The organism is Rhodopirellula europaea 6C (assembly GCF_000338295.1).
Taxonomy (GTDB): Bacteria; Planctomycetota; Planctomycetia; order Pirellulales; family Pirellulaceae; genus Rhodopirellula; species Rhodopirellula europaea.
On the sequence record NZ_ANMO01000211.1, the window covers coordinates 57,672 to 115,342 of the forward strand.

The following is a 57,671-nucleotide window of genomic DNA, read 5'->3' on the forward strand; positions in this document are numbered from 1 at the left end:
CAAATCCCAATTGCGGTCGATGACGGCAACGCCAAGATGTTTTCTCGGTATGGAGTCGATTCAAACGGCAGTGTCCTGCTGTACGGAGCAGATGGACAGTTCATCGAACGGATCAATCGAGGAAGAGACCTACTTTGGATCATGAGAAATTACGTTTTGTACCGGGATTGATCAAATCAGAAAATCTCATCGTTCTCGCTCGAAAACAGGCGTGCGTGTACGATGCGATCATGACTGACAGCGCTCTTCCTCCCAACCAGCAGCTTGTTCGTGGTGATCGTTGGCCCATTGTTGGGGAACGACATCCGGGCGATGTCGATTCTCCTTGGTTGCTGGAGATTTGTGGCTGTGTCGCGAGTTCGCCAACGTTTTCGCTCGACGAGATTCGAGCGATGCCGCAGGTGACTCGGCAAATCGATGTTCACTGCGTGACGCGTTGGTCGAAGCCGGCAATGTCGTTCACTGGCGTTCGTCTTCGAGATCTGCTGCACGAATCAGAGGCACCGATCTGGACCGACGAAGCGAAGTTCGTTTCGTTTGTCGCACGGAGTGAACGAAATCATTCGACCTCGCTACCGCTCAGCGAAGTGCGGGAACTCGATCCGATCATCGCTTTGCAAGCCGAAGGCAAGCCGCTGGCGACGGAGAATGGCGGTCCGATGCGGATGGTGGTTCCTGGCAAGTACTTTTACAAAAGCGTGAAGTGGATCCGCCGGATCGAGTTCTTGAAAGAAGAGCGTCTGGGGTACTGGGAATCCGAGGCCGGCTACCACAACGGTGCGGACCCCTGGCGTGAGCAACGCTACATGGCACCGACGTTGACCAAGCAAGCGGCGTTGCGAGTGATCGAATCACGCGATTTTCGCGACCAAGACCTTCGGGGAATCAATGCGTCGCATCGGGACTTGGCGGATTTGCAAGCGTCCGACGCCCTGCTTCGAGACGCCGATTTCCGTTCCTGCAATTTGCAGCGAGCCAACTTTCGCGGCGCCAATCTATCCAACTCCAAATTGCAACGAGCTGACCTGCAGGCTGCCAACTTCACCGGCGCCGATCTCGAAGGAGCAGACTTGTCCGGGGCTGACCTGCGAGGCTGCGATATTCGTGGCGCATCACTCTTCGGAGCCACCTTCTTTCAGTCCGACGCGAACGGATTAGGCAGCTTGAGTGCCGTGATCGATCGATCCACTCAAGTCGATCTCGCATCCTTGGACGCTTTGGTAGACGAACAGAAATCATTTGTTCGCAAGGCGATCGAGGCGTAGCCGGTAGGAATCAAGCTTTGCTGCCGCTCCGTTCATTCATCAAAGTTCCGAGCGCAAACGTGAGGCTCCGACTTCCAGAATGGGATAGGTCCGAGGAGCGATCGCATCATCAGGTTGTTAAGAATATTCGGTGAACGACCTTCGGTTCGGGAAAGAGTCACTTGATATCGACAACGCTCTATCGAATCGATGTGTTAGTCCTTCGCTTGGCCATCCTACTTCCGCTGACACCGTATTCACGCTGTGCTAAAACCGCGAAAGTTCGATACGGCGAAGAAAAGGGCGTTTGCTATCAATCAGTAGAGATTCGCGATTGAATTGCACAACCAGCTCCAAAGTTGTTGAATTCGAAAGGATGAAAGGTTCTGTGGTTTGAGTCTAAAACAAATCGTCGAGACATCCGACACGAAAGCTGGGCTTGCGTTTGACTTGACCATGCAGGCTTTGATCCTGGTTTCCCTCGTTGACTTTTCGGTTGAGACGCTGCCTGGATTGTCGAGTGATGCTCGCAAACTGTTGTGGTTGATCGAGACTGCAACCGTGGTCGCGTTTACGGTCGAGTATCTGTTGCGATTGTTCGTCGCCGACCGAAAGATTGGTTTTGCCACCAGCTTTTTCGGCGTGATCGACCTGCTTGCAATCCTGCCATTTTATCTTTCGCTTGGCTTTGATCTGCGATCGATGCGAGCATTCAGGTTGCTTCGACTGTTTCGAATTCTCAAGCTCGCAAGATACAACGCTGCGGTGCGGCGATTCCACCGAGCCTTGCTCATCGCATGGGAAGAGCTTGTTCTATTTGGAATCGTTGCAGTGATCGTTCTCTATCTTGCGGCAGTGGGAATCTATCACTTTGAAAATGAATCCCAGCCAGATGCCTTCGCGTCGGTTTTTCACTCGCTTTGGTGGGCAGTCGCGACGCTCACGACGGTTGGCTACGGAGACATATACCCTGTGACCGTTGGCGGCCGTGTTTTCACGTTCGTGGTATTGATCGTAGGACTTGGCGTTGTGTCGATTCCCGCCGGGCTTATCGCGTCAGCGCTGTCGAAGGCAAGGGAAGCTGACGAACTAGTCGGTCGATGAGTTTTGGTGCCCAGCGATCTGCGATCGCAATCAAGGGGTGTACGCCTTTTTCCAATGGTCACAGGGCGAAGAAGTGTCAGCAAATTCGTTTCGGCATGCCTACGAAAAAAGCCGCGTCAGCGGGTGGCTGGACGCGGCTTTTCGGAAGTACACCCCACTGGATTCGAACCAGTAACCTTCGGTTTCGTAGACCGATGCTCTATCCAATTGAGCTAGGGGTGCTTCTTCTAATTCGTCACACGCGAGTCGCTTTCGCGTCGCTTGCGAGGGCGTGAAAATATCGGCTGGTCTGGTTTCTCGCAAGGGGGAATGACCAACTTTCAGTTCCTGGGGACCTCGATTCCGCGAATCATGGCCCGCAATTCCTCATCAACGCTGCGACCCTCAATTTCGGCCTCCGCCGTCAACGACACTCGGTGCCGCAAAACAGGCAAAATGATCTCCATCACGTCGTCGGGAACCGCGAAATCGCGGCCGGAAAACGCGGCGATCGTGCGGGCGGATTGCATCAATGCAATCCCGGCTCGCGGCGACGCACCAATGTGGAAGGCTGGCCATGTTCGGGTGGATCGAATCAATGCGTTGATGTACTCCACCAAGCGATCTTCGACGCGAACTTGGCTGCACGTTGAAATCACTTTTTGAACAATCTCCGGATTGGTGATCGGCTGAATCTCGTCTTCGAGTCGCTGGCCGAAGTCGACCTGCATCGAATGCATCTTCAAAATTTCGGCTTCTTCGGTGGCCGACGGGTAGTCGACCATCAGCTTGAACATGAACCGGTCCAGCTGAGCCTCGGGCAAGTTGTAGGTGCCTTCGCTTTCCAGCGGGTTTTGTGTTGCGAGAACCAAAAACGGTTTCGGAACCGGGTGGCTGGTTCCGTCAATCGTGACGCGATATTCCTGCATGATCTCGAGCAACGCCGCGTGTGTCTTCGCCGGTGATCGGTTGATCTCATCGGCCAGCAACAACTGCGTGAACACGGGACCGGCGCGGAATCGAAATTCGCTGGTCTGCATGTCGAAGACGGGGGCACCGGTGATGTCCGATGGCATCAAGTCAGCGGTGAACTGGATGCGTCCGAATTCGCAACCCAGGATTCGCCCGAGTGTTCGTACGAAGAGCGTTTTGCCCAGTCCGGGGACCGACTCGATCAAGACGTGGCCACCGGAGAACAATGCGGTCAACGTGCCGAGCACCAGCTCGTCTTGTCCGACGTACAGCTTGGCCACTTCGGCTTGGATCAATTCGAAGAGCTCTTTGATCTTCGCGAATTCTGGCGACACCGGTGGCGCGGATGGTTCTTCGACTTCCGGAACGGTGATTTGCGAAGCCGGCGTCGCGGGCGCGGACATCTCAGGCGGCGACGGCGGAGAACCCTGCGGATAGTTTACAGCGTCGTCGGCGCCAGGGTTCCCGGGACCGGAGTTGTCTTCGGGCAAAATCGGTGGCAAGGAAGAATCGTTCAAGGCGACTTCTCAGCGGGTTCGTTAGGAACTGGCGGGTCAAGTGACGTTGTAGCAACTGGTGCCTCCGAAGCAGTAGGAGGCACTTCGGAGGTGTCGGGCGAATTGGACTCGCCCTCCGTCTTTGCGGTCGGTGGAGCGGTCGTGTTCTGAGGTGGCTCGGGTGGTGCCTTTGGGACGACAAAAAGATCTGGTTCGCCGCGAACGACTCGCATGTAATGGTTGATCTTCTCTTTGGCGAAGTTCATTCCGCCGGCGCGACGCATCAAAATTGCCATCGCGCTGAGGTGGTTTCCAAAGTGAGTCGATCGATGATAGACGACTTGGCGTGCGCGGCCAAAAGTTGGCAGCAGCATCAGGCACATCACCACGCCCAAAAACAAAGCGTGCAGCGTGACGAGGCTGATCGGCCACGTTGTCAGCATCTCCATGCCCGTTTGTGCCGGGGCACCCGGTTCGGCATCGGAGATTTGAACGTAATCGTGGTCGCTGGTCATGAAGCCGAAGCTCACCCGTTCGTCGGCACCAACTTCCGCGTTGGACAATACTTCCTGACGGATCTGTTTTGCCAACTCGATCGCTGGTTCGTCCGTCATCGCGAAGTTGGTCAGCATTCCGCCGCTGGCGACGACCAACACGCGAGAATCTTTCCACTTCGGATGAGTGATTCGGGCGAAGGTTGTGATTCCGTTGTGCTCGTCCAACGTTTCAAAAAATTGCGACGGGCGACTGTTCTGTTTTGAATCGTCTTGTTCCTCGTTTGTTTCTTCGGCCGAATCAGATGATTCCGTCGGCTCGTCGACAGCGGTTTCGTCCAATTCGCTTTCTTCCCCTTCGACGATCGTTGCGTCGTCGGGCTTCGCGGCCGTCACAACCAATCCGCCGGGGGTCACAACGCTGGCGGTTTTGTCGCGTTTCGGATCGAATTCGTGCAGGTCGTAGGAGACGACTCGGCGATCATCAATGTTCTGACGTGCGGGCAATCCCCGAGCGGTGAACAGTTTGCCAACGATGATGTCGTCGCGGCGGACGTCCTCGAGCAAACGCAAGTTGATCTGCTGAGCCAGACGGCGACGGTATTCCAACCGTTGCTCGGGAGGTGCCAACTTCGATGCCTCGCGCCAATAGGCTTCCGTGCTGCCCTCGTCGGGAACGATGAAGACAACCGTGCGGTTACCGCTTCGCAACCACTTTGTCATCCAATCCGAGACGTCGCCCGGATTGATGGGCGGCCATGCGGTTGGCACCCAAACGATGGCATCGTGCTGGTAAGCCCGTGACGACAATCGCGTCAGGTTGCGGGAGCGAAGCTCAGCGTCCTCCCAATCTTCGCCCAGTTCGGCACGTTCCGATTCGTCAAGTTCTTCGGTGAGCGTATCGCGGAATGCGCCGAAGCCATTGAGACTTTCGTTGCCGATCGTGCCGTCGGTTTTGCCGTACTTGGTGTACAGATCGCTGCATCCGGAGGTCAGCAGAACGCAAAGCAACAGCAACCAACAGGCAGCCTTGCAAGCGACTGGCCCTGACGATGCGGAGCGGTCGCGTGCAGCATCGGAGGAGGAAATGTGGGAGTCGAAGAAAGATTCAATTCGGGTGGCGGTGATCATGCTGCCCCCGTTTTGCGAACGGAGTCGGCGGCTTGGATGCTTTGTTCCAAGACCGCGTTGGTTTCCCAAAGACGCTGAAATTCGGCTTGCGAGATTTCGTGCCGGCCAAAGTAGGCTCGTTCAAACGCCGACACCGTTTGCTGCAAACGGTTCCCCGCATCGGGTTGTGACCGCTTTGTCTCACGGACATAGCGACTGTTCGTCTTCCCGCGAGCCAACCGCAACCAGTGGACTCGGTCGAGCAACAGCAATTGATGACCGTACAGGTAGATCACCGCTTCGTTGTACTGGCCAGCCTGCATCAACCGTTCGGCTTGGGCACGCGGGTTGACGCTGGTGTCACGCAATGCCTCGGGCAGGTGTTCCATGCGTTGTCGGGTTTGACGGTCCAATTGTTCGCCGGTCAGCAATGATTGTTCGACGTTGCCGGGAGTGAAGTCAAAATCGCTGTTGCTAAACACCCACGCCAGCAGCGACACCAATCCGATTAGCAGTGCGGCGAGCATGAGCCAGCCGAACAATCGAGCGATTGTCAATCCGGTGGTTGGTGTGGTTGCGGGAGCAGCGGGAGTCGCTTTGGCTTTGTTGGTGGAGACCCCTGTCCAGCGGCTGTCTCGATTGTCAGTGTCGGTTTGTTGGTCGGAGACTTCTACCGGAATGAGTTCCCCGGCATCCTCGTCAAACCAAATTGAACCTGACACCGGCGAATCGACGGACCCGGCCGCCGCGGGCTGGTCCGCGAATGTTTGGTGGGTCAAAGCTTGCAGTGAGATGCTACTGAACACGACGCATGCGACGATGCACATCCAATTCGTTCGAGCTGGCGTCGAAAGGAGACGGATCGAATGCAAGATAGGCGATGCGTTTGGCAACGATTGGTGACGCGAGATTCGACGATCGATCATGGGCGAACCTGGACTTCGATCGCGGTTTCATTTGCTTCGGGTTCGTTGTCGGAAACCAATAGGGCTTCTTCAGTATCAGCAGCTGGCGTCGGTGATGCCGCGGGTTTGTCGGGGGTGGATGGTTGGCTCGATCCACTCCGGCGTGAAGATGCGGCCTGAGCGTTCATGGCGTCTTCGCCGAATTGCCGAATGGCTTCGGCGCGGATGGCCAATTCCACTTCCCATCCTTCCAAGCGAATTCGAGCGTCCAGGTATCCCAGCAGGCGAACGACCACACTGAAAGCGGCCACCGTCCACAAAGCCAGCGGAATGAATACCATCATGGCGAGCAAATCCGTGGACCAATTCGATGTCGCGATTCCGCGAACCCAAATCAGCGAGTAGTAGACCGAACACACCAAAACGAAAGAGGTTCCCGCGACGGTCAAAAAGCGCCCGCCCAGCTCGCTAGCCATCGGTGTGTGCAATCCCTTGGAGCGTCGAGAGAGCGTAATGACGTGCTGGGATTTTGAACGAAGCGGGCAGCGTTCCAGCACGATCATTTCAGGAACAAACGGGCGATTGCTTCGAACGACCGCCGCAAGAATCACGATCAACCACGGCAACATAAAATCGATGAAGACATCGGCGTCGGTTCCAATTCGAAAAATCAGCAGCAGCGTGGTTGGAATCGCGAGTCGTTTGACGCCCAGCACCCACAGCAGCGGCCATCGAAGCTTCCAGACTTCCGCGAAAGTGTGCCGCAGGGTTGGCTTTTGTTCAAAAACGGCTTGGCCCAAATAGTATGTCGAGAAAGCACCGGCCAAGGGCGTTTGCAACACGACCAACACCATCATCCAGCTGACGTAACGGATCAAATCTGACGCGGAGTCATCGGTGAAGAATTCGTCGGCGGCGATTCGCAGCGGCAGGAATGACAGCAAGACCGCGTTGATGACAATCCACGGGAGTGCTCCGGCGAAGAACGCTCGTGTCACCGCGACCGGGTAGCGGCGGATCATCAGCAGAGCCAGGTCACCGATTTCCGAAAGCGAGCGGACTCGGATGGCGATGTGAGTGCGATCAAGCTGCACGGACGCTCGAGCTCCCGCCACCACTTGGGTCGGCTTGCAGGTTGGGATCGGAATCGTCGGGCGGACCAAGATCATTCATGATCGTGTCGAGCGTTTGACGCACAGTTCGATGGTCGCGGTTGCCCGGGAAGCCGAGTACCACGAAGTAGAAACTGATCATGCTGGATGACATCACCGACCAAGCGGCTTTGAACGTGTACGCCAGTGGGCTTGGTGAGATGAATCCTTCCGTGAAGGCCGCAAGCACAAACAGTGTCGCCGCGGCCGAAATCACCGGCACCGCTTTGACCGCTGATCGTCGGACCGAATCAATGCGGCTGAGTCCACCGGTTGCAAAAAGCCCCATGCCCAAACGCAATCCGGCGGCGGCGGACAACGCGATCGCGGTCAGCTCGAATGGGCCGTGAGCGGTGACGAATTCAAAGAAGTTGTCGCGACTGGAGACATCTTCTCGGGCCATGTAGCCAAACACCGTTCCCAGCGTCACGGCGTTGCTGGACAAAATGTACAGGCACGGAACGATCAAGATTCCATAGGCGAAACACTTCAGCCCGATCCCAGTGTTATGCATGATGTAGAAGCTGGACATGGTGATGTAGTGGTCCAGACTTCCCTGCAGCTCCATTTCGTACATCTCTTCCATCGATTGCAAACCGGCTTCGCCGACAACAACGTTGGCGAAATTAGGGAAGAGTGTTTGTTGATATCCCAGGTACATTGACAACGCGAACAGACCAAAGAACACCAGCGTGGCGACTCGCACGCAGTTGTCGCCGTAGATTTCTTTCGGTGCGACACGAAAGATCATGTCAAACCAACCGGTCGGTTCAAATTTGCCCGCTCGATAAAGCTGGTTGTGCGAACGCGCGACCAGTCGGTGAAGGTAGGTCACCGTGGCGGGAGGCAATTGGTACGCGTCGGCCAATGCCAAGTCCGCACATGCGCCGCGATACAGCGTTGCAAAACGAACGATCCCGGCGGCACCTTTGTATTGTGGCCCCGCTTTGTCCGTTCGTCCTCGAACTTCCATCGCCTCGCAAAGACGTTCCAATTCGCCCCAGTTCGATCGTCGTTTGTCGAGCAGTTTGGCGATGTTCATGCGAGCGATTATAGCGAACGAAACCGATTCGGGGGTGTGGCCAAGGTCTCAGCCACCGATGGCATGCATCGCGCGTTCGGGAGGGCGGAAATCATCCGAATCAATGCCGTGAGCGGCGTGTTTCTCGCCCACGCACTGTTGAATCTTTTGAATCAATTTGTCGTCGTCGCACCCGCTTCGCATCGCATCGCGGAGCGGCGTCTCGGATTGCGAGAACAAACAATTTCGCAGCCCACCATCGGCGGTCAATCTCAAACGGTTGCAATCCCCACAAAACGGCCGGGTCACGGAGCGAATGATTCCGATCGTGCCTTCTCGACCATCACACGATAGCGTGAAGGTTTCCGCGGGAGCCGATGGATTTTCGCGACCGGTCGGCGTGATGTCTCCAAACGCTTCGGAAAGCAGCTTTAGGCAAGCGTCTCCGGAGAGCACGTCTTTGGATTTCCAAGCGCGGTCGCTGTCCAGCGGCATGAACTCAATGAATCGAAGCGTGACGCCTTTTCCGACCGCGAAACGGACCAAGCCAACCAGTTCGGATTCGCTGAGGCCACGAATCGCGAGCGCATTGAGTTTGATCGATTCGAATCCCGCCTCAATCGCGGCGTCGATTCCGTCGATGACTCGGTCGACACCGGGACGGCGAGTGATTTTGGCAAACGTGGCTTCATCAAGCGTGTCGAGAGAAATGTTGAGCCGTTTCAAACCCGCCGCTCGCAGACCAGCAGCGTGCTGTCGGAGCAACATCCCGTTGGTGGTCATCGATAGGTCTTCTAATCCATCGATCTGGGCCAGCATTCGAATCAGGTCGACGCAGTCACGGCGTACCAAAGGTTCGCCGCCGGTGATTCGGATGTCTCGCACTCCGCAACGCTTAACCAGCAAACCCGCCGAACGTTCGATTTCTTCATACGTCAATACACCACTGCGAGGCAGAAACTCCGCGTCGTGTTCAGGCATGCAGTAGAAACAACGGATGTTGCAACGATCCGTGATACTGATGCGAAGACTGTCGTGGCGTCGACCAAAGCGATCGACCAATGCAATGGGATCGGTCATGTTGGTAGGGTAACCGGCCCGGATCGATGACGCGATGCGGACGAAAAACGAAGCGGTGAGCGTTTCCACTCGAACTCATTCGCGCAAATCAGGCCAGAGCGAATCCGACCAGCGAGATACGAAATTCGATGAGCAACGATTGGGACGACGATTCGTGGCAGTCGAGCTACGACGATGAGATGGATGAGGACGCGGTCGAAGGCGAAGAGTACTCGGTCGACTGGGACGATGAGGAGTACGACGATTTTCTCGCTCGCGAATTTCCGGATTCGACCAATCGCAAAGATTGGGCGGGTGGTCGCCCGCTTTGGCACTTGACCGTGTGGGTGGTGCTGGCGGTTTTCGTCGGTGGTTTTCTGCTGATGCTGTTCTAAATAGCGATGGATGAACGAGTGTTCGCTCCGCACGCGTGCAAATTCACTCGGGATCAGGAAGCAATCGCAAGCGGATGGTTCGCGTGACCCACATCATCCCAGCCAGCACCGGCGGCATGACGATCGCCATCCAAAGCAACACGTCGCCCATCAGCAACAGCGTTGTTCGGAAGCGAGCGTTGTAGACGTCGTCCCAGAACCAAACGACCAGCAACGTGCCCACGCACAAATACGGACCGTATGGCGTTCGCGGGTCACGATTGATGACGAAGACCACCATCACAATCAGCAATCCGGCAATCGGAGAAAGGAAGAATGTCAGGATGCTGCCTTGCCATCCGATCACCGCTCCGATCATGGCCATCAACGTGACGTCCCCAAATCCCATCGCTTCCATCTGGACCGCCCATCCGCAGACCAATCGCACGATCCAGATGATTCCGCCACCAACGGCAAGCCCAGTGAGCGACGTCATCATGCCCATCCAACCGATCGGGCTGCTCAGATAGACCGATACAATCGCGATGGAACCGATCAACCACATCGCGATTAGGATTTTCGAGGCGGGGTTTCGTTTCAATCCAAACCAAAAGTATGCCCAAGCTTTTGACCATCCACGCCTCAGGTAGAAACGTCGGTCAGCCAAGGCAAAGCACCAGACCGCCCAGATTAGTAGTCCGGTGAACAGACCGTTCGTGCTGCTCCAAAACGGAGACAAACCGTACGGGTGATTGGCCAGGGTCGGTGCGATTCCTTCCACGGAGTTCGATACCACGGTGCCGGGCAGGAATGCGAATGGCGTGATCGTTCCAACAAGGATGGCGAAGATTGTTCCCGGGATGGTCAACGAATCAGGAATGGTGCGTTCATCGAAGTCGATGAAGGTGGCGGCGACCAACCAAACCAGAAAGGCTGCGTGCAGAAAGAACAACAACGCCATCCAGTCGGTGCAGGCGGCAATCGTGGCCGGCAAGACTCCCGCGGGTAGCAACTGACCGGCCAGATACGCTTGGTGCATCAACGGCAAGACTGCTGCCAGTGACAGTTCAATCAAGATCGGGCGAACCCAGAACCAACGACCGAACATCTCCGACTCCCGCCGTAAACGCAGCCATCCGATCACCGGAATTCGGTCCATCCAAGTCCGAGCCGGAAGTGCCTCTGAAATCGCTTGGAACTTGGGTAGCAGCGGCCAGCGTTCACGATTGACCCAAGGAGAAACCGGACGTGGGTACCAACACCAAGTCGGAATGATGTGATTGGCGATCGCGCCGCCGAGGATTCCCAGCAGTGCCAGCACCACAGTTTGTGTGGTCGTCGAAAGTGCCAACCAGGCCGCCATTCCGCCCGCCAACCAATCAGGTGTGATTTTCCCCAGCAAACCAAACGCCTGCGCAATCTGAAAGTCGGACTGCGACGCGATCAGTCGCGTTGCCATCAAATCAACGACAGGTGCGGGAGAGGTCAGATCAATCATGCGGACTTTGTCGTCGGTTGTGGGAAGGAGCACACAAAACGTGGACCGGCGCAGAGGTTAGAAGGTTTTCAAAGATTTTTCACGCCCACGTCCAATTTCAGAGCTAGGTTTCCGTTAGAGGTCCTCCTTGAGAACCCATTTACACGCATTTCAGTGACCCGATCGTTCCCGGGATCACAACTTCACTGGCCGTCAACGCCTTTGGTCTTCGCAACATGAATCCAGTCAACCACACCTTCAAACGCACTCGTTCCGGCTTTTCCAAAGCTGGCGGTGCGCGATCGGGAGGTCGCCTGAATCAACCTCGTCGCGGAACTGCGACGGCGGAGATCGCGTTTTGCCTGCCCGTGTTGCTGACATTCACCTTTGCGACGGTCGATCTTTGCTCGATCTTTTTCTTGAAAGAAACCGTCGCCATCGCGGCCTATGAAGGTGCCCGTCGCGGCATCAACCGTGGTGGCACTGACGATGATGTGCGAGCTCGCGTGGCGGAGATTTTGGACGAACGAGGTGTTCAGTACGAGGGCAACTCGGTGACGTTTGAGAACAGCACATTTAGCGCGGCGGACACGTTGGAACACGTCACCATCGTGGTCACGGTCCCCGCCGCAGGCAACTTGTACGCTCCCGCGGGTTTGTACAACGACTTGCAGATCTCGCATCGAATCACGATGCGAAAAGAATTCAAGAATCAAGAGTAGGCATCGCCCCAATGATCCGATCAACCAGAGCCTCCGCCGCCCACACGCCATCGCGACCATGTCGAGTCCCGGCACGTCGTGCTGCGAAACGTGATGGAGCGACGTTGGTGGAATTCGCCATCGTTTGCAACGTGCTGCTGCTGACCATTTTCATGTGCATGGAATTGGCTCGGATGAACATGGCTCGCAACTTGGCACAGGACGCCGCCTACTATGCCGCCCGAACCGCGATCGTTCCTGGTGCAACTGCCGACGAAGCGATTGCGGAAGCCGAGAACATCATGGAATCCTTGTTTGCCAATGGCTACGAAGTGGAATGCACACCGATCAATGATGAAACCGAGGAAGTCACCGTCACGGTGAGTTTGAGCCTCGACGATGTGGCTCTGTTCGCACCAATGTTCCTGGGCAACGTCGAACTGACGTCATCGGCCACGATGCAAACCGAACGATACAACGGCTTCTTCCGAGCCACCAACTGACCAATGAATCCGGTCCGGGGGGACCTTATTCGCTTTCCTTTCCAATGTTTTGTTTTGGAGTTCCATCGATGTTTGTTTCCCCCGCTCCCGTGCGATTTGCATTGACCCAACGCGACGAATCTCGTCGTGGTGGTATCACCGTGCTAATGGCATTTGTGTTGCCGATGCTGGCGTTGCTGGCCGCATTTTGTATCAACTTGGCACAGATGCAGTTGGTGAAAACCGAGCTTGCGATCGCAACCGACGCAGCCGCTCGGGCTGGCGGTCGTGCATTCAGCGAGGAGCAAACCGTCGAAGCAGCGAAAACGGCTGCTCGTCTGACAGCTGCGATGAACGAGGTGGCCGGTGAACCCTATCAACTGGACACTGATGATGCCGCCAATGAATTTGAATTCGGTGTCTCGGCTCAGGCCGATGGCAACACCGGGCGTTTCTACTTCACCAAGGTGCCAACATCCGACGTTGCCGCGAACTTGGTCGCCGTCAGTTCCGTTCGCATCAATGGCAAACGCACCGAAGACTCGTTGCTCGGGCCCGTCCCGTTCATCTTCCCAAACACATTTTCGATCGGTGACTTCAGCCCAGTGGCTTCGGCGACGGCGATGCAAGTCGATCGTGACATCAGCCTGGTTCTCGACCGCAGTGGTTCGATGGACTGGAAGACCTATGATTGGCCCGACGACGCGGACCCTTGGGCTGAGGACAGTTTGATCTCAGCAGAAGACGCTGGTATCGTTGATCTCGAATGGAAGTACAAACGCGGTGTGCCTCAATACATTCGTCGAGTTCGCTACAACAATGGCTACGACGAATACGACTTGTACGATCACGCGTGGGAAGAAGTCTTCGAACTTGGGCCGGCTCCCAACACGCCTTGGGAAGATTTGGTGTTGGCCGTTGACGCGTTCCTGCGGGTTCTCGATCAAACACCTCAAAACGAACAAGTCTCGATTGCCAGCTACAACAGCCACGGCACACTGGATTGTTGGTTGCTGGATGATTTTGACTCGGTTCGAGCTGCCGTCGCGCAACTGGGGCCGAACGGGTCAACGGGTATCGGCAATGGAATGAACTCGGGCAAGACTGCTTTTACTCATGAAAACGCTCGTCCGTACGCTTCCAAAACGATGGTTGTGATGACCGACGGAAATCACAACTACGGAACGGAGCCCAATACCGTTGCTCAACAGATGATGAGTTCATCCAATTTGAACATCCAAACCGTCACCTTCGGCGGCGGTGCTGATCAGGAAACCATGCAGGAAGTCGCTGTGACCGGACTGGGACGGCACTACCATGCTGACTCGGGTGATGAGTTGGTTAGTGCGTTTGAAGAGATCGCCAACAACCTGCCAACGATCTTGACCAACTGAGCTTCGCTGGGTCATTCGTTCCGACTCGGAAAAAATTGCCACGGTCACTATGTGTGACCTAGAGTAAGACATGAAATCCACGTTTCCTGAAAATCGTTTGCTTTCCGAAGGCCTTGTTCCGAAAGCGTCTCGTGAACCCGCCAAACCCAATTGGGTCGGCAGGTTGGTGATCTTTGCTGCATTGTCGATCGGCTCAATCGCTGGTTGCATCGTATTGCTTCGCAACACCGTGCACATGGTCAGCGCTCCGGCGTCGAAGGTGCAGCCGGTCCAAGCCACGAAGTTATCGCGTGGCGTTGAAAGCGACGAAGACTTTCATGCTCGCAAACGCCGCAACGAACTCTTCTTGGCTGAAGCGATGCAGGAAGACGCCGCGTTCATTCGTGATCGTCAACGTCGTATTTGGATTGAACAAACACGCCAGGTTCCCGATCACCGCGACGCGTACGCTCAATGGAAAACTCAGGTGGAGCGTTGGGAGGCCAAGGTCGCCGAAAGCGCTAAGCAGCGTGTTTACTACGACGAAGAAGGCAAAGTGATTCCAGAGTCCATTCTTTGGCATCAACAACAACGCCTGGAAAAGCTTCGCGAAGATTCACCGAACAGCTACTGAGAAGTCACCTCGACTTCGTCACTAAAACGCAAACGCGGCTGATCATCAATCAGTCGCGTTTTTCGTTGGCAAAGTAGTGCGGTTTAACTCACCGCCCGATGGATTCCAATCGCACGCCCCATACCGGATCAGCTTGGATGGCAGTCATCCCGTGCTGCCGCGCGTCGACTCCTTCGCGTTTCCACAGCAAGTATTGAGCGACGTCGCTGATTCGCGGCACGACGATCGAATGGGGCCAGTCAGCTTCGCCGACGCCAAAGTGAGCTTGGCCTGGCAAGACAGTGATCACTCGTTGATCGTTCAAGCATTCAGTCAATCGTTCGGTCAGTCCGTCGTGGTTCATGCGATCAGCGGCTAGCAGTGACAACGCAAGCTCTCGCACGCGAACGCCGGGGGTATCCCAGATGCGTTCGCACAATTCAGTGACCAATTCAGATCGTCGATGAGTCAGTGCGATGCCCAAGCAGGTCTCGCGAGACCATCCGTATGGATTGCGGCGAATGGTTGAATCGATCAGGCGTCCGACAACTCGTTCAAATGAGGTGCAACCGCCGATCGAGCTTGGGCAAGTCGCTAGTAGCTTCTTTTGCAGCTTCTTTGCCGCCGGAACGTAGCGAATTCCGCAATCGGGAACCTTGATGCCCAGCAAGCACGACCAATCTTCGTGACCAGTTTGCGCGTCTTGTGTCGCGACAGCGGCGTTCCAGTGCAAATCGGGTCCCGCGGTCAACGCAACCAATTGAAATTGGCCAATCGCTTCTTTGTCATCGCCAGCACGCTGCGAAAATTGTTGCCACCATTGGTCAAGTTCTCGGTCGAGAATGTCGCCGGAATCACCCCACGGAGAAGGCGACAATGCCGCAACGGATTGCCGATGGCAAGCCAAACGAATTCGTTCGACCAATTGATTCGCGAGTTGGCGAGTTTCCAACGAAAACGAGACTCGCAATCCTCGCAAGCGACAAAGGATCGCTTCGCAGGTCGCAGCGTCGCCGCTGGAGGCTTTGGAGTACAACCGATCGGCAGTCAGCCTTCGAATCACCGCGGAATCGGATTCGAGCAGCGACACGTTTCGATCGATTTGAGCCAGTTCAGATTCCGGTAGACGTTGGTCGGTTCCGAAATAGCTGGCCTCTTCAAAACTCGTTTGGTTCTTCGTCTGCTTTGGTTGGTCTGCGGAGACGAGTGCGCCGTTCGTTGAGAACGCCATGCACGCCGATGCCGCAATCAGTCGTCGCAGTTTGCGGCGTCGAGCGAACTTTGGCGAACTAGGCAAACGTTTGACTCCGCTGGCGAAGGATGCCGACGTCAGATTTGGCGACTGGCATCAAAGTTGGGTGCAACTCAACTCTAGTTTCGTCCATCATCTCGGACCAATGATTTTGCATCGACTTGTCCCCGCGACCTCGATCACGATGCCCGGTAAACTGCCCAACCGTTGCAACCGGTCTGTCGTTTGGCTGTGTCTTCGTCCCTCCCTCGTCTGGTCCCGCTCATGCAAATCCTGTGCTTCGAAGATTCTCGCGTGGAACAGCTCTGTCCGATCGTCCATGCTCGTCCCGCTTATGCGATCACGTGCGCCAGTTTCCGATTGCTGGATTGGTTGAAGACACTTGCGAGCGAATCCGCCACCGGAGCGAAGGTTTGTCAGATTCAGGGACTGATTCGTGAGTACTTGCTGCCCATCCAAGAAGCCGACCACGGCCTGCAAGCACCCGCGAAGGAATTGCCTGAGGGCGAAGACGTGTTGTTGGTCAACGCTCGGTTGGTGCCCTCGGTGCAAACCTACGAGACATTGAAGAAAGTGTTGAAGGCCGGTGAAACCGCATCGGTGCTGGGCAAAGACAACGGCGTCGACACCGAATTGTTGGTGGCGTTCATTTCGGCGGCGGACATCGCAAAACTGAATGGTTCGGCCGCATCCGATGCGACTCAAACGCCTCTCGCACGATTGGAACAACTGGCCCGAGACAATGTCAGTTCGCGATTCACGTTGAAAGCGTTTCAATGGCCGCACGAAGTCGTGTCGTCTCACATGGACGCGATGAACGGTTCGGTCAACTACCGCATCGAACATGGTGACTACACGCAGCGAGAAGACGGCGTCTTTGTTCGGCCGGGAGTGTCGATCGGAGAGTATGGATCGATCCACACATCCGGCGGTGCGATTGTATTGGAAGAGGACGTTCGAGTCGGACCGTTCTGTTTCCTGGAAGGCCCACTGCACGCGGGACACAGCACCCGAGTGATTGAACATTCCGCGATCAAGGACGGCGTGTCGCTGGGGCACACGGTCAAAATCGGCGGCGAGGTCGAAGCGTCGGTGATTGAGGCCTACACGAACAAGCAACACCACGGTTTTTTGGGGCACAGCTACTTGGGCAGTTGGATCAACCTTGGCGCCGGAACCTGCAATAGTGACTTGAAGAACACGTATGGCAAGATCAACATCGAATACGGCGATCGCAAGATGGCGACCGGAATGCAGTTTTTGGGCTGCGTGATGGGTGACTATTCTAAGTCCGCTATCAACACGGGCATCTTCACCGGCAAAGTGATCGGCGTATGCAGCATGTTGTACGGATTCGTTACCAGCAACGTGCCCAGCTACGTCAATTACGCTCGCTTGTTCGGTCAGACTTCTTTGTTGCCACCCGACGTGATGATTAACACTCAAGCCCGAATGTTCGCACGTCGGAAAGTCGAACAACGACAATGTGACATGGACTTGATTCAGGCGATGTACGATCGGACCGAATCCGAACGCGAAACGTCGGACCAACTCGCGTTGTAGAAAAGCCCGGACACCAGCCCGCAACCATAACGCCGCCTGCCGGATACCGAAGCTCCGGTGGCGGCAGGTGATGATTGGTGGGTTTGATTTCGCCGTTTGAAACGATCGGCACTATAGGTTGCGCAGGTATTCCAAGCTCTGCTGCAATTCCATGATGGCGGTTTCGGGACGCATCTCTGGGCGACCGACAACGAAGGGACCGCGGTAAGGGATGTCTTCGAGTCGTCCCAGCATCGACGGGAAGTCCGCCGTGCCCTCGCCAACCGGGACTGACACACCGCGACCGGCAGCCAGATCCACCACGCCGTCGACCGCGTGCACGATCGAAATTCGCGAAGCAAGTGCGTTGATCGCTTCGTCGACTCGGAACCGATTGATGATCAATTGCCCCGGGTTCAGTGCGACCGGAACAAACGTATCCGGGATCGCATCCAGCAGCGCAGCCAAGTCTTTTCCAGATTCGGTTCCCGTTTCAGCAGCCAGGAAACAACCGACCTTTGCACCGTACCGGCCGAGGTCTTCCATCACTTCTCGAAGCGTTTCCCAGCGAGAGGCCTCACTGCCTTTGGCACCCTGCCCCGCGATGGCTTTGCCGATCCGAGAGGACGCGATCGAATTCGCGAGTTCAGCGGCCAGGTCGGCTGGTAAATCATTGCTCCAATCCGCGTCGTCTGTCTCGGAGGACGAACCCAGCAAAAGCGAGCTGCCCGCCTTCTTGACCGCCTGATCAATGTTCTGTGGTGGCGGTGGAACTGTGCCAATTTGGTTGACGATCAGTGGAGCCCCGAGACGGTAAGCGGTCTTCATCGCGCTCTTGGTCGCGTCGACCCGCTCGTCCAAATGGTCTGTCACGTCGTACCCAAACCGGGTTTGAAACCGGATGGATGCAATCCGCAAATTCAAATCATCCAGGATTTTCCGCAAGGTCCGAACCCCGGTGTCCGACAATTCAGATACGGGTACGTGGGTTCGACCACATAATTCGACACTTCGAACGCCCATCGACGCTGCGATGGTCAATGATTTACGTAGAGCGGTGGCCGAGGCACCGGTCCCCGGGATGGCGTCCATTCGGACGGCAAGTTTCAATTCAGCCAATCTGTTCGTTCTCCGATGCAGGCAGCCAGGTCATGGTGGGACGCTTGATCCAACTCGACCCTTCACGATACGCCTTTCGGTCGAGAACATCGAGCGGGGGCAATGTGTTTCACGCTCCGCAGGTTCTCGCTGTCGCGGGATCGGCTACCGGCACCGGAACAGTCGGCGACCAATCTCGGTTCGTCTCGCGAGCCATTTGCTGCTGCATCGTTGCATTTTGGATTGTTCTGGGCAGCTTTGCGGCGTTCGCGATCGCTGAAGAACCGACTCGTTACGAGAAACTGCGACGAGAGCGAATTCCTCGGGAATCATTGATTGATCGCAGTAGCGTGGAGTCGACTCGCGGACCCGCGGGTTTGCGTCGGTTTCGTTGGGATTTCTCCCGAGCATCAGACAAGGATTTCGGCGGCTGGCCCGACAACTGGTTGCGATACGACGGTCCGGGATACCCGAACTATGTGGGGATCCAGATTGAAGCCCGTGACCCGAAGCTCGAAGAGGCGGTATTGCCGCTGGACATCGCGGCTCTGAAACCTTGGCGGAAGCTGCGTCAGTTCTATCCCACTATGTCACCGTTGCCACCTTCGTTGGCGGACATCTTGGTCGACCGCTGTCTGAGCATCCATCTGGATGGAGGGCTGGCTCGCGTTGAGTCACCTTCGTTGCCCGCCAATCCCACGTTTCAGTATCAATTCAGCGTGGACGTTCGTACGCGAGGATTGGTGCACGATCACGTATACGCACAAATCGTGTTTGAAGATGCATCGGGAAACGAGTTGGGCCTTCGAGAAACTGAGCATGTGACGAAAAGCACTGATTGGACCACACTCACGTTGACCGATTTGCTTCCGCCACGTCGCGCCGATCGCATGTACGTGCGATTGATGGTCGTCGGGGGCGAGGATGGACTGGAAGACATCACCGGGCATGTCAGTTTTGACAACGTGATGTTTCGGCAGTATCCCCAACTGAAAGTTGCGACGGATAAATCACTCGGCGTCTACCTACCCAATGAAACGGTTGTCGTTGAAAGCGAGATGTTGGGGCTGTCCAACGAGCACACTCGGCTACGTTTGCGTTTGTACGATCAACACAACCAAACTCTGGGGACATTCACTCGGGCGATCGATCCGGTCGAAGAGGCGGCTCGATTGCAGGCGGCAAAAGAAAGCTTGGAAGGTGAGGGCGATCGTGGCAATCCGAGCGAGCCAGAGCAGAAAGCCAAACCGTTGAATCGAACAGGTGTTTCACCAAAGCAGCATATCGCCGGGCTCGACGATTCAAGTTCGCTGCTCTACCGATGGGACCTGAACGATCTGCGTCCCGGTTTCTATCGTGTCGCCGCGTCGATGGAGAACGATCGCGGAGCCTCGCTCGCCAATGAGACTTCCTTCATTGTTCTTGGAAAGATCACGAATGATCCGTCTGAGTTTGGTGATCCGAATGAAACGAAGGAGTCCATTTTGGGACTGCCATCACTGGCAACGTTTCAATCGGAATCGGACGTCATTGATCCGACTCCATTTGGATGGACCCTTCCAAAATCGCTTATGGAACGGCACCGAACCGGCAAACTTTCAGAGCGGGAACTAGCAAAATGGATGCAATTGATTGGAGTTGGTTGGGCGAAGTTGCCGGTGTGGTTTGGTCCCGATCAACCCGATCATGCTGATGCGGCCGCGCTTCTGGGGTTTCGATTGCGAGATCGTGGCATCCAACCAATTGGCTTGCTCGACCAACCTCCAGAAGATCGCCTGTATGCGTATCAGCTGAGAGACAAGAACGACACGCGGGTGGCGAATCTTCTGCGTGATCAGTCAGCGTGGCGACCAGAGTTGGAACCGTTGATGAACCGAATGACGATGCGGATTCGATTGTGGCAACTCGGGGCCGACGATGACCACAGCTTCATGGGGCAATCCAATATTGAATCCACACTGGAAGGTATTTCAACGGGGCTGCAAGGTTTCGGACAACCTATTCAAACCATGATCGCTTGGTCATGGGTTGATACGCCACCGGCAACCGCCGGAGACAGCTGGCGGGGATTGCATCGTCATTCCAAGTCGCCGCTGACGGCTGCGGAAATGGACGCGATGTTGGACCGGGAAGTTCGTGAACGAGAGAAGGCGGTTGTCGCTGGTTTGGTTGGCTCATCGAGACCTCCGGAGACTTGGTTGACGATCAATCCGATATCTCGGAAGAAGTATGATTTGAATTCGCGAATCACGGATTTGGTTCTTCGTATGGCAGCAACACGTGGTCACGACGTGGCGGCTGCGTTCTTAAGTGATCCGATGAACGAAGAGGCGGCGGTGCTGACCGGCGATGGAAGGCCGGACGAATTGTTGTTGCCATTTCGAACCGCCAGTCTTCTGCTGGGGCACCGCAACAACGTCGGTTCGTTGCGAATGAAGAACGGCAGCGACAACATCATTTTTCGCGGTGACAATGACTCCGTGTTGATGGTGTGGGCGAACACGCCCACCGTCGAGCACATGTACTTGGGTGAGGATGTATACGAAGTCGATGTGTGGGGAAGACGCAAACCGCTGGATTTGGTTGAGCACGAAGGACGTCGCATCCAGCAAATTGCAGTCGGACGGGTGCCCAAGTTTCTAGTCGGAATCGATCAATCGCTTGCCGACTTTCGAATGTCCGTTCGATTGGATCGGACTCGCATTGACGCGTTGTTGGGGCTGCAGCAACCGATTGGCGTTCAGTTTCGCAATCCGATCAGCCAATCATTGGCTGGCGAAATGGCTGTCCTTCCACCAGATTCATGGCGTTTGGACCAGGCTTCGAAGCCTTGGAATCTGTTGCCGAATGAATCGACAAAAGTCGACTTCGGTGTGACTCTGGAGAACAACGCGACGATCGGTGCGTATCAACTGCCGCTGGATTTCGCCTTCGAAACGATTCCACCCACGGTCATCCGAGTTCACCGAACAATCAGCATTGGACCCGAAGGTTTTGATATTCGAGTCACAACGCGTTTGATCGACGATGGCCAAGGTGGTCGCTTGCGAGTGAAAATTGAAATGGTCAATCACACCAATCGGTTGACCAATTTCGATTGCTTGTTGTTCGCCGGTCGAGAGCGTCAGTACGAACGTCGCGTGTTGGTGTTGCCACCACGCGACACTGTCTCGCGGAACATTGATTGGCCCAACGGCAACGAATTGCTCGGCACCCGGATGTGGTTGCGCGCGATCGAGCAAGACGGCAACCGAGTGATCAATCACTCTTTCGAAGCCAAGCCCTGATCTATAGAAGCCGCTGCTCTATTGAGCCGGAATCGCCGAAACGGCCCCTATAGATTCGACGAAATCGAGAGGGCACGGTTAGAATAGAGGGTCCCGCAGAACTTCCCACCTTTCTCATTCGAGTTGAATTTCATGCAATCATCCTGGCAAACGTTGCAACGTCGCAACTTCTTTTGTGGTCTTGGTGCATCGCTGGGCTCGCTGGCATTGACGTCACAATTGGCTGCTGACAGCGTCAGTGCGAGTGGTTCTGACTCCGCCGCGTCGCCGTTGGCACCCAAGAAGCCGATGATGCCGCCGAAGGCCAAAGCGGTCATCATGTTGTTCATGGAAGGCGGCCCCGGGCAAATGGACACGTTTGATCCAAAGCCCGAGCTCGATCGACTGCATGTGACCGAATCGAAACGCACCGAAGGATTGGCGACGGGAAAACGTTTTTATGTCGGCAGTCCATTCAAAACGCGAAAGGTTGGTCAGTCCGGGTTGGATATGTGCGACCAATTCGTTCACTTGGCTCAGCCCGAAGTTGCCGATGAGTTGTGCGTTTATCGTGGCTGCCAAGCCGAGTCGTTGAACCACCCCGAAGCGTTGCTGCATATGAACACGGGCAGCCGGTTGGGTGGCGATCCCGCGGTTGGTGCTTGGACAACCTATGGCTTGGGCAGCGAAAATCAAAACTTGCCGGGCTTCGTCGTGATGACGGAACTTGCCATGCCACAGGCGGGAAGTGCGAACTGGTCCAACGGCTTTCTACCAGCTTACTATCAAGGCACAACGCTTCGTGCTCAAGGCTCGCCAATTCTGGATTTGAAGCCGGGCGATTACCGAACGCGTCAGCATCAACGTCGCATGCTCGACGAGTTGGCGGCATTGAACAAAGATCATCTGAACTCCAGCTCGTTGGAACAACATCCAAACGCGGGTGAGTTGGCGGCACGAATGGAAAGCTATGAGCTCGCCTTCCGAATGCAAACTTCCGTTCCCAACCTGATCGATCTGAAAACGGAACCACAACACGTTCTGGATTCCTACGGTGTTGACGATCCGGAAACGGCGGCCTTCGGCAAGCAATGCTTGATGGCTCGTCGAATGGTCGAAGAGGGTGTGCGTTTCGTTCAAATCTTCTCCGGCGGATGGGACAGTCACGACTACCTGGAACGTGGTCATTCAGCTCGAATCAAAAGTGTCGACAAACCGATTGCCGCTTTGATCAAGGATCTGAAACAACGTGGCATGCTGGATGACACGTTGGTCGTTTGGACCGGCGAGTTTGGGCGGACACCTGATAACAACTATCGCGGTGGTGTGACCGCTTTGGGCCGTGACCACAATATCGATGCGATGACGATGTGGTTCGCTGGCGGCGGAACGCGTCGTGGTTCAATCGTTGGTGCGACGGACGAGATCGGTGCGAAAGCCGTTGAGTGCGTTCACCCAATTCGGGACGTGCACGTGACAATGCTTCACTTGCTCGGGTTGGACGACAACAAGCTGACATACTTCCACGGCGGGCGGTACAAACAATTGTCTCAATTCGGCGGGGAAGTGATTCCCGAACTGATTGCCTGAACGGTCGATCCGGATCTCGCCATCGCGACACCTTGGTTGACATTGGTCGGAATGCGGGCGAGTCCATTCAAAGCAAGCTACAATGGCTGGGAAACGATCTGCGTTTCCCAGCCATTTTTTGTGTGATGAGTTCTTGTGAACGACCCTGATTCGCCATCATCGTTGGATTCCGTTTTGGCGGAAATCTTGGTGCGTGAAGAGAATGGCGAGCGACCGGATCCGCATGAGTACCTGGAGAAGCACCCCGACCACGCGGAGGAGCTACGAGACTTCTTCCGCAATCACCGGTGGCTTGGCAGTGAAGATGAAGAGCCGACGACGTTGGTTGGTCAAACCATCGGCGAATTTCGAATCATTCGTGAAGTCGCTCGTGGCGGCATGGGAGTCGTTTACGAAGCTGAGCAGGATTCGCTTCGGCGTGTCGTTGCAATCAAGCTGATCGGCGACGGTGTTCTCGCAAATGACGAGTTGCGTTTGCGTTTCCGTGTTGAGGCAGAAGCGGCGGCTTCGTTGTCGCATCCTAATATCTTGCCAATCCACAGTATCGGATGTTGGCGTGGGATCGACTACTTCGTGATGCCGATGGTCACGGGAGATTCGCTGCAGTCGTTGGTCGATCAGCAGCGAGCAGGTTGCCGCGACGGCGGAATGACGACTTCGGAAGTCAAAGAGTGCGTTATGAAGACGGTCGTGTTCATGCGCGATATTTCTCGCGGAGTCGCTTACGCACACTCACGCGGCATCATTCACCGTGATTTGAAACCCGAGAATGTGCTGATCGATGAAGGTGTGCCAAAGATTGTGGACTTTGGTTTGGCAAAATTTCACCGTGATGCACCGGAGTTGACTCGCAACGGCCAGGTCCTTGGGACGCCTCATTACATGAGCCCGGAACAGGCACGCGGGTGTGGGGATTTGACGGATGCCGTTGATGTCTACGCACTCGGCGGAATGTTGTTTTCCATGCTGACCGGATCGCCACCTCACAATGGCGACTCCACCGCGGAAGTGCTTTCGCGAGTGCTATCGGACGAACCGCCTTCGTTGCGGTTGGCTTATCCCGGGGGCATGCCACGTTTGCCTGAAATGTCTGACTTGGATCACGTCATCCAGCGAGCGATGGCGTGCGAGCCGACCGAGCGATATCGATCTGCGGACGAATTGGCGGACGATTTGGATCGAATCTTGGTTGGTGAAACGCCGCTCGCTGCACCCGACGGTCTGGTCCACCGGATGTCGCGAGAGTTGTCACGCGATCAACACTTGCACGCGTTTCAGAATTGGGGGCGTGCTCTGCGAGGAATCGGGTATGTCGTCCTGGCTGCTCACATCGCGATGTTTGTGATCATGCAGTGGGTGTATGTCGACACACCGAGTGATTTGGCCGCATGGAGCCAGCCCGCATTTTGGGGTTACTTCGTTCCGCGATTGTTGATGCTTGGCGGAATCGCCTGGGTGATCGGAAGAGCTCGCGATGGATTGTGGCTTCCGCGAATTTCAGCGGAGCGTCCCGTTTGGTCCATTTGGCTGGGTTACTTGGTCGCGTTGTCCAGCATCAATCTGCTTTGGATCAGTGGCAACCTGGATCATTCCGGAGTGATGGTGATGGCCTGTGTGATGAGCGGGTTTGCCTTTATCGCAATCGCGGGTCACATGTGGGGCGGCAGCGCGCTTCTCGGGATGGGATTCATCGGAATGGCGTTCGCTTCGGTTGCGATTCCGGTAGCCGCGCCGTTGTTTTTGGGCGGTTGGTGGATGGTCACCATGCTGGTCTTTTCCAAACGCTATCGCCGGATGGAATAACGCGACCATCAACGGCATTGGAGAGTTCCAATCCCACTCGAACTCAACGTGGGATCGCTGAACTCAGGGACCGTCGCCGACCTGAATCGCGGAAGGCGCAGTGGCGTGTGAGACCGTCAACACGCGAACTTCATCGTCAAAGATCTGATGAACGACGCGGTACGAATTGACTTGGATCTCGGACACATCTTCCCGGCCAAACTCAGGAACGATGGAACCTGCGTCAGGAAACTCAAGCAAACGTTCGGTTTGTTCAATGATGCGTTCGAAGATCAAGTCCGCGAACTTTTCGCTATCACGTCCGATGTAGTCTCGGATTGCCAACAGGTCCGACACGGCGTAGTCAGTCCAACTAACTTGCATTGCGAGTTTGATTCCATTGTTCTCGAACGGTGTCGGTTCCGACCAACCGAGATGACTCCGCAGTAGCCAGACCGGATTCAATCTTTTGACGGATGTACAAGCGATAAAGGACCTCATCCCAGCTTGCGCCATCGGGCAGACTGTCAATGGTGTCGCGAGCGGCAAACTTGGGCGATGTGTTCAGTGTTTCGTTCATTGGAGTCTCCTTTGTCCCCCCATGCTAGCGGTTTCGCTCAGTTTGTGTATGCCCCAACTCAGGATTTCCCGCAAAAGAATTTCAGTTGTCGCAAGTATTAATCTGTCAAAAATCCCGTTTTTGCGCAGTACTTGCGTGTTTCGCATGGGTTTTTCCGGTCAGGAAAGCCCAATGGGCAATCAAAACTCTCGTTCATTCTGTGATTGAGGAGTGCGGGCTCGTTGATTAGCCAAAAAAATTAGAGGCCGCGGAAGGTGAATTCCACCGGACAAAAATGCCCGATGAAAAAGGCCGTCAGGTTGCGAGTGAGGGAAACGCGTTGGTCGGCAAAGAGAGCGTCATCTTGAGTCGAGGTCGCTTCCGAAGCAAACGTTGAACGAGCATGCCGATGCCCGGTTTGTGCAGAATCTGATGTTGCTCATAGGAGAGCGGAAACTCTTTGAGCAATCGAACCAAATCCGCTCGTAATTCGTCCGCGAATTTTGTCGATTCATCGTTCGCTGAATCGGAGAGAGTTGCGGAATCCATCAATTCCCTTTCGCAGCCTGTTCTCGCATCCAACGGATGTTGGATTCCACGGTCTGCAAGTGTTCCGGTGTGGCGCGGCGGCGAAGCGTGTCCAGATACACCTTCATGTCGCTCTCGTACTGGGCTTCTGGCTCAGGTGTTCGGCCTTGATCATTGGTCTCTTCCATCCACTGGTTCAACTTGCCACGCATTTGAACCAGCATCGATTGATGATCGGGATCGTTGGCCAGGTTGTGCAGTTCGTGTGGATCACTGACTAAGTCGTACAGTTCTTCCTTTGGCCGTTTGTCTTGAAAAAGAAGTGACTGATGTTCGTCCAGTGTGCCAGCTTCATGGCATTCGCGAAGAGCGATCAGGATCGCCTTGGCGTCCTTGTACGCGCATGGTTGCAAGTACGGTCGGTTGGGCAAGAAGTTGCGGATGTATTTGAATCGATCCGTTCGAACCGAACGAATGTGGTCGACGGTTTCGTCACATCGATCGCGAGCGGCGAACACCGCGTTGCGCGGTTGATTGTCCGCTGCAAGGATGTTGCGGGCTTGCATCGGTTCGGGAATCGCAATGCCTGCTGCGGCCAATGACAAGGCGGTGATGTCAATGTGTTCGACCAAATCGTCTCGCACCGTCCCAGGCTTGATGCCTGGACCATTGATTACTAACGGGACGTGCAAGCCTTCGTCGTACAGAAATTGCTTTCCTCGTCCATGACTGATGCCATGATCAGTCATGAACAAAATCAGCGTGTTGTCCCGGACGCCTTGCTCTTCCAGCGTTGCGACGACTTCGCCAACCATCGCATCGGTCATGCGGACCGAATCCAGGTAAGCGGCCCAGTCGCGAAGGATGTCGGGGTGATTGGGGTAGTACGGTGGCAACACAACCGAATCGATCGGCGTGGAGTGCCCGAAACGGGAACGTGCGGACTGGGCAACCTTGTTCCAACCCTTTGTGTCTTTGCCACGCAGTTTTCCACCTTGCGTTTGGATTTGTGCGAAAAATGGCTGGCCGGGTTTTCGATCGCTCCAATCGGCCGAATGGTAAATCGACTTGTCCCATTCGAAGTTGTAGTCTGTTTTGCCGAGTCGTCCGTTAATCGGCCAACCTGTGATCGATGTGTGATATCCAGCGTCTTGGAACAGCTTTGGCACCATCGTCACGTTGGCAGGCAGATGAATTTTCTCGGTTCCGCGTCCGCTGCGATGGTGATGTGCCCCGATGGTCGTTTGGTACATGCCGGTGATGAAGGCGGAACGACACGTCGAGCAAACGGGCGCGGTCACGTAGGCATGATTGAACTGAACTCCGCCTTTGGCCAATGCGTCGACATTGGGAGTCTCGATCGTGGTTTCGCCGTAGCACGAAAAGTTGGCGGACATGTCGTCTGGGATGATCCAGACAATATTGGGCCGATCGTCGGCTGAGACGTGATGGAGCCAACAGGTTGCAAGTGCTGTAAGGAGCGCCAGTGGTAGCGAATGAGCGATTTTCATTTGGTGGGGCTTGGGTGGGATGCGGAACGTCGGGGAGTCAATGACATCTGTCCGATGCGATTCAAAAGATAACCAGTTTCAATTTGTGGCGTTGGCGTGCATCTTCACACCGGATTGCACAGCCACCGAATCGCTCAGCTATACTCCGGCGATGTATTTTCGCGAGTGCGATTGTCTTGGCAACCAGTTCTGCTGATCACGCCTAGCTACCATTCGCGAAGGCATGCCCACCTCCATCCCCGCCCCGTATCCACGAGCATTCAATGTTCTTTTCCTCTGGCTTTGCGCCAAAACGTTTGTGTCCGTCCCTGGATCGTCTCCGTGAATTTTCGCGGAAGACTTTTGGCTTGCTCTCTCTCGTGGCCATTGTCAGCGGCGGTCCCGCCGTGGCCGAGGAGTCCAAGACTGGCAAACTGATCTTTGAAGACCGTTTTGAACGCAACGAATCACAGGAAGAACGGGACGAAGTCGGCAACGGTTGGAACACCAACAGTAAGTCTCGGGCGAACGGGCACAAGCAGGTTGATTTGAAGGACGGTGCCATGCGCATCTTCATTCACGAAACCGCGGACCATGGCGTCTCAGTGACCCATCCGATGGAATTTCGCGATGGCCGCGTCGAGTTGAAGTTCATGTTGGAACATCCGAAGGACTCTTTGGGTCTGAATTTCGCCGACCTAAAATACAAGAAGGTTTGGGCAGGGCATCTGTTCCGAGTCAATGTGGGCGTGAAGGCGGTCGAGATTGCGGATTTGAAAACTGGCGTGATGGACCTGAAAACACGCGAAGCACGCAAGGCTGGGACGGTTTCCGATGAAGTGAAAGAAAAGCTGAAGACCAAGACAAAGCGAGTGCCGCATAAGCTGGAAACGGGAAAGTGGTATCACGCTGCCGCGGAAGTGGTGGGCGACACGATGACGGTTTCGATCGATGGTGAAGAGGTCGCGTCGTTCTCCTCGGAAGGGATGGCTCACCCGACCAAGCGTTTGTTGCGGTTGGCAATCAAACGAAATGTCGTGGTGGATGACCTGCAAATCTATTCGTTGGATTGACATTCAATCGCATCGCTACGTGATCAAGGCGCTTTCAACTTTCCAAAACATTCTTCAAGAGGCGAACATGCATATTCGAAAAAACTGCGGACGATTGGCGACGGGGATCGTTGTCGTGACACTTGTGTCCATGACGACTTCCGCAATGGCTCAAACAACCAAGAAGTTTGTAGCGAATTACGACGAAGCGAAGATCCCTGCCTACGAACTGCCCGCCGCGTTGCAAACGCAGGACGGTGACCCGGTCGAAACGGCGGAACAGTGGAATGACCGACGGGCGGAGACATTGAGACTGTTTGAGGAGCATGTGTTCGGCATCATGCCTGAGCAACGCAACATCAAGGTGAAGGTGGTTCGTAGTGACCGCGATTATCGACCGGGCGTGACGCGTCACGAATTGGACGTTTCCATTTTGCCTTTGGACGCATCGAGCGATCGATCGCCGTTGGTGGTCCAGGTGTTGGCTGACGTGCCACAATCGGACTCTCCGGCACCAGCAATCTTGGGGCTGAACTTTCAAGGCAACCACACCATCGACAAAGACCCGAAGACGCGAATTCCGTCCAGTTGGGTTCGCGATCGGCGGAATGGATCGACCGATGGCAACAAGGCGATTGAAGCCGGCCGTGGTGTCGCGTCGACTCGATGGCCATCGAAAATGATCACTGACCGAGGGTATGCGATGATCACGGTCTACTACGGTGACATTGACCCGGACTTTGATGATGGATTCGAAAATGGCGTCCATGGCGTGATGCCAGAATTCATCGAGGCATTGCCAGAAGACCATCGCCCCGGAAGCATTGCCGGTTGGGCGTATGGATTGTCATGTATTTTGGATGCGATCGAGCAAACCGATGCACTGAACGTTGATGCGACGAAAGTTGGCGTGCTTGGCCACTCGCGATTGGGCAAGACTTCGTTGTGGGCTGGAGCGACGGATCCTCGATTCGCGATGGTGATCAGCAATGATTCAGGGTGCGGTGGCGCGGCACTTTGCCGGCGTGCGATTGGCGAAACCGTTGCACGAATCAACACTTCGTTTCCGCATTGGTTCAACGACGCCTACTTGCAATACAACGAGAACGAATCCGCACTTCCGATCGACCAGCATCAATTGATTGCGTTGTCGGCTCCGCGAGCGATCGCGGTTGGAAGTGCAACGCAAGATGAATGGGCCGACCCCAAGGGCGAGTTTTTGGCATGGCAAGCCGCGGCACCTGTCTTTGAACTGCTGGGGATGTCTTCGGGCGATGTCAACGTTGTCGAAGAAGCGTCGATGCCGAAGAAGCAATCGGTCATCAATGCGGGCCCGATGCAATACCATCTTCGGGAAGGCAAACACGATCTGGCTGACTACGATTGGGAGTGTTACTTGGACCTCGCAGATCGGACGCTGCAAACCGAGTCTCGATGAATCGACTTCCAATCGAAGATGTTCTTTCGCCGCTGCAAACGGCGATCGGAAACGGAACCGCGGTGGTGCTGAAGGCTCCACCAGGTGCGGGCAAGACGACTGGGGTGCCGCCTGCGGTTTTGCAAACATTGCTGGACAACGACGTCGCGGGTCAGGTCTGGGTGATCCAGCCTAGGCGTTTGGCGGCACGTTCGGTGGCGGGCTGGATCGCGAAGTCGCGTGGCGAGTCGGTAGGTGAAACGATCGGCTACCACGTTCGAATGGATCGCCGCGAATCCAAGTCGACTCGTGTGTTGTTCATGACGACCGGGATGTTCTTGCGGCGGATGCAATCGGATCCGTTGCTCGAGAATGTGGCCTGCGTTGTTCTGGATGAATTCCACGAACGAACTTTGGAACTCGATTTGGCTCTCGCGATGACGCATCGCTTGCGTTCTGAATTGAGAGACGACTTGGGATTGGTCGTCATGTCGGCGACGATGGAAACGGAGCCGATCCTCGCATACCTGAATGAAGGCAACCCGCAGAACGCGGTGCCGCTTCGCTGTGAAGGGCGTGCTTATCCGGTTACGGTCCACCACGGCGAGGATCAACCGGGCGAGCGAATCGAAAGGCGTATCGTCAAACCAATCCGTGAGGCTCTGATGAACAGCAACGGACACGTGCTGGTGTTCTTGCCCGGTGTGGGCGAAATTCACCGAGTCCAGTCGGAATTGGAGCGAGCGGGTTTGCCCGGTGATGTGCGATTGGTGATGCTGCACGGATCGCTGTCGCCAAAACAGCAGGATGATGCGATCAGACCGTCGAGTGAACGCAAAGTGGTTTTGTCGACCAACATTGCTGAGACTTCGGTGACGGTTGATGGCGTGACCGCCGTGGTTGATTCTGGGATGGCGAAAGTCCCGCGTTTCGATTCGCGTCGCGGGTTGACCAAGTTGGAGACGACGTCGATTTCGTTGGCGTCGGCTGACCAACGATCCGGCCGAGCGGGGCGGACGGCGCCGGGAGAAGCGTATCGTTTGTGGAGCCAAGCGGCACAGCGTTCCCGCGACGAATACGACGTCCCGGAGATCCTGCGATCGGACTTGAGCGAAGTGGTGTTGATGCTGGCCAGCCACGGTGAAACGGATCTTTTCGCGATGCGATGGCTGACCGCTCCTCCGAATCACGCGGTGGAGTCCGCTCAATCGTTGCTGCGAATGCTGGGGGCGATCGACGAAACCGGTCGAATTACCCGCCGAGGCCAAGCCATGGCGGAAATGCCGCTGCATCCGCGGATCGCGAGGATGACCACGGAAGCGGTCAGCTCATTGCCAAGGTACTCCGTCGCGATTTTGGCGGCTTTGATGAGCGAGCGAGATCCGTTGGAAGACATGACGTCGATGACGCTGGCGGACAAGGTTGACGCGATTGAAAACAATCGGGTGCCACGATCGGTTGCCGCATCTTCGATCAAGTCGATTCGTTCGGTTGCCGAAACCATTCGTCGTTCTCTACCAAAAGGCGAACCGAAACAAGCTGACGGTGGGGAGATAGATCGTGATGTGTCTGTCGCCCGTGCTTTGTTATCCGCTTATCCCGACCGAGTGGTCTTGCGTCGTTCGGACTCACCAGACCGTGGCCGGATGGTTGGTGGTCGTGGCGTGTCGGGGCTGACACGAGTACTTGGCGAAGGGGCCAGCGAAGAGTTGTTGCTCTGCTTTGACGTGGACGGCGGTGGTACGGAATCGCGAGTGAGGGCGGCGGTGCCGATTCGGGAGGAATGGCTTGACCCTGAACAGATTCATACAGTGCGAACACAGTCGTGGGATCAGGAACGCGGTGCGGTTCGTTGCCGGCGGCAAGTGACCTACGGAGACTTGGTGCTTCGCGAGACTCCGGACAAGGTTCCCGGCGATGATGAAACCGCATCGATTTTGTTCGACAATGCGAAGATGCAACTTCCACTTGGCGGCGTGAAGTTTCAAAAGCTTTTGCATCGGATCGGAATGGTCGGGGAAATCGACGATCAAGTTCCATCGGTGACTGAAGAGATGCATTTGGAATTGCTTCGGCAGTTGTGCGCCGGTCGATCAAGCCTGCAAGAGTTGAGGTCCGCACCTTGGACGGATCACGTTCTTGGAATGATCGGGTATTCGGCATGGCAAATTGTGCAGCAGGAGGCTCCTGAAGAGGTGCAGTTACCGGGAGGACGCAGAGCAGCAGTGCACTATGACGAAGGCAAGCCACCATGGATCGAGGTGAAGATACAGCTTTGTTTTGGGTGGCCTGATACGCCGCGGATTTTGCGAGGTCGGCAGCCATTGCAGTTGCATTTGCTGGGGCCGAACGGGCGTCCGCAGCAGATCACGAATGACTTAGCTAGCTTTTGGGCCACGACTTACGGCGAAATCCGCAAAGAACTTAGGCGCCGGTACCCGAAACATGATTGGCCAGAGGATGCCTTGTCGGCGGAGGCTAGTTTCAACGGAATGAAGCGTCGCTGAGTGCCAAGGTTCAGACATTTTGTTAACGTAGTGTTTGGTTGTTCGTTCGTTTCCCCATGCCGAGTTCAACGATGGATCGATTCTCGTTTTCAAGTTTTGCCCGCTACGCCGTTTTGCCAATTGCCTTCGTCGTCGGCGGGTGCGGTTCGTCTTCGTCGCCAACGCAGGAGACGCCTGAGGTTTCGACCGAATCCAACGTGACCGAGCCTGCGGTAGAACCCGCGGCGGTCGATTCTCGGCAACCTAATTTGAACACGCCTGGCGGAATCACTCTGCCCGAAGGTGATCTGCCCGACGCACCCGTCAAGCGATCCAGTCCCGCCGAGGGCGGTATGAGTTTGCCGGAAGATTTGGACATCAGTGCGGCAGACGGCGAAGCGGCAGGCAGTGATACGTCAACCGTTTTGGTTGCCGCTGCGAAAGACGTTTCCATTGAATACGCCAAGTGGGAAAAGGTTCGCGAGAAAGCGGGCAAGACAGGCAAAGTGACGGTGGTGGATGTTTGGTCGTTGGCCTGTGGTCCTTGTTTGAAAGAGTTTCCGAACTTGGTGGCGATGCAGAACCGATTCGGAGAAAAGTTGGTCGCGATTGGAGCCAACGTGGACTTTGATGGTCGCAAGACTCGACCACCGGAGTCGTACGAACCAAAGGTCACTCAATTTCTTTCCAGCGTTGAAGCGGAATTCACGAACTACATCGTGCAAACACCCAGCGACGAGGTGTTTGAGGCGATTGGAATTGGATCCATCCCCGCGGTGATTGTGTTCGATGAAGACGGCAAGATGGTGAAACTGTTTTCTGATGTCGGAGAAAGCGCGGGCTTCACCTATGAAGCTGACATTGTTCCGCTGGTTGAGAAACTGCTGAACTGAACGCGTCTTCGACTATCCTTCGGTGCAGTCGTTCTTGTGCAAGGCGACTTGCATTCACTCGTGCTTTAGCGGTGAAACTCCGTTGGACTTTGTCATGAATCATTTTGTCGTCGCCGATCGCCAACGTGTTTGCTTGAATGCTTGCGTTGGCTTCTTTCTTGTTCTGTGCAATGGTGTCACGTCATCCGCCGCACCTCCGACGACAACGCTGCGACAAGCGATTCCGCTGGAAACGCAATTGCGTGACGCTGATCCGCTGTACTTAGCCGAGCAATCACGACTGCGTGGCGATGCTCGACGCGGAGCCTTGGTTTTCTACAAATCGGCCGCGAATTGTGTGAGTTGCCATGGGGACGATTCCAACACATCGCCTCTCGGACCGCCAATCGCTCAGCTTGGCAAGGATTTGACGGACGAATACCTCGTCGACGCTTTGCTACGACCTTCCAAACACATTCGCGAAGGATATGAAACCTATTCGGTGTTGACCGTGGATGGTGAAGTCTTCAAAGGCATGCTGGTCAAGCAGGACGACGCTGCGATCACGATGCGGCTTGGTCAAACGCCGGAAAAGGATTTCACTTTGTCACGTGACGAGATTGAGGTGATGAAGAAGGACGAGCAGTCCATGATGCCGGCGGGATTGATGAAGTCGATCAAGACGCAACGCGAATTTTTGGATCTGTTGCGGTACCTGATGAGCGTGGTTCGAGGTGGCAAGTCAGCCGAGGAAGAGTTGCGACCGTCGCCGGAGCAGTTGCTCGTCAGAGATGACTCGATCAATCTGGACCACGCCGGCATTATCCGGTCGCTGCGGTCACGCGATGTCAATGAAGGCGAGAGTTTGTTTCGAGGCGATTGTGCCAATTGCCACGGAATGGACGGCAAGCAGCCTGCACTACCTACCGCTCGGGCATTCAGTTCGCAGGAACTGAAGTTTGGTGCTGATCCCTACAAAATGTTCATGACCCTGACCAAGGGCAATGGACTGATGGGGCCGATGACGTATCTGACTCCGCACCAACGATACCAAGTGGTGCACTACATTCGCGAAACGCTGATGAAGGATCAGAATCCGGGCTATGAGCCGGTTAGCGATGCGTATCTGGATTCGCTTCCCAAGGGGACAGAAGATGGCAAGCGTTTCGAGATTCAACAACGCGATTTTGGGTTGGCTTTGGGCTCGCAATTGCGACGTGACTACCCCAGTGTGCTGACGTTGCCGCTGGGCGAACTGACGGTTTCCTACAACTTGCACGCGATGGATTTGGCGGACGTTTGGGCTGGTGGATTCTTAGACCTTAGCGAAACCCAGCATCAACGTCCTCGCGGGGAAGGCACGGCCAATCCGGATGGGATGACGGTTGCTGGTTTGGCAGCGTGGCATTGGGGACACGATGGCGAGCTGGACTATTCTCGCGAAGGTTGCCTGCCACGCGGTCCGCTACCAGCGAAGTGGATGGACTATCACGGGTATTACGCACTCGATGATGAGGTCGTGTTGAGCTACCAGATCGACGGTCGCGAAGTATTGGAGCGTGCAGTGGCGATTGATTCGCGGACGCTCTCGCATGAGCTGTGGATCGGCCCGGGGGATTCACTTGTGTTGTCGGTTGGAAAAGGACCGGCCGAGGCGAATGATTGGAAAGTGGACCAAGAGACAGGGCTGGCGTCACTTCAAGGTTCTGACGCGCAAAATCATTCGTTCGCGGCGGCAAGTGTCGCCGGCAAGAGCCACGATGTGTCCTGGGAACTCGCGTCCGAGCAACGTCTGAAGTTGACCATTCCGGCGGATCGATCGGCTCGAAGTCTGCGAGTCACGGTGGGTGTGGGTGATGCGGATCAAGAGCTCGCCGCATTCAAGGCTTTGTCTAAGAACACGTTGAAAGAACCTGTCGCAGATCTGTCATCGTTGATTGAACGCCCGTCCTCGAAGCCGGCTCCCCAACGCTGGCCCGGAGAGATCACGACGGTCGGCACCTTGGGATTGGAACAAGACGGCTACGCTCTCGACACGCTGACGCGCCCCGATTCAACTCCGTGGAACACTTGGTTTCGCACCACGGCGCTCGATTTCTTTGACGATGGGCGGATGGCGATCGCGACTCACGGCGGTGACGTTTGGATCGTTTCGGGAATCGATGAAACACTCGACGAACTTCGTTGGAAACGTTACGCCGCGGGTCTCTATGAACCCTTTGGGGTGAAGGTTGTCGATGGCGACGTGTTTGTGACCTGTAAAGATCGGCTGGTGCGGCTTCACGATCGCGACTGGAATGGCGAAGCGGACTTTTACGAGAGCTTCAATGCGGACACGGATGTATCCACGAACTTTCACGCTTTCAACTTCGATTTGCAAACCGACTCGGAAGGGAACTTCTACTACGCCAAGAGTGGGCATGGTGCCGACTTTGCGTTGCCCGGTGCCGTTTGGCGGGTTTCTAAAGACGGCAAAGAACGCGAGGTGGTTTGCACCGGATTCCGAACGCCAAACGGGCTCGGCACGTTGCCGGGCGGACGCATTACCGTGAGTGACAATCAGGGGCAATGGACTCCCGCGTCAAAGGTTTCCATCGCCAAACCAGGCACTTTTCATGGCTGGGTTCCGACCTATTCGATTCCGGACAAATGGGAGCCGGATGGAGGCAAGATCGATATCAAAAAGGTAGTTGCTCCGGAAACGTTTGAGCAGCCGTTGGTGTGGATGCCGCAAGCTTTTGACAACTCGTCCGGTGGCCAAATTTGGGTTGAGGATGATCGCTTCGGGCCGCTATCGAATCATCTACTGCACACCAGTTTCGGCAAAGGATGGATGTCGATGATGATGATTCAGGAGGTCGGTGAGACCGCGCAAGCCGCCATCGTGAAGCTGCCCTTTGATTTCTCAACGGGAATCATGCGAGGTCGAGTCAACCCGCACGACGGCCAGGTCTACGCGACTGGTTTGCAAGGCTGGAACGGCGGTGGGCGGTTTGGGCTGGATGATGGAGGCGTGCAGCGACTTCGCTACACCGGCACGCCTCCCAAAATGATCACCGACGCCCGTGTGGTTGCCGGCGGTTTGGAATTGGATCTTAACTTCCCCGTGAACGCTGAATCGGTCCTCGAAGGAGACGCCGTTTCAATCGTCCAGTGGGACTACTTGTGGAGCAGGGCCTACGGATCGGATCAATACATCCCCGGCACTGCCGAATCAGACGACCCAAAGATTGGCACCGAAACTTTGGTTCCCCAATCGGTGCAAGTCAACGCCGTTCCGGGTGAACCAGGCTCGTCGCGATTGCGATTGAACCTGCCAACTCTAGGGCCGGTCGATCAGTTGCAACTGCAATTGCGGATTCAAGCTGATGACGGAGAAGCGTTTGATGAAGAGGTGTATTGGACGATCCACGTCGTGCCCTCAAGCGATCCGCGATGACGCGAGTGTTTGCTGTGAGATAGGCGTCCAGTTGTCGTGAGTGCACTGACAGGCTGGAAGCCTATCCCACATTCACAGTGTGAGGTAACTCACGGAGTGCTGGGTGAATTTGCGATGCCTTGGATGACGTCTCCGCTTTGTTGGGCTGCTCGGTGAGCGATCGTTTGTAGGTGGGTGGCGTATTCGGGGGCGAGTTTGTCGGGCACGAATTCGTTGCCGATCGGGCTCTCGCCGTACAGGCATTCGAACCACACGCACGCGCCCAAGTACTCGCCTGCGGAGTTGGCATGGTGCCCGTCCATCTTCAGTTGTTGATTGCCATCGCTTGCTCGCCAACGGTATCCCACGTGCAGCGAGTGAGTTTGGTCGGGTAGCTCAGGGTACTTGAGTGTGTTCGCATCAAAGTTAGCCGGCGCGCGGTAGCCGTACTTGGGATGATTGTCCGCCGCCCAGAACGCGTCGCCGACGGGAATGCGATTGGCTGACAGCTCGTCGACAATGGTTCGGTAGGCTTGGCTGAGCCCTTCATACATGGCTTGCTGGGTGGCAGGTTCTCCGATCGCAGGTTTGGTTCGGCTGAATCGTGGATCGTCGCTTCGATATGCCCAAGTCTGATGCACCAGCAACTTGGCTTGCGGTGCATCGCGACGAATGATGTCTGCCAACTGCTGAGCGTACGGACGGTAGGTTTCGATGTCGTGGCTTTTGATGCTGAGCTGCTGAATGGTTACGAAGTCCCATCGTTCGCTTTGCAGTGCTTCTTGGAGGATGTCGCCGTTCTTGTACCGGGCGAGTTCGGCGGTGGGGTCTGCTTCGTATGCCAATGCCTTCTGCGCATGCAACTCCAGGGGCGAACCACCGATTGAAAGCATCTTGTGCGTCAGCTTGTGACCAGCCGCCTCAACAATCTGGTTCAGATAGCGTGTCGCGTTGTGAGTGAAGCTGTTGCCGATCGTCAGAATGCGAACATGTTTCGGCTCGTCGTGGGGTGGCTGCTGGGGCGAGTCCGCGTACGAGGGCGTGACAAGCTCCAGCGACAGGAAGGTTAACGAGCAAACGAAGGAAAGCGATCGCAACATGGTCGGTTCATTCCTCTGGAGATGGTGGGAAGCAGCGGCGGGGCAGCTATCGTACTTGAAAAGAAGTGGCCAATTGTTGAACGGTGATGACGCTGTGAACATCGTCCTCGTACCTTCTCCCTCGCATTCGCCAAGCCGGCGTCGCGAGAACTCCCTATAAAACGTTGTTTCGAGGGAGGTGGACGGCGCGACGGTTGGTCCAAAAAAGAAGGGAGCCCCGGGGCTCCCTTCTAGTCAATCGAATTTCAGGCTGCGTTTCAGGCCTGGTCTGGGAAGAATTTCGCCAGAGTTTCCTGCGGTGGTTTTGGTGTCACCAGGGAAACCACAACCATCGCGATCAGGGTGCTGAACACCATCGCAACGACTGGCATCACTTCGTAGCTCTCGCCACCGATTGGCAGACGCAAGACGTATTTGCTCAGCCCCTGCGGGTCCAAGGTGCCTTGGTAGAACAAATACGACCAACTGGTGATAGCGGCCAGAATTCCAGCGATCGCTCCGGACGCGGTGAGGCCGCGCCAATACAACGCCGCGACAACCAGTGGGAACAACGAGCTGAATCCGCTGAAGCACCAGACTCCCAACGCAAACACACTGCGAACGTTGCCGAGACTGAGCAGGTACGTGATCGCAACAATCGCAACGATGAACAAACGCGTGAAGAGGACTTGCTGTTTGTCGGTGAAACGGTCTGCACCAAACGTGTGGTTGACCACGTCGTTGTTGAACATCGTTCCAATGCAGAGGAACTGACTGTCCAAGCTGGACATGATCGCGGCCAAAATCCCGGCGGCCAGGAATCCACCCAGGATGGGTGCGGTTTGGGTTTTCACCAGGAACGGCAGAACCTTGTTGGCATCAACAATGTCGCCACCAGGCAAACGTGGCAGCGGTGGCTTCGCCGGCATCAATTCGCCGGTCGCCCAGACTCCCACCAATACGCATGGCACCCAGACAATCATGATGAACAGCGGGTGGCAAACGACGGACAGCTTGAACGTGCTGGCTTTCTTTGCCGTCATCCAGTGTTGGAATAGGTGCGGGAACATGCCCACAGACAACGGGATCATCAGGTAGGTGAAGAATTTCGTCTTGCTCATCTCCACCCGCGTTTTGCCTTCTTCCGGTATGGATTCGCCAAGCACGCGAAGGTTCTCGAAAAAGCCGTCTTGTTTGCCAAGCTTGTTCGCAATGACGAAGAACGTCACCACACCCAAGACCATGAAGACCAACGTTTGGAATGTATTGGCCCAGGTCGTGCCTCGCATACCGCCAAAGAACACGTAGACCAGCACGACCGTGCAAATGGTCAAAGATCCGAGCCACGCGGGAATGCCGCCATGAACGGCCGGATCGATTCCGCCGGGGCCGCCTTCCAGCTTAACCGGGAACATGTCAGGGGCCAGTCCCGCGGTCAGGGCTTGGACAACGCCACCGGCACTGATCACACCGACCAACAGGTACGGGATGATCATTCCAACCAGGATCGGAAAGAGCAGCCAGCCGACCAAGTTGTTGTTGAGTCGGTCGCGAAAGAATTCGATTTGGGTGGTGTAGTTGTGAGCGCGAGCGAAACGCCAGACTTTGACACCGATCAAGAAGAAGCACAGCGAGTGGATGATGCCGCTGCTGCTGGCCAGCATCCCGTAGACGCCGATGCCTTCTCGGAAAGCTTCGCCGCTGCTGCCGACCAGAGCGAACGCCGTCATCGTCGTCCCAAACATGCTCATCAGCAGCAGGAACGGACCAATCGAATGGCTGGCAACTTGATAGTCTTCCTTGGTTCCTTTGAACAAACGACTGCTGAACAGTCCCAAGGCGAGCAATAAGCTCAGGTACACCAAGATAATGATGAACTGAGGAACCCCGTTTTGCATTTCGGCAATCATCATCGTTGCGGCTCCTCTTCATCGAGAGGCCAAGCGACTCGTGTCGCCAAGAACCAGGTGAAGGATGCGGCGATTGAGATGCCGGCGTGCCACGCCAATCCGATGGGCATGAATCCGAACAGCAGCGTGTCGTTGTGCCACAACCAATTGTCTTGGTGAAGAATCAAGAGCACGATGACCAAGCCGGCGATGAGGAGAGCTCCGCTTGAAAGACCTTTCCGGTCAGGCGGAGCGGACGAATCAGTCGAGTTGGGCATGATGGAGAGTTCTGGGCGAGACGTGGAAGGAAGGTGGGAACGGCGGTTTCTGATGCGAAATGACCTTTCGAACGCGCAAGCCGTTCACTTTGGCACCAAAACGATCGCCGGATCAGTAGTCTAATGCCATCGCGGGGGCGACGATATCCATGGTTTGAATTACTGTAAGTGCGATCGGTTCGGCGTTGCCCGGATGATCATCCGCCCCCATCCCGCCGCAGCGAATCAACGTCGGCACCATCGAATCGTTTCCTGACGCATGCTAAACATTCTCGACCCGCAGATCTGGCCTATTTGGCTGACCATTGGCGTCACCATCGCCTTGTTGCTGGGGTTGGCGACTCGGGCGGCTGCGACCGATTTGTTGGCGTTGACCGCTTTGACAGTGTTGGTCGTCGTTCAAGATTTGACCGGAACTCCATTGCTGCCCGATCCGACGCAGGCGGTCGCGGGGTTTGGCAACAAAGGTTTGATCACGATTGCGTTGCTGTTCGCGGTCGTCGCGGGATTGGAATTGACCGGCGGAACTGAATTGGCCACGGGTTGGTTGCTTTCCAAAGCGAAGAATCTTCGCGACACCCAAATTCGGATGCTGTTGCCGGTGGCGTTGTTGAGCGGGTTTCTGAACAACACCCCCGTTGTCGCCGCGATGTTGCCAGTCGTCGGGGACTTGGGAAAGCGTTTGACAATCAGCCCCAGTCGATTGTTGCTGCCGCTTTCCTACGCTGCGATCCTGGGCGGGATGTGCACGTTGATGGGAACCAGCACCAACCTGTTGGTTCGCGACGAGTTTGTTCAATACGTCAATGAAGCGAAAGCCGCGGGCGCCGACGTTGAGGTGGCCGAGCTGAATTTCTTCACTCCAGCGATCGCCGGCATCCCAGCCACCATTTTGGGATTGATCTACATCATCGGCGCGTCCAAGTGGATGTTGCCCGAACGCAAGCCCGCCGTCAGCGTTGGTGATGATCCCCAGAAATACACCGTCGAGATGCAAGTCGAATTGACCGGACCGCTGGTGGGCAAGACTCTGCAGGAGGCCGGACTGCGGGCACTTCCAGGATTGTATGTTGCCGAAATTCAGCGAGCGGACGGGCGTATTGAACCGGCCAAACCGGATCAGCGTCTCTTCGGCGATGACATTTTGATTCTGGTAGGTGATGTCGATAGCGTTGTCGACCTTCGGAAGATCCGTGGTCTGATCACGCCGGGTGACCAAGCTCGCAAGTTGGAAATTCCGGCTTGGCGACGAACGTTGGTCGAAGCGGTTGTCAGTCCGCGATGCAGCTTGATTGGGAAAACGATTCGAGAAGGTCGTTTTCGATCAAACTTCAACGCAGCCGTTGTTGCGGTGGCGCGAGGTGGCCGGCGTTTGGAGGGTAAATTGGGGGACGTTCGGATCGAACCCGGTGATGTGTTGTTGCTGGAAGCGTCCAAGTCGTTCATGCACCGCCAACGTGCCGGGAGCGATTTCTACTTGATCAGCAGCGTCGATCGCGGTGAAATTCGCCGGCACGAACACGCTCCGTTGGCGCTCGGGATCATGCTGGTGATGGTGATCGCCGCGGCTTTGAATTGGCTATCGATCCTGAGTGCGGCCATGTTGGCGGCGGTCGCGATGGTTTTGACTCGTTGCTGCACTACATCTGAGGCTCGTCGCAGCATCGATTGGTCAGTATTGATCGTGATCGGCTCGGCAATTGGAATCGGACGTGCGATGGAACAAAGCGGAGCAGCCGGATTGATTGCAAACGGCTTGTTGAATATCGGGCAAGGCAGTGCTCTCGGGACATTGATTGCGATTTACGTCGCGACCGTGATTTGCACTGAGTTAATCACAAATAACGCTGCCGCCATGTTGATGCTACCGATCGCTTGGACAGCCGCATCCAAGGTTGGCACGGATCCGATGCCAATGGTGATCGCGGTGATGATCGCGGCCTCGGCGAGTTTCCTGACTCCGTTTGGATACCAAACCAACACAATGGTTTACGGGGTCGGTGGGTACCGATTGCGAGACTACATCCAATTTGGTCTGCCGCTCAGCATCATTGTGGGAGTCGTTTCGATCGGAATGTTGACTTGGTGGTATCAATGACTTGTTCACTACCCACTGTCCCGCTTGGCGTTCCGCCGAGTTCTTCCAATCCAACTGAACGTGTAGCTGGTGTCTTTCTTCGATGAGTGAGCGTTTTTCAGAAGCCCCTATTTCGCGTCTGGTCGGATTTGAAGTTCAACCGAGCGAAATTGCCGATGGGGAACCGGACGCGGGTCAGGCAATCGTGAACATCAATTGTGGTCCACAGCATCACAATCCGATGGGACGTGTGCACGGTGGTTTGGTGTCTGCGTTGGCGGACGCGGCGATGGGAATTGCTTTTGGGCGAACGCTGCTTTCCAGTGAAGATTTCTCGACCATTGAAATGAAGGTCAATTTCATTCGTCCCATTCGCGAAGGACGTTTGTCAGCGAAGGCGGTGGTGATCCAGCGTGGGTTACGGATCGGTTTCGTCGAATGTCAAATCACTGACAAACGCGGGAAGTTGGTCGCGACCGCATCATCGACTTGCACGGTGTTGGCGGGCGGCTGATCGGACGAACAAGCGGCGACAACAAGGGCGACTTCTGACAACACGAGGCGATCCTTGTGTTAGACTGGCGGCCCTTCCTTTCAATGCCGTCGGGATCGCTTGCACTCGCTATGGCGTGGGCACCGCGAATCATTCCCGACGTCAGTCGCCCCCAGTTCCCACCTCAGCGATTGTCGATGCGAAAGCTACCAGTCCCGTTTTCTATTCTGTTTTGCGTTCTTGTTTGTTCGACCGGGCAAGCGACTGCGGATGAAAAAGCCAGCGAACCAAAGGCCAGTGATGACCGGCCCAACATTGTCTGGATCATCGCGGATGATTTGGGACCTGAATTGGCATGCTATGGCTATCCGGACGTGGCGACACCTAATGTTGATCGTCTAGCCAAGCGCGGGCGCCTCTTTGCAAACGCGTTCAGTACTTCGCCGGTGTGCTCTTCGTCGCGTTCGGCATTCCAAACAGGACGCTACCAGACTTCGATCGGCTGCTATCACCATCTCACCCGCGACAAGAAGGAGTTGCAGGTTCCAACGGCGATCGATTGGTTGCGAGAGGCGGGCTATTTTATCTCCCACGGCAACGGCGAAGTCGGCAACAAGAAGGCGAACAAGTACGGCGTGAACTACCTGTACGACAAGCGAACGCATTTCGACGCCTACGACTGGTCCGAACGCGAACCTGGGCAACCATTCTTTGCACAAGTTCACATCCATGAACCGCATCGTCCGTTTGTGAAGAGCGATCGCCAACGCACTGACGCGTCGATCCCTCCTCATTACCCGGAGCATCCAATCACTCGTGCCGATTGGTCCAACTATCTGGCCACGATCGAAGTGATGGATCAGAAAGTCGGCGGGATACTCGACCGACTGGAAGCTGAAGGAATCAGCGAGAACACATTGGTGATCTTCTTTGGTGATCATGGCCGGCCGCATGTCCGAGGCAAGCAATGGTTGTACGAAGGCGGGTTGCACACGCCTATGATTGTTCGCTGGCCAGCCAAGTTATCAAAGGCGAGTGTTGAAGCTGGTTTGGCGACTTTGTTGGATGTTGTTCCAACGACGTTGCAGGCCGCCGGGATTGATCCACCGGAACTGCCAGGAAAGTCTCTGTTGGAAAACGAATGGTCCGGCCATGAATACATTTTCGCTGCGCGGGATCGCTGCGGGGACGCACCCGATCGCATCCGAAGCGTGCGAAACGAGCGGTTCAAATACATTCGCAACTTCCATCCAGAAAAGCCGTACTTGCAACTGAGCAGCTACAAAAAGCTTTCCTACCCAGTGGAAACCTTGATGAAGGTGTTGCACGCCGAAGGACAATGGGGCTCGCCATTCATGGCGGAGAATCGTCCTGAGGAAGAACTCTACGATCTATCCAACGACCCGCATGAAATGCACAACCTCGCGAAGGACGAAGCTTACCAATCGAAATTGTTGGAACTTCGAACGACTTTGAATGATTGGATGAACGAAACCGTTGATCAAGGCGGCGTTGATGAGAGTCGAACGGTCAACTTGGAAGAACTGATGGCGGAAAAACGCAGGTGGTACGAACGCACGATGGAGCGACGGGGCCTCGAGCCTTCCGTGTCCGACAGTGAGTACCTTCAGTGGTGGGCGACCGAGTTGGGTGTTGAATGAGACCTCGTGTCTCGTTCGCAGGTTCGTTGCTTCCAATGATTCAACTAGCAAATCACGCCATGCCTTCTCCGTCATCCAGTCGCCGTCGCAGATTGCTGAACGGCATGCTTCTTATCTGCATCGCCGGATGGGCTTTCTTTCTGGCGACGGTTCCGATCGCCTTGGCTAAGGAGCGTGCAGATGGAGAGCGGTCTCCATTCATTTCAGGCGTGGAGCGATTTGGTCGCCATGACGAAATCGATACAGTCGCGACGGCGAGATTGTTGGTCACCGAACTGAGCTGTGTCGCTTGTCATCGCTCGCAACGCAGTGACCTGAAGCCCAAACTTGGACCAAACCTGACGGCAGCCGGAACGCGATTGCGCGCGAGTTGGATCAAAGACTTCTTGCACTCTCCCCATGAGACGAAGCCCGGCACGACGATGCCGGATCTGCTCAGCGATCTTGATGAGTCCGAGAAGACCGCGGCGATCGACGCGATTGTTGCGTTTCTGGCGTCGTGTCAGCAGCCTTATCCCGAGTTGAAAGCGGGCGGAGCGAATCCTCTCGAGGATGAGTTTTGGAACAAAGGTGATCCAGACCGGGGTGGCGATCTCTATCACCAGGTTGGCTGTGTCGCGTGTCATGAACCTGGCGAAGAAGGGGAGGTTGCATCGTCGCAATCATCAGCGATTGATCGTCTTCTCGATGAGCTGGATCCGGAAGAGCTGGAGGACATGGGGCTGGCGAGCGCCGCACGCAAGGTGGGCTCCGTTCCGCATCCTGAGCTGGCAAACAAATACACACGGCAATCGTTGACGCACTTCCTTCACGATCCAGAACACATCCGTCCGTCGGGGCGAATGCCGAGTCTGAAGCTGACGCCGAACGAAGCCGCCGATATCGCGGAATACTTGATGCAACAGAATGGGGCGTCGCCCAAACGCATCGACGATCCAACCAGAGATGTGACATCCTCGGAGCAGTTGATTAAGCGGGGGAAGCAGCTGTTCGGGTCATTGCGATGTGCAAATTGTCATGATGCGGGAATCGAGGTTCAAAAGTCATTTGCTACCGAGTTGCAACAACTCAATGTCGACTCCGCCAATTCGTGTTTGCAAGACAGAGACTATTTGGCCGTCGACTTCGATTTGGACGATTTTCAAACCGAAGTGCTTGTCCGTTCGATCCAAAAAGGAGAATTGGCAGAAGGGGAATCGATCGAGAAAGCGAACGAGTTGGTCCAGCAAAGTTTACTCATGCTGAACTGCTACGCCTGTCACGAACGCGATCAGATGGGGGGAGTTGGTCGATATCGAAAGCCGCACTTCGAAGCCAATTCGTTGGCGGACCTGGGGGATGAAGGTCGTTTGCCTCCGGGGCTCAGCGGTGTTGGTGCGAAGTTGACCAAAGATTGGTTGCAAAAGGTTTTGGCGGGGCACCCGTCGACTCGGTTGCGACCCCACATGACCATTCGCATGCCGAAGTTTCCAAAAACGACTGTTGAGGCATTGGTCAAGAACTTCGAGATGGCGGATGAGGCTTCCACGCAGACGGACTCGGATGTGTTCGGTGAACACAAATCGCTGGCGGAAGACGGAAAACAGTTGACCCAAATCGGCTGCATCCAATGTCACGCTTTCGACGGACAAGCTTTACCTGGAGTGGTGGGAATTGATCTTGGCGGCGTGCCCAATCGCATCCGTCCGCACTGGTTTCGCGAATTCGTTCTGGATCCAGGTGCATTGAAACGTGGGACTCGGATGCCTTCGTTCTTTCCGGATGGGGTTAGCCAGTCGCCACATGTTTTGGACGGCAATGCTGATCAACAAGTCGCGGCACTGTGGTCGTACTTGAAACAGTCAGGTCGTTTGGGAGTGCCACCGAAGATCGCGGAAGCGTTGGCGGCGAGCTACGAACTGAAACCTGAAGATCATCCGATGATCTTGAGAACGTTCATGAACGGCGTGGGCACGCACGCGATTGCGGTTGGGTTTCCCGAGGGAGTGCACTTCGCGATCGATGCCAAAACGCCTCGACTCGCGTTGGCGTGGAAAGAAGACTTTGTCGACGCGCGCAGCACATGGTTTGAGCGTTTCACACCGCCCATTGATCCGCTTGGGATGGATGCGGTTGCAGTATCCCCGGGAGCCGAGTTCAGGTTCCAACCCAGTGATCGATCTCAGGAGCCTTCTTCCCCCATTTTCATCGGCTACCGACTGGATTCGAAACGCATTCCTACCTTTCGCTATCGCATTGGTGGCACCATCGTTGAAGATCGAATCGAAGCATCACGCGACGGCAAACTTCATCGGACAATTCGCGTCGCCAGTGATGGTGAGCCGATGGACGGAGAGTTGAAGTTTCGATTGATGTTGGATTCTCGGATCGAAAGCGACGGATCCAATCGCTTCATGGGTGCGTCTGGTTTGAGTGTGACCGTTGCGGATGAAGACGCGGTCGGAAAACGTAACAAGCAAACTGGCGACAGCGAAGAGATTTGGGTTTCACTCAGCGAAGACCGGACTTTGGAGATTGTCTACCAATGGTAATTTGTCAAATGCTTCGAAGGCTGTGTCCAGCAGTTTGTCTGCTATCGAGCGTCTTGTTCACCGATGCGGTCCGAGCAGACGAGGAAAGCGACTACTACCGAATCATCTCGATCGCGGCTCCAGAATCACAAACGGAGTCTCGCGATCCGAACTGGAAACCTTCTGATGATGGAATCGCTCTGGAGGTCAGCGGCATCGCGGTGCTGAGTCCGTCGCGATTGGCGGTTTCGATCCGCAAAGGCGAAGTCTGGTTGTTGGATGGAGTGGATGAAGTCACCGGTGAGGAAGACGATTCCAATCGGGTTTCCTATCACCGATTTGCCAACGCATTGCATGAGCCTCTGGGGTTGTTGCATCACGAAGACTCATTGATCACCGTGCAAAGAACTGAGATGACGCGGTTGCGTGATACCACCGGCGATGACGTCGCGGATGAGTACGAGACGCTCGCGTCGGGTTGGGGCGTGTCGGGACACTACCACGAGTACGCCTACGGTCCCAAGTTGGATTCGGCCGGCAACCTATGGATGACGTTGAACATCGGGATGGGATTGAAGGGCGAACAGTTGAAGCAAATTGTACCCGACGCTCCATTTGGCTATCGCCAGGCCGCGTGGCGAGGTTGGGCGATGAAGTTGACACCGGACGGAGACTTGCAACCGGTGTGCGCCGGAATGCGGTCGCCTTCTGGGTTGGGAGCCAACGCGGATGGCGACATGTTCTATACCGACCAACAGGGCAACTGGGTCGCAACCAACTCGCTGAACTACATGCGACCGGGGGCCTTCTTCCATCATGCTGAATCACTGGCTTCGATTGAGTTGGATGGTTCGACCATTCACGATGTGTCGGAAGTGCCCAACGGGATCGCTTATCCCGAGGTCCTCAAGCGTTTCCCGCAAATGCGACCGCCCGCGGTCTGGTTTCCCTACAAAAAAGCCGGGCAATCCGCGACCGATATCCTTCTTGATAGCAGCGACGGTGGTTTCGGTCCGTTTGCCGGTCAATTGTTTGTCGGAGAGTTCACGCAAGCATCGATCAACCGGGTGTTCCTCGAAAGGGTCGACGGCGAATATCAAGGTGCTTGCTTTCCATTCCGGCGTGGCTTTGCATCGGCAGTGCTTCGAATGGCCCAAGCGGAAGATGGGAGCGTATACGTTGGGCTGACCAATCGCGGCTGGAGCAGTCTGGGCACATCTCCTTACGGTTTGCAACGTTTGATCTGGACCGGAAAAACGCCGTTTGAAATCAAGGAGATGCGGGCGAACCCTGATGGCTTCGAACTTGTATTCACTCGTCCGGTAAATCTTGATTCAGCTTCCGATGTCCGTTCGTATGGTATGTCCAGCCACACGTATGTTTATCAATCCAGCTACGGAAGTGACGAGGTGAAGAAACGCGATTTGGAAATTCTCGAAGCGGTTGTTTCAGAAGATCGGTTGCGTGTTCGCCTGAAGATGGATGGTTTGCGAGAACTGTTTGTTCACGAATTGGATGCTCACGGAGTGATGGATTCAAGTGGCAACGGGTTGCTTCATCGAAAAGCTTATTACACGTTGAATCGTATTCCGCGGAATTGAACGAGATGGTATTGATCGATGCGATTCGCGGTTGATTGCTAGAGCGGGGCATCGCGGGCGATGAGGCGTTTGTAGACGACGAATTGGTGAGTGGCAGGATGGTGTCACCGTCCTGCTACGGCAGAAGGTCGTGGTGGGAACGATCGATTGAGGCTTTACTGCAACTTGCTTTTGCTGGCCACCAATTCTTCGACAAATCGAACGGCCCAAGCCAAACGTCGTAGTGGTCGAGAGTCGCTTGTCTGATTGGCAAGGACCGCTGGCGTACGCGGATCGTCTTCTTTTGTCTGCGGTTTCAAACTGATGGACTTGAGCACGATACTTGGAACAAAGTCCGCCTGGATATCCTCCAGTAGTTTGGCCGTGCTGCGATGGAACACAGCGACACGATCGTCGGGTCGGATGAACGATCGCCAACGTTCGCGAAATTCATTGACCGACGCCAATGGATGCAGCTCGTCTGGCGTCAGTCTTAGGCGGTTCATAAACGATTCATCGTTCAACGAGTCAGACTGGAGGGCACAGCGGAAGAACTCACCCGATCCTATTCGAACCGCGTTCCAGAAAAGTGGTGCTGGCGGATGAGCGTTCGTTGCTGACTCGTCATCGATGTTCCCTCGTTCCTGTTCTCCGTAGGCGACCACGATGTTGTCAACGTTTTCGGTCAACACTCGTGGTACGTTGGCGGAACCTCGGCGCCGAGTCTCGTTGAGCCGCCAATTGGATTTGCTGTGCCCGATTTGGTCCGCGATCATTCGATCGAACACATCCACCAAACGATCGAATCCAGGTGTGGTGGGTTCGATTGCAGACAATGCCGCGACGGTCGCTTCGAGCGTGGACAGGGCGTGCTCGTTTGGTTCACGACGGATGCGGTATCGACCGGGTTGAGATGGTGCGAGTCGGTACCGAGGGAGCGTCTGCAGACGTGGGATGTCGCGAAAAAGAGTCTTGGCGTGATGCCACGTTCCGTCGATCACCACCAGTTGCTTTGGTCGTTCCTCCGGAGCCAAGTCCGATAGTAGTTTTGCGTTGTCGCCGGGATAGAGCAGCCCGACGCTGTCACTGAGCGGCATGGTCGCAAATCGCTCGGCCAATTCGTGGTTGTAAGCAACCATGACCCGGCACTTTTCCAGTGACTGGCCGACGATTCGAGCGGTGTTGAACGGGTGAGATCGCTCGCGACGATTCTGCATGATCAACACATCGGTTTGATTGGCCACCTTTGGAATCAGATCGCAGAAGCAAAGCGATCGAGGACGAAAACAAACGTGACAGCGTGTCGGCTTGTCTGATTCGACTGCAGTTTTGTTCGGCAGAGGGGATGAAATGTCGATCGGGAAACGGCTGATTCGAGTGTGCGACGGAGTGAACAACGCCAACTCTAAAAGAAATTAAGGTGGTCGGGTATCAGGTGTCAGTGACGTCAGACATCGGCAGGTGAATTTGTTTTGTCGCAACGAACGAGCAATCAAAAACAAACCCCGCGTGCAGAATGCCTGCACGCGGGGTCGCTGGGTACTCGTGACTGATCGCTAGATCACTTTTCTTCGCGAATGGAGATCGCTTTAAACTCGACCGGGTCGCTGTGACCGGCGAAACCAAAGTGACCCGAGGTTCGGGTTTTGCCTGGGTGAGCACTATCGGCCATGTAGTCGTCGATCTTGGAAACATCGGTGTCAAGGATCACGTTGCCGTTCAGCTCGACTCGGATCGTTGGACCGATGACGGTGACTTGCTGGAAATTCCACTCGCCGACGGGACGCAAGTAGCCGCGTTTTGCTGCTGCCATGCCGTATGCCGATCCGTGATACTGTCGCTCATCTAGCTTGGCGTAAGCAGGGTGATCGTTGTCCAAAACTTGCAATTCAGTCATCGCGGCGTAGGCGGGGTTTCCTTGTTTGGGGGCTCGGATGGCCAAACCGTTGTTGCCGCGAGCAGGCAATCGGAACATCAAGCGAACGGAGAAGTCGCTGTATTCTTTTTCAGTCAGCAGGTTGCCGCCGCGGCCCTTTTGGCACTGGATGGTGCCCGCCTCGGTGACTTCGTAATCATCGACTGCTCCGATCCAGCCATCGAGGGTCTTGCCATCGAAGACCGAGACAAATCCGTCGTTGTGGCTTTCGGCCAAGAACGTGTTGGCTTCTTCTGTGCCGAGTGGACGCACCGCGAGGTTTCTCCAGCGGATTTCACCGCCGTGGGTTTGCAATTGAATCGGGCCGGAAGCGGGCAATGGTTCGCCGCGACGCCAGTAGTTCTCCATGATCGCGTGGTCGACGGTTTGCTTTCCGTTGAGCCACACGGAGGTTCGCGAACCAACTTGGATGACGTGAACTGTGTTCCATTCGCCGAAAGGCTTGTCAGCCAAAACCAGAGGATCTTTGCCCGCTGCACCGGGGGAATTGTTCCAAAGAGCACCGCTGCCCAGGTTGGCTCCCAGATTGAACTTGCCTTCGTCGGTGGTGTCCCAAATCTGGACTTGAGGGGTACCCTTCAAATAGATGCCGCTGTCTGCTTTTGCGACGGTGCGGTATTCCAGTTTCAACTCGTAGTCAGAATAGGTTTCGTCGGTCGTCAGATACGCACCGTGGCCGTCGTTGACCAGCTCTCCGTTCTCAACCGACCAGTGTGACTTCGCGTCCGCGGTCCACTCTTCGATTTTGGATGCCCGTTCTTCTTCGGACAGTTCAGCGAGTTTGTACGGGTCGAAGTGTGGCTGGCCGTGCCATCCGGTCAGGTCTTCGCCGTTGAACAGCTTCGTCCATTCGGACTGAGTGTCGGTGGCGTCTTGGGCGTACGAAGTTGTGAAGGCGGCGAGGCACAAAGCCACGCAAAGCGGCAAGCGTTGGTTCAGGTGTAAGTTCATGTTGCAACGTTGAAGTGGAAACCAAAGTGAAGTGAATCGATCGAACGCACGTGTTGTCAGCGTGACGGTTCGGCATTGGTTCACGCGCAGTGTCAAAGACACTCACGGAACGAACAATTTGTGCGGGCGTTGGAAGTCGCTCGGTGGAATGGAAGCCGGCTGATTTTGCTCTCACTGACCATCAGTGAGAACGAAGACGCGGCGACCACGTCGTATCGAATGCGGCTTGAGTTGGCTTGGCAAGTCGAGCCCGCAACGAAGGATCGCGGTTGGGTGGGATTTTAGGCGGGATTCAGACAGGACCTATCAATGGAGGTGGGACAATATCCGAAGTCCTCGTAGGATAATCGTTTCGGGGACGCGGATGTTGCGGCCCATCGCCAATCGCAAAAATGTGACGTTGATGTCCGACAGTCTTCCCTTATCCGTGTCGCCACCCGCCCATGTCGTCCTCTATCAGCCGGAAATCCCTCAGAACACGGGGAACATCGGTCGAACCTGCGTCGCTGTGGGGGCAAAACTTTGGATCGTTGAGCCCGCTTCGTTCCAATTCGACGAGAAACGTTTGCGTCGTGCCGGGCTGGATTATTGGCAGTACCTGGACTGGGAGCCGGTCCCCTCTTGGGACGCTCTTTGCGAACAGCTGAATCCGGAGCGATTCTTTTTCTTTTCCAAGTTCGCCAAGCGGACCGTTTGGGAAGCCGAATTCGCGTTGGGTGACGTGCTGGTTTTTGGACGCGAAACCAGTGGTTTGCCGGCATCGATTTTGAAGCCTGATGACCCAAGGTCGCTTCGGTTGCCGATGCGAGAACAAGTCCGGAGTCTGAACTTGAGCGTCACCGCGGGCATCGCTTTGTACGAACATCAGCGTCAAACCATCAACACGTAGAGCAACAACGTGACGACGGCTGCTCACTCGCCTAGCGACGTTCGGTGTGGCGGAGAGGACGCTGAACCAGCAACTTGGTTCCGGGGAATCGTTTCTCCCAGTCCTGCGCCGCGAGAGTTGCCGCTTTTTCCGTTTCGAACCAAGTGAAGACACCAGGCCCCCAACTGCTTTGTCCGACACCGCGAAAACCGGAGGCAATTAGACGTTCAATCAAACGCGTTGTGGCTTCGCCGTTGTATGGACCACCTTGAACGGACGCAAACAGTTCGCCGCTGGAACGGTTGTAGCGTGTGACAGAATCGGCAAACGAGTCGAAGTTTGATTGTTCGATCGATGGAATGAGTTCGCCGGTGAGGATATCGACTAGTCTTGCTCGCTCTTCGTCGCTGGCTGGTTGCAACGCGTCAAACTGTTGCTGTTCTTCATCTCCGCTGATCGTTTCAATTGGCGAGGCATCGTCCATCAACACGATGCCAGCACGCCACGATTCAGGGACTGGGATTCTACGGTCGATTGGATTGAGTTGCTGGTTGCCGGTTCGTTCGCGAGCAATGGCTTGTCCGCGATTCAGGCCTTCGACAATGAACCCAGGTTCAAAGAATCCGTGCGATCCGACCGCACTTCGTCGGCCTCGGTTGGCCAGCCGCAAGACACATTCACGCGTCGGTGGTTCCGCGGAAATTTGTTTCAGCAGTGCCAGCGAAATGGCGAGCGAGAGTTGAGTCCCGCTTCCCAACCCATTGTGAGGCGGTGCCGCAGAAACGACCTCGATGGTCACGGATGGGCGTGTGGCTTGGCCGGTCATTTGTTGCCAACGATCGACGATTCCGATAATCCGATCGCGATGGCGTTCATCACATTGAAACGTCGGCGCCGATCTTACTCGAACGCACGTGGGTGGTCCGTCGATCATGACGCCGCAACCGCCAAAGGGTGCCGCGACATCCAACAACCCAAAGTGCAGACGTGCTCCCGTTTGAACCTCAACGCTCATGAGATCGACGACTCTCGCACGTATCGCCGAATCAATTGCAAAGCCTCATGCTCGTCCTCACCGCCAGTTTTTTCGATCGCGATACTGGCGCGTTCGAGTTCTTCTTCGATCTGCTGGGGTGGCAGCAAATGCAAACGTGTGGCTGCGACGGCGGCTTCGATGATTGCGTGTTTGGCTCGATTGAATCCGAAAAACGGATCCACCAAACCGGAATCCAGACAGCGCGCGGTGAGCTCATGTCGCGGTAGCGTTCCGGCTCGCTGGGTGACTTGGACGGCGAACCAGCGATGACAGCGTTTCAAACGAACATGGGTGCCTTCCAGTCCAGGTATCGCAGCCACCCTATCCGTCGCGTCAACTTTTCCGATTGCGGTTTTCGCGATCAGCAGGGCATCGTCGATCACATGAATGACCGCGTTGCCGCTAGCGAGCAAGTTGTCGCAGGTGGTCGATCCTTCGTAGGGACGAAGCAAGAATTTGGGGAGGCCACCAGTCGATTTTGGTGGCAGCACAATCGGTCCCAGCGGTGCCAGGTTGACGTGCCCCTGTTCGTTGATTGTCGTGACCAATGATTCCAAGATCATGACTTTGCACCTCCGCCCGCACCCGGTTGCGAAATCGAGATTGGCGGAATGGTTGTGCGTTGGAAGCGTGAACCTTGGGGCGATGGCTGGTTTTCTGGTTGATGCCGTTGAGCCATCCCGATGAAGTGTTCAAACATGGCCAGTCCGCCTTGCGTGAGCAAAGACTCGGGATGGAACTGGACTCCGTGAACGCAGCGTTGATGATCTGCCAATCCCATGATCAATGTTGGATCATCCGCTGCCCAAGCGGTGACTTGCAATGACTTTGGCAGCGTCGCCGCATCCACTCTGAGCGAGTGATAACGTCCCACTTCAATGGTTGAAGGCAATCCGGCGAAAACACTTGCCCCGCGATGATTCACTGGGATGGCCATCCCGTGCATCGGTGGACCGACGACGACTTTCGCACCGTACGCGGCCGCGATGGTTTGATGACCGAGGCAGATTCCTAGGATTGGAATCTTTCCGGCGAGGTGCTGGACGACATCCAGCGAACATCCGGCCGATTCGGGACCGTGGGGGCCCGGCGAGATCACAATCGCACTTGGGTTCATCTCGATGATCTGTTCCACCGACAATGAATCGCTGCGGACGACCTTCGTTTGCAATCCTTTGCCGGGTTCGTCTTCCATCGGCAGGTTGTTACCCGCGCGGTTCCGACGTGCAGCGACGCGGAGATAGCGCGCGACGTTGTGAACGAAGGAGTCGTAATTGTCGAGTAACAGTATCAACGAGAAACAGTTTCAAAGCGACGTCGGATTCCGGACGGCTTCATCGGTGATTGAGCAAGGAGCGGGAAAGTTGTCAGGTGCCGTCTTGCGAAGCACCAATGCACCGTACCAGCCATAGCGACCAGCCGGCTATTTCCCGTGGTTTCCTTCGCCAATCGCGAATCAGCGTCTCGGTTTGGCAAATTTGATCTTCTCGATCAATTTGACCACCTGATCGCCGTCTTTGTAACCACTGACTGCGGTGATGGCACGGATGACGTATTCGTACCGGAGGTTGTAGTCCGTGTCGATTTCGATTTCCGGACCCTCGCCTGCTTCCACTTCCATCGGAGTTGATGTGCCGATCAGGCCAATCACGTTGGCTCGCAATTTGTCGAAGCTGGCCGCGTCATTGCCCATTTGAATGTCGTTCAGCTCGATTCCGGCGAGAGAACCAGCGGCATCAGAGCGAAGACGCAGCTTTAACGGCAATTCAGTCGTGTCCAACGCACTGCTGCCTTGGCCGGCCAGCGGCATTTTGATGCTGAAGTCGCCTTCCATCTCCACAATCTTGAACGTCATCACAAAGAAGATCAGCAGCAGAAAGACAATGTCAATCATGCTGGTCATGTTCAGCTCGGTGCCCTGGCTCGTTTCGCGGTTGCGAATTTTCATGAGCGATCCTCTTTGACCCGCAGAGCAAAGTTTTCCAGGTTGGAATCTTGGCAAACGCGGATGATCTCTTGCACCTCACCCGCAGCAACATCCTTGTGTCCTCGGATGACGACGTTTGCGTCGCTGACCGCTTTGCCTTCGGCGCGGATGACGGCCAGCTCACGGTCCAAACCAATTCGCAGTGTTTCAGCGGTGTAATCATCGCCGCCCAAGAAGACTCGTCCGTCCGCTCCGACATGCAAGATGATCGGGAACTCAAGTGCGACTTCAGGAGGTTTGACCAAACGGCTGTTCGGCAACACGACGTTGTCGTTGGCTTCGGTTTGCGCGAAGTTGATCAACACCATGAAGAATGCGATCAACTGAAACGTCATGTCGATCATCGGTGTCATGTCACCTTCCGCCATGTCGACTTCGGTGCGTTTGAGTCGCATCAGCCACGTGCTCCTGACTTGGGCGACATGTCTTCGAATTTGCTCATCAGGTTTTCGCTTTCAACGCCAACTTCAAGCAACAGACGAGCGACTCGATTGCGAAGAATGTTGTATGCCGCGATCGCAGGAATGGCGACGGCGAGCCCGACCAACGTCGTGAAAAGAGCGGTTGAGATACCGGCGGCCAAGTCAGATGGTTTTGGAGTGGAGCCGCCCAGAGCGATGACTTGGAAGGATGAAATCATCCCCTGAACCGTTCCGAACAATCCAATCATGGGGGACAGGTTGCCAATCAAAGCCATGTAGCTGAGTCGGTGTTCGAGCTTCATGCTTTCTTCTTCGCCGACTTCCTGCATCGCTTCCAGAGCTTTGTTGTATCCCTTGCTAACCTTGGCCAAACCAGCGGCCAAGACTTGACCAAGCACAGATTCGTCCGCCTTTGCCAGATCGTAGGCGCCTTGATTGTCATTCGCGGCGAGCCGTTGACTGAATTCTTCCACCAGCTCGGTCGGGCAGAGCGTGTCGCGGCGAGCCGCCAACATGTTCATCACGAAAAGCGAAACCAGCGTCACGGACAAAGCCAAGAAAACGATCAGGTAGGTGACGCCGAGTGAATCGAAGACCCATTCCAGCAAGGATTGATCGGTCGCGGGTGGCGCCGCATTGGCATCGTTTCCGTTCGCGTTGCCAGCCGCATCGACCTCCGGTTGTTCGGCAGCACCGGGGCCAGCCGGCTCAGCCGGTCCTTCGTCGACCGGGTCGTCGCCGAATTCGGCCATCGCATCGTCTTGAGCGAACGTGGGCGTGAAAGACGACCCAGCAAAAACCAATGATGCGAGAACAATCCCCACCGTGAAGAGCCAAGTTCGAGAAGCCAACGGTTCAGCAAGACGCATCATGGACGGAACAACCACGGGAGGAGAGAAAAGTCGAGTGGGTTTGACTCAGAATAATCCACGCTGACGCCCGTCGCACCACCCCTGCGGCGGTTTGTGCTCCCAAAACACCGTCGGATGTTCGGATTGGTCGGTTCATTCCGGTGAATCGATTCAACTTCCAATTGGTGGGCCGTTTCATAGGACCCATTCGGTGGAGAGTTGTCACGACGCGACAGTTCGGAAATGAACGCCTGGCACCGGCGGACGTCAGATGTTCGCGTGATGACCACTTCCGCGAAGTGGAGTTGCGAACGATACAATAACGATCGAAGACGTCGTTTGTTCTCACCGGTGTGGGAACTTTGATGCTGTCACGTTGACCTCCGCCAGTTCGCATGCAGCGAGCATCGCACCTTGTTCGAGGAATCTCGTTCGTTTGCGATCATGCAATGCATCGGCGTGCAAATCGGCGAAGCGCCTTCGACTATCCCCATCTGCAAATTGAGACCCACGCTCATGAGAAGTGAATTGGACGCCACGATTGCTCGCCTTCATGAGCAACTCGCTGACATCGATGACCTGGACCCAACTGAGATCGCTCGTTTGAAAGCGGAGCTCGACGAAATTCGCGAGACGTTGGATGAACAGGATGTCAACTCAGCGACGTTGGCAGAACGCTGGCAACAACAAGTCGAACATTTTCGCGAGTCACATCCGGTGCTGACGGAAAATGCGGGCCGCGTTGCGGACATGCTTTCTCAAATGGGAATCTGAGCCCCTGCGGGAATACTTGCCGTTTAGAAGTCGAACGTTCGTCGGGGCTGCTTTGCCGATGGTGGTTGAACTCTCCTTGCCCTCTTACAATTCGGCCCTTTCCTTCCAGTTCTCTCGCAAGCCCGATTTGATATGTCGTCAGCACCCGAAGTCCGTGTCGCCAGTCCACTGAACGTTCCCGACAACGACGCTTTGCGTTTCCTGCCCGAAGGACCGATGGCAATGGTCGCGGATGGCAAACTGTCGTGGGTGGGAATCCAGCACGGTTCGGACGTTCTGCACGGCAGTATCAATGTGCTGGATCTGGCGACTCAGTCCAACGAGTCGCACGACTTGCCAGGTCGCCCCGGCTTTGCGTTCCAATGTCAGAC

General features: G+C 55.5%; 51 protein-coding genes and 1 tRNA gene (2 of these 52 cut by a window edge). 27 read left to right on the forward strand and 25 right to left on the reverse strand.

Annotated elements, in window-relative coordinates; translation table 11 throughout:
* The 4 genes from RE6C_RS21410 to RE6C_RS21420 form a co-directional block, all read left to right on the forward strand.
* Window positions 1-171: the 3' portion of a M56 family metallopeptidase gene (locus RE6C_RS21410; RefSeq protein WP_039962929.1), read on the forward strand. It extends 3,213 nt beyond the left edge of the window; 171 of the gene's 3,384 nt are visible here — the last part of the coding sequence; its start codon lies beyond the left edge, outside the window; its stop codon occupies window positions 169-171.
* Between the two features lie 59 nt (window positions 172-230).
* Window positions 231-1,265, forward strand: a complete 1,035-nt coding sequence (locus tag RE6C_RS21415) for a molybdopterin-dependent oxidoreductase (RefSeq protein ID WP_236618401.1) — start codon at window positions 231-233, stop codon at window positions 1,263-1,265.
* 161 nt (window positions 1,266-1,426) lie between these two features.
* A complete protein-coding gene (locus RE6C_RS32295; RefSeq protein WP_008660003.1) occupies window positions 1,427-1,582 on the forward strand; it encodes a hypothetical protein in 156 nt (51 codons plus the stop codon).
* Between the two features lie 55 nt (window positions 1,583-1,637).
* On the forward strand, window positions 1,638-2,348 hold the full coding sequence (locus RE6C_RS21420; RefSeq protein WP_008660005.1) for an ion transporter: 711 nt from the start codon (window positions 1,638-1,640) through the stop codon (window positions 2,346-2,348).
* 148 nt (window positions 2,349-2,496) lie between these two features.
* Here RE6C_RS21420 and RE6C_RS21425 read toward each other — a convergent pair.
* The 7 genes from RE6C_RS21425 to moaA all read right to left on the reverse strand — a co-directional run bounded on the left by RE6C_RS21425 (window position 2,497) and on the right by moaA (window position 9,626).
* Window positions 2,497-2,570, reverse strand: a tRNA-Arg gene (locus RE6C_RS21425).
* Between the two features lie 98 nt (window positions 2,571-2,668).
* Window positions 2,669-3,817: an AAA family ATPase gene (locus RE6C_RS21430; protein WP_008660007.1), complete on the reverse strand. Its 1,149-nt coding sequence runs from the start codon at window positions 3,815-3,817 to the stop codon at window positions 2,669-2,671.
* Window positions 3,814-5,421, reverse strand: coding sequence for a hypothetical protein (locus tag RE6C_RS21435; protein WP_008660009.1), 1,608 nt, complete (start codon window positions 5,419-5,421; stop codon window positions 3,814-3,816). The genes RE6C_RS21430 and RE6C_RS21435 overlap by 4 nt, the downstream gene beginning before the upstream one ends.
* The gene (locus RE6C_RS21440; protein ID WP_039962933.1) at window positions 5,418-6,326 is read right to left on the reverse strand and encodes a DUF4129 domain-containing protein; all 909 of its coding nucleotides are present in this window, start codon (window positions 6,324-6,326) and stop codon (window positions 5,418-5,420) included. The genes RE6C_RS21435 and RE6C_RS21440 overlap by 4 nt, the downstream gene beginning before the upstream one ends.
* Window positions 6,323-7,399: a hypothetical protein gene (locus RE6C_RS21445; protein ID WP_008660014.1), complete on the reverse strand. Its 1,077-nt coding sequence runs from the start codon at window positions 7,397-7,399 to the stop codon at window positions 6,323-6,325. The genes RE6C_RS21440 and RE6C_RS21445 overlap by 4 nt, the downstream gene beginning before the upstream one ends.
* The gene (locus RE6C_RS21450) at window positions 7,389-8,498 is read right to left on the reverse strand and encodes a stage II sporulation protein M (RefSeq protein ID WP_008660015.1); all 1,110 of its coding nucleotides are present in this window, start codon (window positions 8,496-8,498) and stop codon (window positions 7,389-7,391) included. Before RE6C_RS21450 ends, RE6C_RS21445 begins: the two co-directional genes overlap by 11 nt.
* 48 nt (window positions 8,499-8,546) lie before the next feature.
* Window positions 8,547-9,626: a GTP 3',8-cyclase MoaA gene (gene moaA / locus RE6C_RS21455; protein ID WP_008660017.1), complete on the reverse strand. Its 1,080-nt coding sequence runs from the start codon at window positions 9,624-9,626 to the stop codon at window positions 8,547-8,549.
* 59 nt (window positions 9,627-9,685) lie between these two features.
* On the opposite strand from moaA, the gene RE6C_RS21460 reads away from it, so the two are divergent.
* Entirely contained in the window at window positions 9,686-9,931 is a 246-nt protein-coding gene (locus tag RE6C_RS21460; protein WP_008660019.1) for a hypothetical protein, read from the forward strand.
* A 43-nt stretch (window positions 9,932-9,974) separates the two neighbouring features.
* Here the strand turns inward: RE6C_RS21460 and RE6C_RS21465 are convergent, their stop codons facing one another.
* Complete coding sequence (locus RE6C_RS21465) at window positions 9,975-11,441, reverse strand: prepilin peptidase (protein WP_008660020.1); 1,467 nt, start codon at window positions 11,439-11,441, stop codon at window positions 9,975-9,977.
* 182 nt (window positions 11,442-11,623) lie between these two features.
* On the opposite strand from RE6C_RS21465, the gene RE6C_RS21470 reads away from it, so the two are divergent.
* From RE6C_RS21470 to RE6C_RS21485, 4 genes are all read left to right on the forward strand, one after another.
* Window positions 11,624-12,109: a TadE/TadG family type IV pilus assembly protein gene (locus tag RE6C_RS21470; RefSeq protein WP_008660023.1), complete on the forward strand. Its 486-nt coding sequence runs from the start codon at window positions 11,624-11,626 to the stop codon at window positions 12,107-12,109.
* Window positions 12,110-12,120: 11 nt separating this feature from the next.
* Complete coding sequence (locus RE6C_RS21475; RefSeq protein ID WP_008660024.1) at window positions 12,121-12,591, forward strand: TadE/TadG family type IV pilus assembly protein; 471 nt, start codon at window positions 12,121-12,123, stop codon at window positions 12,589-12,591.
* 44 nt (window positions 12,592-12,635) lie between these two features.
* On the forward strand, window positions 12,636-13,964 hold the full coding sequence (locus RE6C_RS21480; protein WP_008660025.1) for a vWA domain-containing protein: 1,329 nt from the start codon (window positions 12,636-12,638) through the stop codon (window positions 13,962-13,964).
* Window positions 13,965-14,034: 70 nt separating this feature from the next.
* The gene (locus RE6C_RS21485) at window positions 14,035-14,577 is read left to right on the forward strand and encodes a hypothetical protein (RefSeq protein ID WP_008660027.1); all 543 of its coding nucleotides are present in this window, start codon (window positions 14,035-14,037) and stop codon (window positions 14,575-14,577) included.
* An 88-nt stretch (window positions 14,578-14,665) separates the two neighbouring features.
* Here RE6C_RS21485 and RE6C_RS21490 read toward each other — a convergent pair whose 3' ends face one another.
* Window positions 14,666-15,853 carry a hypothetical protein gene (locus tag RE6C_RS21490; RefSeq protein WP_008660029.1) on the reverse strand — a complete coding sequence of 396 codons (1,188 nt, stop codon included), beginning with the start codon at window positions 15,851-15,853 and terminating at the stop codon, window positions 14,666-14,668.
* Between the two features lie 219 nt (window positions 15,854-16,072).
* Here RE6C_RS21490 and RE6C_RS21495 point away from each other — a divergent pair, with 219 nt between their 5' ends.
* Window positions 16,073-17,371, forward strand: coding sequence for a GlmU family protein (locus tag RE6C_RS21495; RefSeq protein ID WP_008660030.1), 1,299 nt, complete (start codon window positions 16,073-16,075; stop codon window positions 17,369-17,371).
* Window positions 17,372-17,482: 111 nt separating this feature from the next.
* On the opposite strand, the gene RE6C_RS21500 is transcribed toward RE6C_RS21495, so the two are convergent.
* On the reverse strand, window positions 17,483-18,469 hold the full coding sequence (locus RE6C_RS21500) for a sugar phosphate isomerase/epimerase family protein (RefSeq protein ID WP_008660033.1): 987 nt from the start codon (window positions 18,467-18,469) through the stop codon (window positions 17,483-17,485).
* Window positions 18,470-18,573: 104 nt separating this feature from the next.
* On the opposite strand from RE6C_RS21500, the gene RE6C_RS21505 reads away from it, so the two are divergent.
* The 3 genes from RE6C_RS21505 to RE6C_RS21515 all read left to right on the forward strand — a co-directional run bounded on the left by RE6C_RS21505 (window position 18,574) and on the right by RE6C_RS21515 (window position 25,107).
* Window positions 18,574-21,735: a hypothetical protein gene (locus RE6C_RS21505; RefSeq protein ID WP_008660034.1), complete on the forward strand. Its 3,162-nt coding sequence runs from the start codon at window positions 18,574-18,576 to the stop codon at window positions 21,733-21,735.
* Window positions 21,736-21,867: 132 nt separating this feature from the next.
* Complete coding sequence (locus RE6C_RS21510; RefSeq protein WP_008660035.1) at window positions 21,868-23,304, forward strand: DUF1501 domain-containing protein; 1,437 nt, start codon at window positions 21,868-21,870, stop codon at window positions 23,302-23,304.
* A 135-nt stretch (window positions 23,305-23,439) separates the two neighbouring features.
* On the forward strand, window positions 23,440-25,107 hold the full coding sequence (locus RE6C_RS21515; protein ID WP_008660037.1) for a serine/threonine-protein kinase: 1,668 nt from the start codon (window positions 23,440-23,442) through the stop codon (window positions 25,105-25,107).
* A gap of 63 nt (window positions 25,108-25,170) precedes the next feature.
* Here the strand turns inward: RE6C_RS21515 and RE6C_RS21520 are convergent, their stop codons facing one another.
* From RE6C_RS21520 to RE6C_RS21535, 4 genes are all read right to left on the reverse strand, one after another.
* A complete protein-coding gene (locus tag RE6C_RS21520; RefSeq protein ID WP_039962935.1) occupies window positions 25,171-25,470 on the reverse strand; it encodes a type II toxin-antitoxin system RelE/ParE family toxin in 300 nt (99 codons plus the stop codon).
* On the reverse strand, window positions 25,460-25,666 hold the full coding sequence (locus RE6C_RS21525; RefSeq protein ID WP_008660040.1) for a hypothetical protein: 207 nt from the start codon (window positions 25,664-25,666) through the stop codon (window positions 25,460-25,462). The genes RE6C_RS21520 and RE6C_RS21525 overlap by 11 nt, the downstream gene beginning before the upstream one ends.
* A gap of 294 nt (window positions 25,667-25,960) precedes the next feature.
* The gene (locus RE6C_RS21530; RefSeq protein WP_008660042.1) at window positions 25,961-26,194 is read right to left on the reverse strand and encodes a hypothetical protein; all 234 of its coding nucleotides are present in this window, start codon (window positions 26,192-26,194) and stop codon (window positions 25,961-25,963) included.
* Window positions 26,194-27,570, reverse strand: coding sequence for a sulfatase family protein (locus tag RE6C_RS21535; RefSeq protein ID WP_008660043.1), 1,377 nt, complete (start codon window positions 27,568-27,570; stop codon window positions 26,194-26,196). The genes RE6C_RS21530 and RE6C_RS21535 overlap by 1 nt, the downstream gene beginning before the upstream one ends.
* Window positions 27,571-28,070: 500 nt before the next feature.
* Here RE6C_RS21535 and RE6C_RS21540 point away from each other — a divergent pair, with 500 nt between their 5' ends.
* The 5 genes from RE6C_RS21540 (at window position 28,071) to RE6C_RS21560 (ending at window position 36,929) form a co-directional block, all read left to right on the forward strand.
* On the forward strand, window positions 28,071-28,736 hold the full coding sequence (locus tag RE6C_RS21540) for a 3-keto-alpha-glucoside-1,2-lyase-like domain-containing protein (protein WP_039962971.1): 666 nt from the start codon (window positions 28,071-28,073) through the stop codon (window positions 28,734-28,736).
* A 67-nt stretch (window positions 28,737-28,803) separates the two neighbouring features.
* Complete coding sequence (locus RE6C_RS21545) at window positions 28,804-30,153, forward strand: glucuronyl esterase domain-containing protein (protein ID WP_039962973.1); 1,350 nt, start codon at window positions 28,804-28,806, stop codon at window positions 30,151-30,153.
* A complete protein-coding gene (gene hrpB, locus RE6C_RS21550) occupies window positions 30,150-32,639 on the forward strand; it encodes an ATP-dependent helicase HrpB (RefSeq protein ID WP_008660048.1) in 2,490 nt (829 codons plus the stop codon). Before RE6C_RS21545 ends, hrpB begins: the two co-directional genes overlap by 4 nt.
* 71 nt (window positions 32,640-32,710) lie before the next feature.
* Complete coding sequence (locus RE6C_RS21555) at window positions 32,711-33,511, forward strand: TlpA family protein disulfide reductase (RefSeq protein WP_236618406.1); 801 nt, start codon at window positions 32,711-32,713, stop codon at window positions 33,509-33,511.
* Between the two features lie 22 nt (window positions 33,512-33,533).
* Complete coding sequence (locus RE6C_RS21560) at window positions 33,534-36,929, forward strand: DUF6797 domain-containing protein (RefSeq protein ID WP_008660054.1); 3,396 nt, start codon at window positions 33,534-33,536, stop codon at window positions 36,927-36,929.
* A gap of 89 nt (window positions 36,930-37,018) precedes the next feature.
* Here the strand turns inward: RE6C_RS21560 and RE6C_RS21565 are convergent, their stop codons facing one another.
* The 3 genes from RE6C_RS21565 to RE6C_RS21575 all read right to left on the reverse strand — a co-directional run bounded on the left by RE6C_RS21565 (window position 37,019) and on the right by RE6C_RS21575 (window position 40,154).
* The gene (locus RE6C_RS21565; RefSeq protein WP_008660056.1) at window positions 37,019-38,008 is read right to left on the reverse strand and encodes a DUF4886 domain-containing protein; all 990 of its coding nucleotides are present in this window, start codon (window positions 38,006-38,008) and stop codon (window positions 37,019-37,021) included.
* Between the two features lie 257 nt (window positions 38,009-38,265).
* Complete coding sequence (locus tag RE6C_RS21570) at window positions 38,266-39,900, reverse strand: sodium:solute symporter family protein (RefSeq protein WP_008660057.1); 1,635 nt, start codon at window positions 39,898-39,900, stop codon at window positions 38,266-38,268.
* The gene (locus RE6C_RS21575) at window positions 39,897-40,154 is read right to left on the reverse strand and encodes a DUF3311 domain-containing protein (RefSeq protein ID WP_007327431.1); all 258 of its coding nucleotides are present in this window, start codon (window positions 40,152-40,154) and stop codon (window positions 39,897-39,899) included. The genes RE6C_RS21570 and RE6C_RS21575 overlap by 4 nt, the downstream gene beginning before the upstream one ends.
* 259 nt (window positions 40,155-40,413) lie before the next feature.
* Here RE6C_RS21575 and RE6C_RS21590 point away from each other — a divergent pair, with 259 nt between their 5' ends.
* The 5 genes from RE6C_RS21590 to RE6C_RS21610 all read left to right on the forward strand — a co-directional run bounded on the left by RE6C_RS21590 (window position 40,414) and on the right by RE6C_RS21610 (window position 48,496).
* Window positions 40,414-42,252, forward strand: a complete 1,839-nt coding sequence (locus RE6C_RS21590; RefSeq protein WP_008660061.1) for an SLC13 family permease — start codon at window positions 40,414-40,416, stop codon at window positions 42,250-42,252.
* 82 nt (window positions 42,253-42,334) lie between these two features.
* A complete protein-coding gene (locus RE6C_RS21595) occupies window positions 42,335-42,745 on the forward strand; it encodes a PaaI family thioesterase (RefSeq protein ID WP_007327433.1) in 411 nt (136 codons plus the stop codon).
* A 176-nt stretch (window positions 42,746-42,921) separates the two neighbouring features.
* Window positions 42,922-44,385, forward strand: a complete 1,464-nt coding sequence (locus RE6C_RS21600; protein WP_039962975.1) for a sulfatase family protein — start codon at window positions 42,922-42,924, stop codon at window positions 44,383-44,385.
* Window positions 44,386-44,444: 59 nt separating this feature from the next.
* Window positions 44,445-46,916 (forward strand): c-type cytochrome, encoded by a 2,472-nt coding sequence (locus RE6C_RS21605; protein WP_236618408.1) that lies wholly within the window; start codon window positions 44,445-44,447, stop codon window positions 46,914-46,916.
* Window positions 46,910-48,496 (forward strand): DUF7133 domain-containing protein, encoded by a 1,587-nt coding sequence (locus RE6C_RS21610; RefSeq protein ID WP_039962939.1) that lies wholly within the window; start codon window positions 46,910-46,912, stop codon window positions 48,494-48,496. Before RE6C_RS21605 ends, RE6C_RS21610 begins: the two co-directional genes overlap by 7 nt.
* A 155-nt stretch (window positions 48,497-48,651) precedes the next feature.
* Here RE6C_RS21610 and RE6C_RS21615 read toward each other — a convergent pair whose 3' ends face one another.
* On the reverse strand, window positions 48,652-49,878 hold the full coding sequence (locus RE6C_RS21615; RefSeq protein WP_008660068.1) for a tRNA-uridine aminocarboxypropyltransferase: 1,227 nt from the start codon (window positions 49,876-49,878) through the stop codon (window positions 48,652-48,654).
* A gap of 158 nt (window positions 49,879-50,036) precedes the next feature.
* The gene (locus RE6C_RS21620; protein ID WP_236618410.1) at window positions 50,037-51,362 is read right to left on the reverse strand and encodes a 3-keto-disaccharide hydrolase; all 1,326 of its coding nucleotides are present in this window, start codon (window positions 51,360-51,362) and stop codon (window positions 50,037-50,039) included.
* 31 nt (window positions 51,363-51,393) lie between these two features.
* Between RE6C_RS21620 and RE6C_RS33295 the strand changes: the two genes are divergently transcribed.
* Complete coding sequence (locus tag RE6C_RS33295; protein ID WP_008671434.1) at window positions 51,394-51,525, forward strand: hypothetical protein; 132 nt, start codon at window positions 51,394-51,396, stop codon at window positions 51,523-51,525.
* A gap of 201 nt (window positions 51,526-51,726) precedes the next feature.
* Window positions 51,727-52,251 (forward strand): tRNA (cytidine(34)-2'-O)-methyltransferase, encoded by a 525-nt coding sequence (locus tag RE6C_RS21625; protein WP_008660073.1) that lies wholly within the window; start codon window positions 51,727-51,729, stop codon window positions 52,249-52,251.
* A gap of 31 nt (window positions 52,252-52,282) precedes the next feature.
* Here RE6C_RS21625 and RE6C_RS21630 read toward each other — a convergent pair whose 3' ends face one another.
* The 6 genes from RE6C_RS21630 to RE6C_RS21655 form a co-directional block, all read right to left on the reverse strand.
* Window positions 52,283-53,245, reverse strand: coding sequence for a GHMP family kinase ATP-binding protein (locus RE6C_RS21630; protein WP_008660074.1), 963 nt, complete (start codon window positions 53,243-53,245; stop codon window positions 52,283-52,285).
* Window positions 53,242-53,829 (reverse strand): DUF447 domain-containing protein, encoded by a 588-nt coding sequence (locus tag RE6C_RS21635; RefSeq protein WP_008660075.1) that lies wholly within the window; start codon window positions 53,827-53,829, stop codon window positions 53,242-53,244. The genes RE6C_RS21630 and RE6C_RS21635 overlap by 4 nt, the downstream gene beginning before the upstream one ends.
* Window positions 53,826-54,560: an anthranilate synthase component II gene (locus tag RE6C_RS21640; RefSeq protein WP_039962940.1), complete on the reverse strand. Its 735-nt coding sequence runs from the start codon at window positions 54,558-54,560 to the stop codon at window positions 53,826-53,828. Before RE6C_RS21640 ends, RE6C_RS21635 begins: the two co-directional genes overlap by 4 nt.
* A gap of 162 nt (window positions 54,561-54,722) precedes the next feature.
* Entirely contained in the window at window positions 54,723-55,214 is a 492-nt protein-coding gene (locus RE6C_RS21645; protein ID WP_008660081.1) for an ExbD/TolR family protein, read from the reverse strand.
* Window positions 55,211-55,648, reverse strand: a complete 438-nt coding sequence (locus tag RE6C_RS21650; RefSeq protein ID WP_008660083.1) for an ExbD/TolR family protein — start codon at window positions 55,646-55,648, stop codon at window positions 55,211-55,213. Before RE6C_RS21650 ends, RE6C_RS21645 begins: the two co-directional genes overlap by 4 nt.
* A complete protein-coding gene (locus RE6C_RS21655; protein WP_008660085.1) occupies window positions 55,648-56,547 on the reverse strand; it encodes a MotA/TolQ/ExbB proton channel family protein in 900 nt (299 codons plus the stop codon). Before RE6C_RS21655 ends, RE6C_RS21650 begins: the two co-directional genes overlap by 1 nt.
* A gap of 495 nt (window positions 56,548-57,042) precedes the next feature.
* Here RE6C_RS21655 and RE6C_RS21665 point away from each other — a divergent pair, with 495 nt between their 5' ends.
* Together RE6C_RS21665 and RE6C_RS21670 are read left to right on the forward strand one after the other, a co-directional pair.
* Complete coding sequence (locus RE6C_RS21665) at window positions 57,043-57,300, forward strand: DUF4404 family protein (RefSeq protein ID WP_008660086.1); 258 nt, start codon at window positions 57,043-57,045, stop codon at window positions 57,298-57,300.
* Window positions 57,301-57,432: 132 nt separating this feature from the next.
* Window positions 57,433-57,671: the 5' portion of an SMP-30/gluconolactonase/LRE family protein gene (locus RE6C_RS21670; RefSeq protein WP_008660087.1), read on the forward strand. Its footprint extends 733 nt past the window's final position; only the first 239 of its 972 coding nucleotides appear in the window; the start codon lies at window positions 57,433-57,435; its stop codon lies off the right edge, out of view.

Bases quoted from the DNA above. Each gene is read 5' to 3' on its own strand.
- RE6C_RS21415 (WP_236618401.1), top strand. From the start codon at position 231: ATGACTGACAGCGCTCTTCCTCCCAACCAGCAGCTTGTTCGTGGTGAT.
- RE6C_RS21435 (WP_008660009.1), bottom strand. From the start codon at position 5,421: ATGATCACCGCCACCCGAATTGAATCTTTCTTCGACTCCCACATTTCC.
- RE6C_RS21440 (WP_039962933.1), bottom strand. From the start codon at position 6,326: ATGATCGATCGTCGAATCTCGCGTCACCAATCGTTGCCAAACGCATCG.
- RE6C_RS21450 (WP_008660015.1), bottom strand. From the start codon at position 8,498: ATGAACATCGCCAAACTGCTCGACAAACGACGATCGAACTGGGGCGAA.
- RE6C_RS21460 (WP_008660019.1), top strand. From the start codon at position 9,686: ATGAGCAACGATTGGGACGACGATTCGTGGCAGTCGAGCTACGACGAT.
- RE6C_RS21470 (WP_008660023.1), top strand. From the start codon at position 11,624: ATGAATCCAGTCAACCACACCTTCAAACGCACTCGTTCCGGCTTTTCC.
- RE6C_RS21475 (WP_008660024.1), top strand. From the start codon at position 12,121: ATGATCCGATCAACCAGAGCCTCCGCCGCCCACACGCCATCGCGACCA.
- RE6C_RS21480 (WP_008660025.1), top strand. From the start codon at position 12,636: ATGTTTTGTTTTGGAGTTCCATCGATGTTTGTTTCCCCCGCTCCCGTG.
- RE6C_RS21485 (WP_008660027.1), top strand. From the start codon at position 14,035: ATGAAATCCACGTTTCCTGAAAATCGTTTGCTTTCCGAAGGCCTTGTT.
- RE6C_RS21495 (WP_008660030.1), top strand. From the start codon at position 16,073: ATGCAAATCCTGTGCTTCGAAGATTCTCGCGTGGAACAGCTCTGTCCG.
- RE6C_RS21510 (WP_008660035.1), top strand. From the start codon at position 21,868: ATGCAATCATCCTGGCAAACGTTGCAACGTCGCAACTTCTTTTGTGGT.
- RE6C_RS21520 (WP_039962935.1), bottom strand. From the start codon at position 25,470: ATGCAAGTTAGTTGGACTGACTACGCCGTGTCGGACCTGTTGGCAATC.
- RE6C_RS21525 (WP_008660040.1), bottom strand. From the start codon at position 25,666: ATGAACGAAACACTGAACACATCGCCCAAGTTTGCCGCTCGCGACACC.
- RE6C_RS21530 (WP_008660042.1), bottom strand. From the start codon at position 26,194: ATGGATTCCGCAACTCTCTCCGATTCAGCGAACGATGAATCGACAAAA.
- RE6C_RS21535 (WP_008660043.1), bottom strand. From the start codon at position 27,570: ATGTCCGCCAACTTTTCGTGCTACGGCGAAACCACGATCGAGACTCCC.
- RE6C_RS21545 (WP_039962973.1), top strand. From the start codon at position 28,804: ATGCATATTCGAAAAAACTGCGGACGATTGGCGACGGGGATCGTTGTC.
- hrpB (WP_008660048.1), top strand. From the start codon at position 30,150: ATGAATCGACTTCCAATCGAAGATGTTCTTTCGCCGCTGCAAACGGCG.
- RE6C_RS21555 (WP_236618406.1), top strand. From the start codon at position 32,711: ATGGATCGATTCTCGTTTTCAAGTTTTGCCCGCTACGCCGTTTTGCCA.
- RE6C_RS21565 (WP_008660056.1), bottom strand. From the start codon at position 38,008: ATGTTGCGATCGCTTTCCTTCGTTTGCTCGTTAACCTTCCTGTCGCTG.
- RE6C_RS21570 (WP_008660057.1), bottom strand. From the start codon at position 39,900: ATGATGATTGCCGAAATGCAAAACGGGGTTCCTCAGTTCATCATTATC.
- RE6C_RS21575 (WP_007327431.1), bottom strand. From the start codon at position 40,154: ATGCCCAACTCGACTGATTCGTCCGCTCCGCCTGACCGGAAAGGTCTT.
- RE6C_RS21590 (WP_008660061.1), top strand. From the start codon at position 40,414: ATGCTAAACATTCTCGACCCGCAGATCTGGCCTATTTGGCTGACCATT.
- RE6C_RS21595 (WP_007327433.1), top strand. From the start codon at position 42,335: ATGAGTGAGCGTTTTTCAGAAGCCCCTATTTCGCGTCTGGTCGGATTT.
- RE6C_RS21600 (WP_039962975.1), top strand. From the start codon at position 42,922: ATGCGAAAGCTACCAGTCCCGTTTTCTATTCTGTTTTGCGTTCTTGTT.
- RE6C_RS21605 (WP_236618408.1), top strand. From the start codon at position 44,445: ATGCCTTCTCCGTCATCCAGTCGCCGTCGCAGATTGCTGAACGGCATG.
- RE6C_RS21610 (WP_039962939.1), top strand. From the start codon at position 46,910: ATGGTAATTTGTCAAATGCTTCGAAGGCTGTGTCCAGCAGTTTGTCTG.
- RE6C_RS21620 (WP_236618410.1), bottom strand. From the start codon at position 51,362: ATGAACTTACACCTGAACCAACGCTTGCCGCTTTGCGTGGCTTTGTGC.
- RE6C_RS21625 (WP_008660073.1), top strand. From the start codon at position 51,727: ATGTTGCGGCCCATCGCCAATCGCAAAAATGTGACGTTGATGTCCGAC.
- RE6C_RS21630 (WP_008660074.1), bottom strand. From the start codon at position 53,245: ATGAGCGTTGAGGTTCAAACGGGAGCACGTCTGCACTTTGGGTTGTTG.
- RE6C_RS21635 (WP_008660075.1), bottom strand. From the start codon at position 53,829: ATGATCTTGGAATCATTGGTCACGACAATCAACGAACAGGGGCACGTC.
- RE6C_RS21645 (WP_008660081.1), bottom strand. From the start codon at position 55,214: ATGAAAATTCGCAACCGCGAAACGAGCCAGGGCACCGAGCTGAACATG.
- RE6C_RS21650 (WP_008660083.1), bottom strand. From the start codon at position 55,648: ATGCGACTCAAACGCACCGAAGTCGACATGGCGGAAGGTGACATGACA.
- RE6C_RS21655 (WP_008660085.1), bottom strand. From the start codon at position 56,547: ATGATGCGTCTTGCTGAACCGTTGGCTTCTCGAACTTGGCTCTTCACG.
- RE6C_RS21665 (WP_008660086.1), top strand. From the start codon at position 57,043: ATGAGAAGTGAATTGGACGCCACGATTGCTCGCCTTCATGAGCAACTC.